60 protein-coding genes and 1 tRNA gene (2 of these 61 cut by a window edge) are annotated in these 57,043 nt (G+C 35.7%); 35 read left to right on the plus strand and 26 right to left on the minus strand.

Annotated features, from left to right (window positions below; genetic code table 11):
* From WC623_RS08670 to WC623_RS08685, 4 genes are all read left to right on the plus strand, one after another.
* Positions 1 to 65, plus strand: partial view of a proline dehydrogenase family protein gene (locus WC623_RS08670; RefSeq protein WP_372849999.1) — the 3' portion only. Its footprint begins 1,117 nt before the window's first position; only the last 65 of its 1,182 coding nucleotides appear in the window; its start codon lies off the left edge, out of view; the stop codon is at positions 63 to 65.
* A gap of 123 nt (positions 66 to 188) precedes the next feature.
* Positions 189 to 265: transfer RNA gene (locus tag WC623_RS08675), tRNA-Ile, on the plus strand.
* Between the two features lie 604 nt (positions 266 to 869).
* A complete protein-coding gene (locus WC623_RS08680) occupies positions 870 to 1,322 on the plus strand; it encodes an ankyrin repeat domain-containing protein (RefSeq protein WP_372850001.1) in 453 nt (150 codons plus the stop codon).
* Positions 1,323 to 1,335: 13 nt separating this feature from the next.
* Positions 1,336 to 1,818, plus strand: coding sequence for a DUF2004 domain-containing protein (locus tag WC623_RS08685; protein ID WP_372850003.1), 483 nt, complete (start codon positions 1,336 to 1,338; stop codon positions 1,816 to 1,818).
* 119 nt (positions 1,819 to 1,937) lie between these two features.
* On the opposite strand, the gene WC623_RS08690 is transcribed toward WC623_RS08685, so the two are convergent.
* Positions 1,938 to 2,447, minus strand: a complete 510-nt coding sequence (locus WC623_RS08690; protein ID WP_372850005.1) for an SMI1/KNR4 family protein — start codon at positions 2,445 to 2,447, stop codon at positions 1,938 to 1,940.
* A gap of 240 nt (positions 2,448 to 2,687) precedes the next feature.
* Between WC623_RS08690 and WC623_RS08695 the strand changes: the two genes are divergently transcribed.
* Positions 2,688 to 3,041, plus strand: a complete 354-nt coding sequence (locus WC623_RS08695) for a ferredoxin (RefSeq protein ID WP_372850007.1) — start codon at positions 2,688 to 2,690, stop codon at positions 3,039 to 3,041.
* Positions 3,042 to 3,563: 522 nt separating this feature from the next.
* Here the strand turns inward: WC623_RS08695 and WC623_RS08700 are convergent.
* Positions 3,564 to 4,529, minus strand: coding sequence for a Fic family protein (locus tag WC623_RS08700; protein ID WP_372850009.1), 966 nt, complete (start codon positions 4,527 to 4,529; stop codon positions 3,564 to 3,566).
* A 520-nt stretch (positions 4,530 to 5,049) separates the two neighbouring features.
* Between WC623_RS08700 and WC623_RS08705 the strand changes: the two genes are divergently transcribed.
* Positions 5,050 to 5,757, plus strand: a complete 708-nt coding sequence (locus WC623_RS08705) for an RNA ligase family protein (protein ID WP_372850011.1) — start codon at positions 5,050 to 5,052, stop codon at positions 5,755 to 5,757.
* Entirely contained in the window at positions 5,675 to 6,850 is a 1,176-nt protein-coding gene (locus WC623_RS08710; RefSeq protein ID WP_372850013.1) for an AAA family ATPase, read from the plus strand. The genes WC623_RS08705 and WC623_RS08710 overlap by 83 nt, the downstream gene beginning before the upstream one ends.
* Before the next feature lie 114 nt (positions 6,851 to 6,964).
* Here the strand turns inward: WC623_RS08710 and WC623_RS08715 are convergent, their stop codons facing one another.
* Complete coding sequence (locus WC623_RS08715) at positions 6,965 to 7,285, minus strand: hypothetical protein (protein ID WP_372850015.1); 321 nt, start codon at positions 7,283 to 7,285, stop codon at positions 6,965 to 6,967.
* A 359-nt stretch (positions 7,286 to 7,644) separates the two neighbouring features.
* Here WC623_RS08715 and catA point away from each other — a divergent pair, with 359 nt between their 5' ends.
* Together catA and WC623_RS08725 are read left to right on the plus strand one after the other, a co-directional pair.
* Positions 7,645 to 8,295 carry a type A chloramphenicol O-acetyltransferase gene (gene catA / locus WC623_RS08720; protein WP_372850017.1) on the plus strand — a complete coding sequence of 217 codons (651 nt, stop codon included), beginning with the start codon at positions 7,645 to 7,647 and terminating at the stop codon, positions 8,293 to 8,295.
* 16 nt (positions 8,296 to 8,311) lie between these two features.
* Positions 8,312 to 8,461 carry a hypothetical protein gene (locus WC623_RS08725; RefSeq protein WP_372850019.1) on the plus strand — a complete coding sequence of 50 codons (150 nt, stop codon included), beginning with the start codon at positions 8,312 to 8,314 and terminating at the stop codon, positions 8,459 to 8,461.
* Positions 8,462 to 8,480: 19 nt separating this feature from the next.
* Here the strand turns inward: WC623_RS08725 and WC623_RS08730 are convergent, their stop codons facing one another.
* On the minus strand, positions 8,481 to 9,035 hold the full coding sequence (locus tag WC623_RS08730; RefSeq protein WP_372850021.1) for an AAA family ATPase: 555 nt from the start codon (positions 9,033 to 9,035) through the stop codon (positions 8,481 to 8,483).
* Positions 9,036 to 9,279: 244 nt separating this feature from the next.
* Here WC623_RS08730 and WC623_RS08735 point away from each other — a divergent pair, with 244 nt between their 5' ends.
* Complete coding sequence (locus tag WC623_RS08735; protein WP_372850023.1) at positions 9,280 to 9,903, plus strand: class I SAM-dependent methyltransferase; 624 nt, start codon at positions 9,280 to 9,282, stop codon at positions 9,901 to 9,903.
* A 44-nt stretch (positions 9,904 to 9,947) separates the two neighbouring features.
* Here WC623_RS08735 and WC623_RS08740 read toward each other — a convergent pair whose 3' ends face one another.
* Positions 9,948 to 11,819: a RagB/SusD family nutrient uptake outer membrane protein gene (locus WC623_RS08740; RefSeq protein ID WP_372850025.1), complete on the minus strand. Its 1,872-nt coding sequence runs from the start codon at positions 11,817 to 11,819 to the stop codon at positions 9,948 to 9,950.
* A gap of 128 nt (positions 11,820 to 11,947) precedes the next feature.
* Between WC623_RS08740 and WC623_RS08745 the strand changes: the two genes are divergently transcribed.
* Positions 11,948 to 12,445: a hypothetical protein gene (locus WC623_RS08745; RefSeq protein WP_372850027.1), complete on the plus strand. Its 498-nt coding sequence runs from the start codon at positions 11,948 to 11,950 to the stop codon at positions 12,443 to 12,445.
* Between the two features lie 5 nt (positions 12,446 to 12,450).
* Here the strand turns inward: WC623_RS08745 and WC623_RS08750 are convergent, their stop codons facing one another.
* On the minus strand, positions 12,451 to 13,932 hold the full coding sequence (locus WC623_RS08750; protein ID WP_372850029.1) for a PLP-dependent aminotransferase family protein: 1,482 nt from the start codon (positions 13,930 to 13,932) through the stop codon (positions 12,451 to 12,453).
* Between the two features lie 64 nt (positions 13,933 to 13,996).
* On the opposite strand from WC623_RS08750, the gene WC623_RS08755 reads away from it, so the two are divergent.
* Genes WC623_RS08755 through WC623_RS08770 form a run of 4 tightly spaced genes read left to right on the plus strand, consistent with a single transcriptional unit; the run spans position 13,997 to position 17,276 of the window.
* Positions 13,997 to 14,623, plus strand: a complete 627-nt coding sequence (locus WC623_RS08755; protein WP_372850031.1) for a hypothetical protein — start codon at positions 13,997 to 13,999, stop codon at positions 14,621 to 14,623.
* 6 nt (positions 14,624 to 14,629) lie between these two features.
* On the plus strand, positions 14,630 to 15,616 hold the full coding sequence (gene bioB / locus WC623_RS08760) for a biotin synthase BioB (protein ID WP_372850033.1): 987 nt from the start codon (positions 14,630 to 14,632) through the stop codon (positions 15,614 to 15,616).
* The gene (gene bioA / locus WC623_RS08765) at positions 15,604 to 16,869 is read left to right on the plus strand and encodes an adenosylmethionine--8-amino-7-oxononanoate transaminase (protein WP_372850035.1); all 1,266 of its coding nucleotides are present in this window, start codon (positions 15,604 to 15,606) and stop codon (positions 16,867 to 16,869) included. The genes bioB and bioA overlap by 13 nt, the downstream gene beginning before the upstream one ends.
* A gap of 38 nt (positions 16,870 to 16,907) precedes the next feature.
* Positions 16,908 to 17,276: a glyoxalase gene (locus WC623_RS08770; RefSeq protein WP_372850037.1), complete on the plus strand. Its 369-nt coding sequence runs from the start codon at positions 16,908 to 16,910 to the stop codon at positions 17,274 to 17,276.
* Between the two features lie 70 nt (positions 17,277 to 17,346).
* Here the strand turns inward: WC623_RS08770 and WC623_RS08775 are convergent, their stop codons facing one another.
* Complete coding sequence (locus tag WC623_RS08775; protein WP_372850039.1) at positions 17,347 to 18,636, minus strand: DUF937 domain-containing protein; 1,290 nt, start codon at positions 18,634 to 18,636, stop codon at positions 17,347 to 17,349.
* A gap of 167 nt (positions 18,637 to 18,803) precedes the next feature.
* The gene (locus tag WC623_RS08780; protein WP_372850041.1) at positions 18,804 to 19,463 is read right to left on the minus strand and encodes a Pr6Pr family membrane protein; all 660 of its coding nucleotides are present in this window, start codon (positions 19,461 to 19,463) and stop codon (positions 18,804 to 18,806) included.
* Positions 19,464 to 19,538: 75 nt separating this feature from the next.
* Here WC623_RS08780 and WC623_RS08785 point away from each other — a divergent pair, with 75 nt between their 5' ends.
* Complete coding sequence (locus tag WC623_RS08785) at positions 19,539 to 20,429, plus strand: phosphodiester glycosidase family protein (RefSeq protein ID WP_372850043.1); 891 nt, start codon at positions 19,539 to 19,541, stop codon at positions 20,427 to 20,429.
* Positions 20,430 to 20,451: 22 nt separating this feature from the next.
* On the opposite strand, the gene WC623_RS08790 is transcribed toward WC623_RS08785, so the two are convergent.
* Positions 20,452 to 21,369 carry a bestrophin family protein gene (locus WC623_RS08790; RefSeq protein ID WP_372850045.1) on the minus strand — a complete coding sequence of 306 codons (918 nt, stop codon included), beginning with the start codon at positions 21,367 to 21,369 and terminating at the stop codon, positions 20,452 to 20,454.
* A gap of 129 nt (positions 21,370 to 21,498) precedes the next feature.
* Here WC623_RS08790 and WC623_RS08795 point away from each other — a divergent pair, with 129 nt between their 5' ends.
* From WC623_RS08795 to WC623_RS08810, 4 genes are all read left to right on the plus strand, one after another.
* Positions 21,499 to 21,981 (plus strand): nuclear transport factor 2 family protein, encoded by a 483-nt coding sequence (locus WC623_RS08795; RefSeq protein ID WP_372850047.1) that lies wholly within the window; start codon positions 21,499 to 21,501, stop codon positions 21,979 to 21,981.
* A 54-nt stretch (positions 21,982 to 22,035) separates the two neighbouring features.
* Complete coding sequence (locus WC623_RS08800; protein WP_372850049.1) at positions 22,036 to 22,581, plus strand: hypothetical protein; 546 nt, start codon at positions 22,036 to 22,038, stop codon at positions 22,579 to 22,581.
* Positions 22,582 to 22,606: 25 nt separating this feature from the next.
* Positions 22,607 to 23,242 carry an HAD family hydrolase gene (locus WC623_RS08805; RefSeq protein ID WP_372850051.1) on the plus strand — a complete coding sequence of 212 codons (636 nt, stop codon included), beginning with the start codon at positions 22,607 to 22,609 and terminating at the stop codon, positions 23,240 to 23,242.
* A gap of 107 nt (positions 23,243 to 23,349) precedes the next feature.
* Entirely contained in the window at positions 23,350 to 24,858 is a 1,509-nt protein-coding gene (locus tag WC623_RS08810) for a catalase (RefSeq protein WP_372850053.1), read from the plus strand.
* A gap of 64 nt (positions 24,859 to 24,922) precedes the next feature.
* Here the strand turns inward: WC623_RS08810 and WC623_RS08815 are convergent, their stop codons facing one another.
* From WC623_RS08815 to WC623_RS08835, 5 genes are read right to left on the minus strand one after another with little or no spacing between them, the layout of a single operon-like run.
* Positions 24,923 to 25,333 (minus strand): two-component system response regulator, encoded by a 411-nt coding sequence (locus WC623_RS08815; protein ID WP_372850055.1) that lies wholly within the window; start codon positions 25,331 to 25,333, stop codon positions 24,923 to 24,925.
* Positions 25,323 to 26,399 carry a hybrid sensor histidine kinase/response regulator gene (locus tag WC623_RS08820; RefSeq protein ID WP_372850057.1) on the minus strand — a complete coding sequence of 359 codons (1,077 nt, stop codon included), beginning with the start codon at positions 26,397 to 26,399 and terminating at the stop codon, positions 25,323 to 25,325. Before WC623_RS08820 ends, WC623_RS08815 begins: the two co-directional genes overlap by 11 nt.
* 14 nt (positions 26,400 to 26,413) lie before the next feature.
* On the minus strand, positions 26,414 to 28,573 hold the full coding sequence (locus WC623_RS08825) for a 7TM diverse intracellular signaling domain-containing protein (protein ID WP_372850059.1): 2,160 nt from the start codon (positions 28,571 to 28,573) through the stop codon (positions 26,414 to 26,416).
* Positions 28,570 to 29,286: a hypothetical protein gene (locus WC623_RS08830; RefSeq protein ID WP_372850061.1), complete on the minus strand. Its 717-nt coding sequence runs from the start codon at positions 29,284 to 29,286 to the stop codon at positions 28,570 to 28,572. The genes WC623_RS08825 and WC623_RS08830 overlap by 4 nt, the downstream gene beginning before the upstream one ends.
* The gene (locus WC623_RS08835) at positions 29,273 to 31,588 is read right to left on the minus strand and encodes an Rv1355c family protein (RefSeq protein WP_372850063.1); all 2,316 of its coding nucleotides are present in this window, start codon (positions 31,586 to 31,588) and stop codon (positions 29,273 to 29,275) included. Before WC623_RS08835 ends, WC623_RS08830 begins: the two co-directional genes overlap by 14 nt.
* A 118-nt stretch (positions 31,589 to 31,706) precedes the next feature.
* On the opposite strand from WC623_RS08835, the gene WC623_RS08840 reads away from it, so the two are divergent.
* Positions 31,707 to 32,162, plus strand: a complete 456-nt coding sequence (locus tag WC623_RS08840) for a response regulator (protein ID WP_372850065.1) — start codon at positions 31,707 to 31,709, stop codon at positions 32,160 to 32,162.
* A 198-nt stretch (positions 32,163 to 32,360) separates the two neighbouring features.
* Here the strand turns inward: WC623_RS08840 and rpoN are convergent, their stop codons facing one another.
* From rpoN to WC623_RS08855, 3 genes are all read right to left on the minus strand, one after another.
* Positions 32,361 to 33,833, minus strand: coding sequence for an RNA polymerase factor sigma-54 (gene rpoN, locus WC623_RS08845; protein WP_372850067.1), 1,473 nt, complete (start codon positions 33,831 to 33,833; stop codon positions 32,361 to 32,363).
* 64 nt (positions 33,834 to 33,897) lie between these two features.
* Positions 33,898 to 34,533 (minus strand): DUF6266 family protein, encoded by a 636-nt coding sequence (locus tag WC623_RS08850; protein ID WP_372850069.1) that lies wholly within the window; start codon positions 34,531 to 34,533, stop codon positions 33,898 to 33,900.
* 21 nt (positions 34,534 to 34,554) lie between these two features.
* The gene (locus WC623_RS08855; protein WP_372850071.1) at positions 34,555 to 35,196 is read right to left on the minus strand and encodes a DUF6266 family protein; all 642 of its coding nucleotides are present in this window, start codon (positions 35,194 to 35,196) and stop codon (positions 34,555 to 34,557) included.
* Between the two features lie 779 nt (positions 35,197 to 35,975).
* Here WC623_RS08855 and mscL point away from each other — a divergent pair.
* From mscL to tsaB, 9 genes are all read left to right on the plus strand, one after another.
* Complete coding sequence (gene mscL / locus WC623_RS08860) at positions 35,976 to 36,407, plus strand: large conductance mechanosensitive channel protein MscL (protein WP_372850073.1); 432 nt, start codon at positions 35,976 to 35,978, stop codon at positions 36,405 to 36,407.
* 201 nt (positions 36,408 to 36,608) lie between these two features.
* On the plus strand, positions 36,609 to 37,406 hold the full coding sequence (locus tag WC623_RS08865; protein WP_372850075.1) for a LiaI-LiaF-like domain-containing protein: 798 nt from the start codon (positions 36,609 to 36,611) through the stop codon (positions 37,404 to 37,406).
* A gap of 11 nt (positions 37,407 to 37,417) precedes the next feature.
* Positions 37,418 to 37,783, plus strand: coding sequence for a DUF4288 domain-containing protein (locus tag WC623_RS08870; RefSeq protein ID WP_372850077.1), 366 nt, complete (start codon positions 37,418 to 37,420; stop codon positions 37,781 to 37,783).
* Positions 37,780 to 38,841, plus strand: coding sequence for a sensor histidine kinase (locus WC623_RS08875; RefSeq protein WP_372850079.1), 1,062 nt, complete (start codon positions 37,780 to 37,782; stop codon positions 38,839 to 38,841). The genes WC623_RS08870 and WC623_RS08875 overlap by 4 nt, the downstream gene beginning before the upstream one ends.
* The gene (locus WC623_RS08880) at positions 38,819 to 39,556 is read left to right on the plus strand and encodes a LytR/AlgR family response regulator transcription factor (RefSeq protein WP_372850081.1); all 738 of its coding nucleotides are present in this window, start codon (positions 38,819 to 38,821) and stop codon (positions 39,554 to 39,556) included. The genes WC623_RS08875 and WC623_RS08880 overlap by 23 nt, the downstream gene beginning before the upstream one ends.
* A 113-nt stretch (positions 39,557 to 39,669) precedes the next feature.
* Positions 39,670 to 39,828: a 50S ribosomal protein L34 gene (rpmH, locus tag WC623_RS08885; protein ID WP_316815381.1), complete on the plus strand. Its 159-nt coding sequence runs from the start codon at positions 39,670 to 39,672 to the stop codon at positions 39,826 to 39,828.
* A gap of 65 nt (positions 39,829 to 39,893) precedes the next feature.
* Positions 39,894 to 40,307, plus strand: a complete 414-nt coding sequence (locus tag WC623_RS08890) for a ribonuclease P protein component (RefSeq protein WP_372850083.1) — start codon at positions 39,894 to 39,896, stop codon at positions 40,305 to 40,307.
* Positions 40,294 to 40,524: a membrane protein insertion efficiency factor YidD gene (gene yidD / locus WC623_RS08895; protein WP_372850085.1), complete on the plus strand. Its 231-nt coding sequence runs from the start codon at positions 40,294 to 40,296 to the stop codon at positions 40,522 to 40,524. The genes WC623_RS08890 and yidD overlap by 14 nt, the downstream gene beginning before the upstream one ends.
* A gap of 28 nt (positions 40,525 to 40,552) precedes the next feature.
* On the plus strand, positions 40,553 to 41,239 hold the full coding sequence (gene tsaB, locus WC623_RS08900) for a tRNA (adenosine(37)-N6)-threonylcarbamoyltransferase complex dimerization subunit type 1 TsaB (protein WP_372850087.1): 687 nt from the start codon (positions 40,553 to 40,555) through the stop codon (positions 41,237 to 41,239).
* Positions 41,240 to 41,245: 6 nt separating this feature from the next.
* Here the strand turns inward: tsaB and WC623_RS08905 are convergent, their stop codons facing one another.
* On the minus strand, positions 41,246 to 42,685 hold the full coding sequence (locus WC623_RS08905) for a DUF5723 family protein (RefSeq protein WP_372850089.1): 1,440 nt from the start codon (positions 42,683 to 42,685) through the stop codon (positions 41,246 to 41,248).
* Positions 42,686 to 42,692: 7 nt separating this feature from the next.
* Positions 42,693 to 44,261 (minus strand): hypothetical protein, encoded by a 1,569-nt coding sequence (locus WC623_RS08910; protein WP_372850091.1) that lies wholly within the window; start codon positions 44,259 to 44,261, stop codon positions 42,693 to 42,695.
* 109 nt (positions 44,262 to 44,370) lie between these two features.
* Between WC623_RS08910 and WC623_RS08915 the strand changes: the two genes are divergently transcribed.
* From WC623_RS08915 to WC623_RS08925, 3 genes are all read left to right on the plus strand, one after another.
* The gene (locus tag WC623_RS08915) at positions 44,371 to 44,757 is read left to right on the plus strand and encodes a DUF423 domain-containing protein (protein ID WP_372850093.1); all 387 of its coding nucleotides are present in this window, start codon (positions 44,371 to 44,373) and stop codon (positions 44,755 to 44,757) included.
* Between the two features lies 1 nt (position 44,758).
* On the plus strand, positions 44,759 to 47,350 hold the full coding sequence (gene priA, locus WC623_RS08920; protein WP_372850095.1) for a primosomal protein N': 2,592 nt from the start codon (positions 44,759 to 44,761) through the stop codon (positions 47,348 to 47,350).
* 99 nt (positions 47,351 to 47,449) lie between these two features.
* Positions 47,450 to 48,106 carry a protein-L-isoaspartate(D-aspartate) O-methyltransferase gene (locus WC623_RS08925; RefSeq protein ID WP_372850097.1) on the plus strand — a complete coding sequence of 219 codons (657 nt, stop codon included), beginning with the start codon at positions 47,450 to 47,452 and terminating at the stop codon, positions 48,104 to 48,106.
* Positions 48,107 to 48,111: 5 nt separating this feature from the next.
* On the opposite strand, the gene smpB is transcribed toward WC623_RS08925, so the two are convergent.
* From smpB to WC623_RS08940, 3 genes are read right to left on the minus strand one after another with little or no spacing between them, the layout of a single operon-like run.
* Positions 48,112 to 48,561, minus strand: coding sequence for an SsrA-binding protein SmpB (gene smpB, locus WC623_RS08930; RefSeq protein ID WP_372850099.1), 450 nt, complete (start codon positions 48,559 to 48,561; stop codon positions 48,112 to 48,114).
* A 23-nt stretch (positions 48,562 to 48,584) separates the two neighbouring features.
* Positions 48,585 to 50,456: an Nramp family divalent metal transporter gene (locus tag WC623_RS08935; RefSeq protein ID WP_372850101.1), complete on the minus strand. Its 1,872-nt coding sequence runs from the start codon at positions 50,454 to 50,456 to the stop codon at positions 48,585 to 48,587.
* Between the two features lies 1 nt (position 50,457).
* The gene (locus WC623_RS08940; RefSeq protein WP_372850103.1) at positions 50,458 to 51,111 is read right to left on the minus strand and encodes a metal-dependent transcriptional regulator; all 654 of its coding nucleotides are present in this window, start codon (positions 51,109 to 51,111) and stop codon (positions 50,458 to 50,460) included.
* A 138-nt stretch (positions 51,112 to 51,249) separates the two neighbouring features.
* Here WC623_RS08940 and WC623_RS08945 point away from each other — a divergent pair, with 138 nt between their 5' ends.
* On the plus strand, positions 51,250 to 51,720 hold the full coding sequence (locus WC623_RS08945) for an Lrp/AsnC family transcriptional regulator (RefSeq protein ID WP_372850105.1): 471 nt from the start codon (positions 51,250 to 51,252) through the stop codon (positions 51,718 to 51,720).
* Between the two features lie 74 nt (positions 51,721 to 51,794).
* On the opposite strand, the gene ung is transcribed toward WC623_RS08945, so the two are convergent.
* On the minus strand, positions 51,795 to 52,472 hold the full coding sequence (gene ung / locus WC623_RS08950; protein WP_372850107.1) for a uracil-DNA glycosylase: 678 nt from the start codon (positions 52,470 to 52,472) through the stop codon (positions 51,795 to 51,797).
* Between the two features lie 154 nt (positions 52,473 to 52,626).
* Here ung and WC623_RS08955 point away from each other — a divergent pair, with 154 nt between their 5' ends.
* Positions 52,627 to 53,166 carry a DUF2892 domain-containing protein gene (locus WC623_RS08955; RefSeq protein WP_372850109.1) on the plus strand — a complete coding sequence of 180 codons (540 nt, stop codon included), beginning with the start codon at positions 52,627 to 52,629 and terminating at the stop codon, positions 53,164 to 53,166.
* A gap of 45 nt (positions 53,167 to 53,211) precedes the next feature.
* Here WC623_RS08955 and WC623_RS08960 read toward each other — a convergent pair whose 3' ends face one another.
* The 3 genes from WC623_RS08960 to WC623_RS08970 all read right to left on the minus strand — a co-directional run.
* Positions 53,212 to 53,427 (minus strand): hypothetical protein, encoded by a 216-nt coding sequence (locus WC623_RS08960; protein WP_349786337.1) that lies wholly within the window; start codon positions 53,425 to 53,427, stop codon positions 53,212 to 53,214.
* An 85-nt stretch (positions 53,428 to 53,512) separates the two neighbouring features.
* Positions 53,513 to 55,234 carry a lysine--tRNA ligase gene (gene lysS, locus WC623_RS08965; RefSeq protein ID WP_372850111.1) on the minus strand — a complete coding sequence of 574 codons (1,722 nt, stop codon included), beginning with the start codon at positions 55,232 to 55,234 and terminating at the stop codon, positions 53,513 to 53,515.
* Positions 55,235 to 55,319: 85 nt separating this feature from the next.
* Positions 55,320 to 57,043 carry the 3' portion of a long-chain fatty acid--CoA ligase gene (locus WC623_RS08970; protein ID WP_372850113.1) on the minus strand. The gene runs 190 nt beyond the window's last position, so the window shows 1,724 of its 1,914 coding nt (coding positions 191–1,914); its start codon lies beyond the right edge, outside the window; it ends in the stop codon at positions 55,320 to 55,322.

A 57,043-nucleotide genomic window follows, 5' to 3' on the forward strand; every position in this document is an offset into this window, starting at 1 on the left:
CTATTGCTGGACAAACGAGTCGTGAGCTTGGTTTAATCATAAAAGAGAAGCAACGTAGAAAATAGCCTGAAAATTAAACTCGCAGTATATCAAAGAGAAAGAAAAACCTTTGGAAATATATGCAGAAGAAATTTTGTGATTTCAGGAAAAAGCCTTAATATTGCGCCCTGCTAAGGCAGAAACAATGGGGGCCTATAGCTCAGTTGGTTAGAGTAGAAGACTCATAATCTTTTGGTCGCTGGTTCGAGCCCAGCTGGGCCCACCAAACAAAAAGCCGTTTTTCTGAAGAGAAAAACGGCTTTTTTGTTTATAACAGTCTGGTCGATTATTTTCAATCAAACAACGGCTCCAATAAGTTCTATCAATTCAGCTCTGGAATAAAGAGAAGTGTAGTGCTTCTTGGTCTCAATAAGCATTAATAAATAGAGACTAATTACCACTCGTTAAACCGATAGTAATAAATCTAACCTATCTTTCTTCTTTTGGGTTTGAAGAACAGCTTTTTAATAACCCATCAGATACTGTCGCAAATAACCTCAGTAAAAATATAAGAGAAAAAATCAGGCATATACTACCGACTTAAAAAGTACCTCAATAACAAAGAAATAGATAATACAACGATCACGAATATAATCTTCCCGAGTAGGGATAGGCTTGGTAGAAAACGTTTACGCATAAAACAAATATAAAATTAAATAGTAGATGAATTATCTGCCCCTATTAAAAGTATTTTATCAAGTTTGAATTGAAGGATGGTGTGTTTCTGCTCGTTGATCTTCTTTTTGTTACTGAACAAATGGCGGGCGGTATCACTTGCTAATATGAAACATAACCCATAGGTTAGAGCTAATTAACAGCTTGAGTTAAAAATGAAAAAGACAATTACAATTCTATTAGCAATCTTCTGTATGACTATCTGTGCATATGGACAAGACAACAATGAAAAACTTTACAAGGCAATTATCAAAAGTGACACTTCAACTGTAAGGCAACTTTTAAACGATAAGGCTGACCCAAATTATATCAAGTCAGCAGGACCCTGGATGAAAGTAAATATGTTAATAACAGGGATTAAAGATATTAACATAGTAAAATTGCTAATTGCAAAAAAAGCAGACATCAAATGGAAAGATGGTTTTAATACCACAGCTTTAATGTATGCAGCATCAAATGGAAATAAAGAAATTGTTATGTTACTATTAGAGAATGGGGCAGATATTAATGATAATGATGGAAACGGAAATACGACACTTTCAGCAGCAAAAGAAAGTAAGAATAAAGAATTAATAAAGCTTATTGAAGATAAATTAAATAGCCGTTAAAACCCATAATGAGATGAAATTACATTATTTTGAAGAATTAAAACCTAATGAGCTCGAAGAGTATTATTCGATAGATATTGAGTTTGAAGGTAGCCAAATACAGATAGATCTTAACTTTGATAATACTTCAATAGCTGAAAGTCGGCTGTTAAAAGTTAATGCTATACTTGAAAAATTACCGGAATTTGTTGGTAAACTAAATGGTTTCATTCAAGATGATTTCAAAGCTGGAAACAATGTGCAAGAATTTCTGGATTTTCACCTTGATGAAGTTGATGAAGAATTACTTCCGCTTCTCTCGAAAACAGATCAAAGTCTAAAGAAAGATCAACAGTTACTGTCTATTTTAGACTTGAGAAGAATTGGCTTTTATCCCGATAATGATGAAATTTTTACTGTTTCTGATTTTGGACTAGATGAGGAAATTTCACAGTATGTTTTAGTTGTAAACACAACACAAGATCAGGAGCTTCATTATATAACTATGGAAAGCTAACTTAATTTTACCAAATCGCTGATTAAAGATAAATCAGATAGGAAATGGTTCGAGAAGCACCCAGTCGGGCCCACAAACAAAAAGCCGTTTTTCGATAAGAAGAACGGCTTTTTTCGTTTCTAATTTTCTGTTTCCAGGTCTTCCAATACACTTGTGAAATAATTAATTAAGTTTTCAAATGGGAACTTGCCAGGAATCCAAGAAGCAAACTTCCAATATTTCCATTTGTCCTTAGATGATTTTGGAGGGATGATCAGAAAGTACTGTTCCTCGTTAATACCTCCAATTAAAATAGCTCTTGCTAGTTCTTGGCCAATGTCTTTTAAGCTTTCTTGATTCCATATTTCAACTATATAACTATCAATGTTGACTAAATAATCAATACATTCTATAGTTTCAAATCTGGGCTCTGTATTATTTCTTGTTGCCGCAAATCCATTAGATATTAAAAGAAAGTCTTTATAATCTTGTGGGAGCCTAACGCCGAGATTTTTTTCAGCTGACTCTATATCATCAATTTTTGCAGGATCGTTTCCCATCCAATTAGATTCAATTTGCTTATTTGACAATTCAATATCTCCAGATTTTACAGATAGTTCAGAGATTCTTTTTAGTACGTTTTTGAGCATGGAAGAACTAGCATTGTTTATGAAAGTTTAAGTTAATGAATAATTGGTTAGATACATTATAATCCATTTAATTTGGACAAATCTGCGATTAAACGTAAATCAGATAAGAAATGGTTCGAGAAACGCCCAGTTGGGTCCACAAATCAAAAAGCCGTTTTTCGATAAGAAGAACGGCTTTTTTGTTTGTGGTATTTTAGGTAAGTTTAAGTTTTAATCTAGTTAGGTTATTGAATATTAGACATGAGTATTTTTAAAAATCTATTTAGACGTTCAATAAATGCAAGCCCTAAATACTCAACAGGGCCTAGACCTAGGCATGAACTAAATGTACAAGGCGACTTTTATGTTGAAAAGGATTCTTGTACTTTATGTGGTGCACCTGAAGTAGAGGCAATGGGCTTAATGGCACATTCTGGCGGAGGTTGTTATTTTATTAGACAGCCTGAGACAGAAGAAGAAATTGAACAGGCAATAAATGCAATTGCTGTCTCCTGTGTTTCCGCCGTTAGGTATGGAGGAACAGACCAAAAAATAATTAAAAGACTTTATTCCCTAAATTTAGAATCGGAATGTGATAACAAATTAAAATTATAATTCAAAGTGTATAATACGCCAGCCTATAACAGCAAGTTTAATCTATGCCCGAGCGAAGTGCTTTCACTTCACTTTCTGCAAATTAATTAGGTTTGTACTTGGGCGGAAAGGAATTCTATAATTCGGGCACACGTTAAAGTTGCAAAACATTAATCTCACATCAATAAAAAATTCTCACCATTCCCTCATTTTTTAATAAGAGGCTGGTTTATGAGATAATTGAATTTAATGATTTCATAAGTACGCCTGTAGTGAGTTTTAATTATTGATTGACATAAACTAATTCTACTAATCAAATTCATTTTTTCGTTTTTGACGATGAGTATTTGATAATTTGAATTCTTTTAAATTATTCACTTTTAAGTTCCCTTTCTATAACTATACGTAGGAAGGTCTATGCAGTTTTTTTACTAAATCTGCGATTAAATGCAAATCAGATAGGAAATGGTTCGAGAAGTGCCCAGTTGGGTCCACCAAACAAAAAGCCGTTTTTCGATAAGAAAAACGGCTTTTTGTTTAAGGTTAATTGTAGTTGTAACTGCTAAGTCGTTTTTCTCCAGATTTATTTAAAACTCCTTTTTCAGTTGCAGATTTAAGATCGCGGCTTGCTGTTGCTGAAGAGATACTTTTAAAATGTTGTAGATAATCTTTACGGCTAAAAGGTTTTTGGCCTATGACTTCTTTGAAAATAGAAATCCGGTCTTCTTCCTGTAGAGAAACATTTGGTAAATGATACAAAGAATTTAAGGATTTAAGTATACTCTCGAGCATAAAGACAATAAAAGGAGTACAATGTCCTAAGCTATCTGATTTGTTTAATGCCTCATAATATTTATTTTGTTCCGTTTTGATTATGCTTTCTACTGGGAGATATTCAAAAACAAGATATTGGTTCATTAATAATAAAGTCTGCCATAGTCTGCCCATACGTCCGTTTCCATCATTAAACGGATGGATGAATTCAAATTCATAGTGAAATACACAGCTTTTTATTAATATGGGGTCATCATCGTATTTAACATAGTCCAGAAGATTGTTAACTAAACCTGTAACCATGTTTCCCTGAGGAGCTACATGAGTAATTTTTGAACCTTTAACAATACCTACGTTCCCACTTCTAAATTTACCGGCATTCGGAATTAGTCCTTTCATCAATATTTTATGCGCATCTAATAGATATTTAAGTTTAAGTGGCTTAAAATTATTAAGTATGTCATATGCCTCAATTGCATTTTTAACCTCTATAATATCTTTTTCAGGGGCAAGTATCCTTTTGTTATTCAGTAAGGCAGTGATTTGTTCTTCTGTTAATGTGTTTCCCTCAATTGACAATGATGACTGTATAGTTTTTATACGATTAGATTTTCTAAGTTCAGCAGGAGGCCTATTTAATTGTATTGCATTTAATTCACCAATTTTTTCAGAAATCTTAGCTAATAAGTTGAGTATTTCACTTGTAATGTGGTATGGAGGTTTTATATAACTCATGTTGATAGTATCATATGATACTATCAAAGTTAACTGGATTTTATAATTTATGTATGTTTTTGTTTAAAGAAGCTCATAAATCCCATTAAAGCCTTACGATTAAAGGAAGATTTGGAACGCACTGAGTTCTGAATTGACTTAAACGCATTATTGTAAGCAACATTGAAGTTTGATTAAATTTTCTTACCCAAATCACCAATTAAACGTAAATCAGATAAGAAATGATTCAAGAAGCGCTGAGTTGGGTCCACTGCTTAGAAAGCTGTTTTTCGATAAGAAGAACGGCTTTTTTTGTGCCTGAATTTTAATTGTCAGTTAAAATTTTAGGATCCATGTTTCAATCTTAAAAGTTGTAGAAAAGTCGTTAAAAATGTCTTTTGAGAAGAAAAACTATATATTTGTAAATACATCAACCGTTTAAGTCTTGAATCATGTAATATCATTTCGCATACAATGTTAAATGACCTTTCCCAGCCGGGGAGGGAGTAATTATTATTTTTTAAATTTTACTTATTACAATATGGCTATTTCACAAAAATATGGTCGTACTTTTCATTATCCGTTTTCGCCGGGAACCACTAGCGATGATAGGATTCAGCACGACTATTGGAAATATTTACAACAAATACCGACGCTAATACATACTGAAAAACTAGACGGAGAGAATAATTGTTTGTCAAGATATGGTGTATTTGCACGTTCACATGCCGCTCCAACTACATCGCCCTGGACAGAGAGTATCAGACGTTTTTGGCAACTCGTTAAATATGATCTGGGCAACCTGGAGTTCTTTATGGAAAACCTGTACGCAATCCACTCTATAGAATATCGCAATTTAGACCATCATTTTTATGTGTTCGGAGTTAGGGAGCATGATCGTTGGTTAAGCTGGGAAGAAACTCAGTTTTATGCTAATCTTCTTGATTTGCCCACAGTTCCTGTTATTAAAATGCAAAAAAAACCGGAAAATAAAGAACTGTTTGAAAGGGAAATGTTAACCCTTGTTAATGGTTCAGGTGCGTTTGAACCTTATGATGTTCAACACAAAGCAAAAACGACTATGGAAGGGATCGTTACTAGGAATGCTGACGAATATACCGTAGATGATTTTGCGCAAAATGTATTTAAATATGTGCGTAAAGGACATGTTAAAACAGACGAACATTGGACAAAAAACTGGAAACGCGCGTCATTATTATACGAAGGAGGTAGTTATGTGGACTATTAGTGAAAACAAACAATGGGCAAATCTCGAAAGTCGATTTGATTGGGTGAATCGTATGAAAGAGGTACCACAAGACCCTCGTTATCATGCAGAAGGTGATGTGGCAATACATACGCAAATGGTATTGAAAGCTTTGCAAAATGAAGCAACTTTTCAGAAGCTATCCGCACAAGATCGGGAGATTTTGTGGGCTGCGGCTTTGTTGCACGATGTAGAGAAATATAGCACGACGGTTTATGAAACTGATGGGAGCATTACCTCGAATGGACATGCACGCAAAGGAGCGCAGTTTGCCAGACAGCTGTTGTACTTTAATGAACCTGCACCTTTTGCGATTCGCGAACAAATTGTAGGCTTAGTCAGGTATCATGGCTTGCCTATCTGGTTATTCGAAAAATCTGATCCTTTGAAAGTTTTAGTTAAAGCAAGTATGGAAGTTAATTTGGAATGGCTGTGCTTGCTGGCAAGAGCTGATATGTTAGGGCGTATTTGCAACGATCAGGAAGAGATGTTGTATCGTATCGCTTGTTTTGAAGAGTATTGTAAAGAAAATCAATGTTGGGGTAACGCGCGACGATTTGAGTCAAATCAGGCACAAATGTACTATATGCAAAATGAGGATGCTTATCTGGATTATATTCCGTTTGAAACACCAGAAGCGGAAGTTATTCTGATGTGTGGTTTGCCTGGTGCAGGAAAGGATAGCTATATTAAAGCGCATTACAATGATTGGCCGATTATTTCCTTGGATGGTATTCGTAATGAAAAAGGGATATCTCCAACTGATAAGGTGGGTAATGGACGCGTGATACAGGAGGCAAAAGAGCGAGCAAGGGTTTTCTTGAGAAAGCAACAATCTTTTGTGTGGAATGCGACTAATACAACGAGTCAGATGCGTATGCAGTTGATTGATCTGTTTTTAACTTATAAAGCAAAAGTAAACATCGTGTATATTGAGGTGCCTTATCATAGTTTGCACAATCAGAATAAAAACAGAGATGCCGTAGTGCCAGCAGGAGTGATAGATAAGTTGGTTCGTAAACTAGAAGTACCCGCGTTGTGGGAGGCACATAATGTGGTTTATCGAATTAGATAACATTCGTGTTATAGCACATATTTAACCAGATCATTGACTAAGCATAAATTTCTATAAATTTTTATATTTATTTCATCAGGCTGGTAAATCGTATAAGTTACGAGTGAAAATTGATTATAGAATTAATGTTAACGATTTACTGGTTTCCCAAAGCTTTGTAGTCAGTATTTCGTCAAATGATACTCTTTTGTTTGAATCAGATGTTATCGAAGCTTTTACACGCTGTGTTTCGCCGGTTTCATGATTTATAAACACGCCCATATAGTGTTTTTTGTCAGGAGTATGTTCAACTGTTTTAGACCATGAGCCAACTACGTGCGTGAGCGGTTCCTTGCATTCTATACTATAAGTAACTTTTGTAGTTTTTTGTTCGTCTTTTTTGCAGGAGGAAAGGCCTATAGCAGCAACTGACAAGAGCATTAATAATTTTTTCATAAATCAAATATAAAGAAAAGTATAGAAAGGAGGTTGGTGTTCAGTTGGTATCCTGCTGACTCATTGCCATGGTGTTGGTTTGTATAAGTCAATATGTGCATATTAATGCATTCATTTAGTTTTGAATTTTAAGATACATTTGTTAAAACCAAAAGTAAAAAAATGATATTTGTAGCCAATTTACCGTTCCACCTTTTGGAAGGTGTTGCGAACTCATGAGCCAGTTATCTCTTGAAAATACAAAATCAATCGAGGAAGTCCGTAATGGGATTTTCAAAATACGGTAAGAATTAATGTCAGTTGACGGGGAAACAGAAACCCGACAAAGTCAATAAAAAATTAAACATAGCATCTTAAGAATGAATGCAACATATCAAAGGATTAATATTGAAGAATGGAAACGGAAAGAGCACTTTAATGCTTATCGTAGTGCTGTAAAATGTGGGTTCAGTCTTACTTTTAAGCTCGATATTTCACAGGTAATTCCTTTTATAAAGGAACAGGAGTATAAATTTTATCCCGTGATTATTTATCTGCTTTCAAAAGCAGCAAATAAACATCGCGAATTTAAAATGGCAATGAAAGATGGCGAATTAATTGTGTGGGATCGGGTAGATCCGGTGTACACTGTCCTGCATCCGGAAACTGAAACTTTTTCCGCACTTTCGTCCCCTTACACCGAGGAATTGACGGAGTTTATAAAAGCATACGATCAAACGGTAGCACAGCACCAGAACGATTATCGTTTTTTTCCGGAAAAAGCACCCGAGAATCATTTTAATGTATCTGCAATTCCGTGGATTAATTTTGACAGTTTTAACCTAAATATTGCCGATTTTACCGATTATTTTGCGCCTTCTTTTACGATAGGGAAATACCAAAAAGATGGAAACAATATTTTGATGCCCTTGGCAATTCAGGTTCATCATGCGGTATGTGACGGATTTCATGTAGCTAAATTCATTGAAACTTTACAGGAATGCTGTTTAAATATTGAAAATTTTAAATAATCCTAAAATATATACGGTGCAGATACGTAAATTAAAAGAACAAGATATCTCAGATGTATTAGACGTCATTAATGGTGCTTTTGCAGATTACCTTTATCATGCACGGCATGCGCATAGCAGATGGCAAAATAGTGGAAAAGTATCCATGACACATTTTTTAATATAATTTTTTTGTGATGAAACCATTAAAAAGATATATGATTTAGTCTTTTCAAAATAAAATCTGCTCTTTCCGAAACAGCTAAACATGGTACTTCAATTAAATCATAATTTAAACGTTCATAAGTATCTTTTATCATGTTATAGGTTTCCTTAGCTAACTGAAAATCTTGTTTTCGTTCACTATCCATTATGTATATCTCTTCCCAGGGAGGGAGAATAAAAACTGCTTTATTGTATCTGTACTTATTTGCAATGAGATTTAAATTTTCATCATCATCAAATTTCATTAAACGTTCATAGGCATAGGTGTCTGGAATACCTCGGTCAAAGAAGTAAAGATCTTTGGTGTCTAGGAGTTTGACATAATCCCGAATAGAATGTGAAAGCATTAATTTTGAATATTCTTTTGCATTTTTCCAAGGTAGAGCCTGACCATTATTTTTTAATTGATCTTTGATAATCTCTCTGGCCACTTCAGGAATGCCGTTTATTTGCTTCTGTTGCAATTCATTTATTAAAGTTGTTTTTCCACCTCCTGGGCCACCAGTTATGATGTGAAAATTGGTTTTTATAATCATGTTATATGTTTTTGTTAAATAAGATTTTTTCTATAAAAAATTAGAAGAGGTATATTTCAGTTGGGGACACTGTTTAAAAGATCATTTTTCGACAATCGTGCGGATTAACTATTGTGTATAACCAAAGTCATTTCTATGTAGCTTACAAGGAAAATAAAACTATTCAGATACATTTGTTTACTAGACGTTGGAATGCTCACATGCCAATATGATTCCAGGTCTTAATTTAGTCATTTTGAGTTATATGAAAGAAATCTGGTTGCAAAAATGGGATGAGCGCTATAAACAGGACGAATTTGCCTATGGTATCAATCCAAATAATTATTTAAAATCCCAGTTAGAAAAATTACCTCTGGGAGAAATTCTTTTTGCAGCTGAAGGAGAGGGCCGTAATGCAGTATTTGCCGCCAGTCAGGGTTGGAAGGTTTCTGCTTTTGATATCAGTATTGAGGGAAAAAGAAAAGCAATGTTGCTTGCTGATGCAAATCAGGTAGAAATCGATTACCAAATCGGGTTTTTACCAGAGTTAGGATATGCTGATGAGAGCTTCGATGCAATTGCATTGATTTATGCTCATTTCCCTGCTGATATAAAATCAGCCTATCACCACCTTCTAAGCAGGAATTTGCGAAAGGGTGGCCATGTTATTTTTGAAGCCTTTAGTAAGAATCACCTAAACTATCTCGCAAAAAATAAAGACGTAGGAGGACCGACTGATCCTGCCATGTTGTTTTCAATTGAAGAGATTAAGGACGATTTTGCCGATTTTGAGATTCTAGAGTTAACTGAAGAGGAGGTTCAACTCAATGAGGGACTTTATCATAATGGAATAGGTTCTGTTATTAGGTTACTGGGGCGAAAAAGATAGATTTTATCTCCATAGTAGTTAGGCCTTGGTACTATCCAAGGGAATTAATAGCCTGGATTTTGCATCAGAGTTGCGTTCCGTATCATTTCTATTTGAGGTATTGGCATCAGCTTTTGATAAGATTGAATACCTAAGATTGATTCTGCCAGGCCATTACGCTTTAAGAAAGCAAAAAATACTCCTTCGTTTTTAAGATCATCTGTTATTTCTTCTTGTAATAGAGATAAAATGTTGCTTTCGTTTGAAGGAATATTTCCTTTTCCATTTCTAACGCGAACCAGGTTTAGTAAGTTGATAGCTTCCTCTTTATTATTTAATTTTAGATTACATTCAGATGAAAGAAGAAGGACATCAGTATATCTGATTACACTACGATAATTCCCCTTACCATATAAATTGTAAGTGATAGGTTTTACGTTATAACTTGATCGGTCATAATCAACACCAAAAATACTTTCATTAGCCGTTGTATGAATTTGAGATTTACTTGCTAAAGTATATTTCTTACTATCGATAATTTGATTCAGATACTTTTTAGCAGTAGAATAATCTCCATTATCAGCAGCTATTTTCGCTGCCACAACTTTTGCAAAATCGCCATCCTTTTCATTTCCTAAGTTTAGAATCGCTTCGTCAAGACCCGCAATTAAAGATTCAGATATTTCCTTTATGGTCGTTCTGGCACGGGGACTCAAATCTTGATAGTTTTTACTATTAACGAATGGAACGGCTCCCCATAAATTCATTAAAACCCAGTAGTTATAAGCGAAGTATGGATAGGATTTATACTTAAATGATTTAAAAGATGCAGATTTTTCTGCATGATCAATTACAGTATTTGCCCTGGTTATACTTTTGTATAAAGTAGAAAACAAACTAGATACTTCAGGATTATTAGGGATAACATCATGTCGGTACAAGCTGTTTTGCGGTTGTCCTGAGATGGTTTTGCTATATAATCCTTCAAGTTTGAAATGTTGTTCAGTTGCGTCTATAGTAGCTTGCAACACACCATTATGAGCAGCTGAATATGAGGCCTCGTCTTTAAAAAAATTATCATCAATTATTACATCTCCTCCTCCTCCTTTAATCTCAACAGAAAAGGCTTTATCGATAGCAAAATCGACTAAGGTAATGTTAAGCGCCTTATATCGGTTCTTCAGATTATCAGATATCGTTTTAGAATTTAAACCTTCTAAACTCTGTTTTATAGCTTGCTTTAATGATTCATCTATTGATCCATTGTCATCAAGATCGGTAGATAGGATACTCAAAAGTTCTGTTAATTTTGCATTATCTGATTGAGATATATTCAATAATGCAGCAGAGATACCTAATAAAATATTAGAATTGTCATCGTTTTTGGTCAATGAAAGCAATTCACTACTTGTTGTTGGTGAAGTTTTAACATAAAAAGATGTATAAATTTCAGCTAGTGCTTGTTTCTTTGCTTCACTAAAACTTTTCTTATCTTTTTTCATCAAAGATCTTACTCTTTTCTCTTCAAGATGACTCAGTACATTAACATTTATAGATTTGTTGTTAGTAATATCGGCAATAGCATTTAGTGTGATTTGAGATGTGGAAAGGTTTCCATTTATTTCATTGAAATAATAACCATTTACCGATAGTTGAACATAATTAGATGCTAACTCAATATCAGATAAGGAGAAGTTTCCTTTATCATCCAGTATTTCTGACTTGAAAGACCTCCCGGTTGGATTCAATTCTGAATTTAGTTCATAAACTGTTACAACTGATCCTCGAACAAAAGGCCCTTTTTCAACCGCTCCCTGAATAGTTGTTTTTTGATTTGTACCATTTGTAGGTTCATTCTTTTTGGAGCAGGCTATTAAGAAAGTAATAGCGAATAAAGCAACAAAAGCTTTAATATTCTGGGTGCTTAAGAGGGTCATAATGATGATTTTAACGCAAAATAGTAAAAAATATGTATTTTTTTATTTCCAGGATGAATATTAGCCATAGGAGTAAGCTTTTATTAATAACTTAGGTGCTTGAATACGAAAACAATTTAAAACTACCCATGAAGATTATTGCGGCCGATTTAGCAGATGTTGATCAGATCATGCTCATTATTGAGCAGGCGAAAAGTATTATGCGCAAAAATGGTAATCATACACAATGGATCAATGGATATCCGTCAAAGGAAGTCATACAGACCGATATACACAATCAACATGCTTTTGTATGTTTGGTGGATATGGAAATAGTTGGTTATTTTTGTTTTATGGAGGGGAATGATCCTGATCCAAACTATAAAGTAATTGAAAAAGGGGCTTGGATCAATAATAGTCCATATGGAGTGATACACCGATTGGCCTCATCTGGAAAGGTAAAAGGAGTTGCAAAAAATGCCTTTGATTTTGCATTTAGTCGGATCAAGAATGTTAGGGTCGACACAAATCACGACAATTTACCAATGCAGAATTTTCTTAAGAATAGTGGTTTCGTCTATTGTGGGATTATATATGTAAATGATGGAACTCCAAGAGATGCATTTCAAAAGCTGGTTACTGATTAGTCTTTTTAGATTTCTTTTAACACACTTTTGATGATGAGCAAACAATTTTCCATTTCATCAAAGGTCAAATGACCAAAGCCCATTCTAATGGCGGTAATATTTTTGTTTTGATATAATAATGTTTTGGGAATAAATAACTGTTTTTTCTGACACTTTTGACTGAGTTGCATTAGGTTTACTGGTTTTTTCCAGCGCAACCAAAGTGCTAGTCCTCCAGTAGGAATATCAACATCTACCCAATCCTTTAAATGCAAATTCAATAGTTTTACACAGTGATCGCGACGCTCTCGATATATTTTCAAAGATTTTTTTAAATGACGATGAATGATGCCCTCATCAATCATTTCGCCTAATACTTGTTCCATTAATACATCACCCTGACGGTCAATAACTCCAAGGTACTTTTGCATTTCAACCATTAGATTCTTTGGTGCTACTATAAAACCAGTGCGGAATCCGGGTGCCAGGGATTTTCCAAAGGAACTTACATAAACAACCATTCCTGAGTTGTCTGTTGCGGCAAGTGGTAAATTGTTTAGTTTTTCATATTGAAAATCGTAATCATAGTCGTCTTCAACAATGATAAAGCTCTTTTCTTTAGCTAATTCTAAAAGGGCTAAGCGTCTTTTAGATGACAAGCTGACTGTTGTAGGGTAATGATGATGCGGAGTAACATATACCATTCTTGGTGTTTGTTCTTTACAGATCTCTTTCAATGAATCGATACATAAACCTTCTTCATCTATGGGTATGGATTGAATTCTGGCTCCGGATTTTTGGAAAATCATATTGGCTGAAAAATAGCTAAGCTCGGCCACAATAACCAGGTCATCAGCCTGTAATAATAGTTCAGAAATGATGTACAAACTCATCTCAATACTACGTGTAATCAGTAGGTTTTGAGGGGAAATATGAAATCCACGCGATACATTCAAATAATTGGAGAGATGTTTTTTGAAATACTCACTTCCTTCCTGATTATAATACCCCATTTTCTTGCGATTGCTTTTACGTTTCATATTTGCGGAATAGAAACGTGATAAATCCTCAATTTGCGTTAATCGGATATCGGGTGTTCCATCATTAAATACAAAATCACAAGGAATGTACTCAAATGGATTGTCTAAAAGATTGGATTTTTGAAATGGAAATCCTGTTTTCTCAGGATAATGACTGTCATCTTGTATTGATTTTGTTTGTTTGCTAATGTTTTTGGTTGAAAATGGAAGTACAAAGGCGCCCTTGTTTTGTTGGATGTCTATCCAACCTTGTTGACTGAGTTCTTCATAAGCAGCGGTAACGGTATTTCTATGTACCTCGAGTTCGCTACTTAAAGTACGTGCCCCTGGGAGTTTCTGATCTGGATTAAGAATTCTTCTTTGTATTGCACTTATGATATGATTGGCGATTTGTAGATAAATAGGCGTTTCTAAATCACGTTGAATTTGTACAAATGAAGTAAAAGGGAATCTAACCGGACTATTCATAATCTTAAAACCGGCACCTTGTAACCGGGCGGAAAGTTACGAGTTTTGATGCAAACAGAAAAAGATGGATGAAATACTTCAATATGTTGTAGAAAATAATATTCTACATGCAAAGTGGCTTAATACTTTGTCTTTTTTAGAAAATGTAGGAGCCAGGAAAATTTCTGCTTGTGAGCAAGCTAATTCGGTAGACTTAATTCAGTTGAAACATGCTGCGGAGGAACATAGACATGCATATTATTTGAAAAAACAAATCAGTAAAGTTGATGTATTAGCCTGTCCATTTTATGAAGCTAAAGATTTGCTGGCAGCACGCGAAACCTTTCATTACCTCAACGGTTTGGACCTGAAATGTGCCAGATTTTTGAAGAAGGAATTTGATTTGAGCGGAGATGCTTTGAAGTACGCATCGTATTTGTTTGTTACATATGCTATTGAAGTTCGGGCGGATGCTTTATATCCAGCTTATCAAGATGTTTTAACAAGGAATCAAAGTAAGGTGATGGTAAGGTCTATAATCGTTGAAGAAGAAGGGCATCTGGAAGAAATGATTCAACAATTGGAAAAGTTTCATCCCAATTGGAAAGAGTATGCTGATAAAGTAGTGGAAATGGAAACAGAATTAAATGAGAATTGGTTTTCTGCGATTTCAAAAGAAGTATTAGAAGTGATTACCGAACAAATATCGTAAAATAAAATGACAGCAAATTTAAGACACGACTGGAAAAAAGATGAAATATTAGCCATTTATAATAAGCCTTTATTGCAATTGGTGTATGAGGCTGCAACGGTTCATAGAGCTTATCACAATCCAGAGGAAGTGCAGATTTCCACCTTATTATCGGTAAAAACAGGAGGTTGTCCTGAAGACTGTTCTTATTGTGGACAAGCAGCACGTTATCATACTGACATTAAAGTTCAGGCTTTGTTACCTACAGAGACTGTTTTAGCTCATGCAACAAAAGCAAAAAACAGTGGTTCTTCAAGGTTTTGCATGGCAGCAGCCTGGCGTGAAGTGCGCAACAATAGCGATTTCGACAGAATTATCGAAATGGTGAAAGGTGTAAATGAGATGGGACTTGAGGTGTGTTGTACCTTAGGAATGCTAACTGAAGAACAAGCGCTTCGATTGCAGGAAGCAGGATTGTATGCTTATAATCACAATCTGGATACTTCTGAAGAGTTTTATGATGATATCATATCAACGCGAAAGTTTGACAACCGTATTAATACCATTAATAATGTACGAAAAGCAGGTATAACGGTTTGTTCTGGGGGTATTATTGGTTTAGGGGAAACAGATAAAGACCGTATTTCTATGCTTTGTACATTGGCAAATATGGAAAAACATCCAGAATCAGTTCCGATTAATGCATTGGCCCGTGTGAAGGGAACTCCATTGGAGAATAATCCGAAAGTGCCAATTTGGGATATGGTTAGAATGATTGCCACTGCAAGAATAGTGATGCCGGCTTCTATGGTGCGTTTAAGTGCAGGAAGAATTGAAATGAATGAAGAAGAACAGGCCTGGTGTTTTATGGCAGGTGCAAATTCTATTTTTACAGGAGAACGGGAAACTTTATTGGTAACTCCAAATCCTGGCGTTACGGAAGATATGCAGATGTTGGCAAACTTAGGTTTAAAGCCTATGGTGAAAGAAGCAAAATCAGTATGCTCACATTAAAGGAACGTGATAAAAAGGTAAATTGGCATCCTTATACGCAAATGAAAACTGCGCAGGATGTTATTCCTATTGTTAAGGGAAAAGGAACTTATTTGTATGATGATGAGGGTAAACAATATATTGATGCAATTTCCTCTTGGTGGGTTACCCTACATGGACATGCTCATCCTTACATAACCCAAAAAGTTTCAGCGCAATTAAACACTTTAGAACAAGTGATTTTTGCTGGGTTTACACATAAAGCGGCCATTGAACTTTCGGAACGATTACTACAGCTTTTACCAAAGAATCAGCAAAAAGTTTTTTACACCGACAATGGATCAACAGCGGTTGAAGTTGCGTTGAAAATGTGTTTGCAATTTGATTACAATCAAGGGAAAAGCAGGAATAAAATTCTGGCTTTTAAAAATGGATATCATGGTGATACATTTGGTTCAATGTCTGTTAGTGGACGCGGGACATGGACTGAGCCTTTTAGAGGGATGCTATTCGATGTGATTTTTATCGATGTGCCGACAGAATCTAATTTGGATGATATTAAAAATATCATTAATTCTCATGAAGATATATGCTGCTTTGTGTATGAACCATTAGTGCAGGGAGCAGGAGGGATGCTGATGCACAAAGCGGAAGATTTAAGTGAATTGTTGGCATTTTGCAGGAGTAAAAAAATCTTATTGATTCAAGATGAGATTTTTGTAGGCTTCGGAAGAACCGGCAAAATGTTTGCTGCGAATCACTTGTCGACCGCTGCTGACGTGATGTGTTTTTCCAAAGGATTAACGGGGGGGACAATGCCTTTAGGAGTGACTACCTGCACTCAGGAAATTTATGATGCTTTTTATTCAAATGATAAAACTAAAGCGTTGTTTCATGGGCATTCCTTTACAGCAAGCCCCCTGGCTTGTTCTGCAGCATTAGCTAGCATGGATTTACTTTTGGAAGATCAAACACAAAGTAATATCGCAAGAATTTGTGATCAGCATGCAGCTTTTGCTAAGAAACTAAAGGATCATCCAAAAGTAGCAATGGTTCGTCAGCAAGGAACTATTTTCGCTATGGAATGGAAAACAAATGAGCATACTTCTTATTTTAGTGAAATGCATGATATTTTATATCCCTTCTTTTTAAGTAAAGGGATTTTGATGCGGCCACTTGGAAATATTATTTATCTGGTTCCTCCTTATTGTATCAGCGAAACCGATTTGAATTATATTTATGAAACTATATTGGAAGCATTGGTGTTAATTTAAAACTTGAGATTTTAATAGATAAGGACTAAATTCAACAAATGGAACTCAAAACACTATCAATTCGTCCCTTTATTGGTGCAAAGGATTTTGAACTTTCTAAGAGCTTTTACCGTGATTTAGGGTTTGAGGAGGTAATCTTAACACCAAATATGTGTCTGTATAAGAATGGACAAGTAGGATTTTATCTACAGGATGCCTATGTGCAGGATTGGGTAGATAATACGATGATCTTTATTGAGGTAGAAAATGCTAATGAGTTTTATGATGAACTACTTGGCTTAAACCTAACTAGTAAGTACGAAAATGTAAGGTTGATTCCAGTAAGGACGGAAGATTGGGGCAGAGAATGTTTTTTACATGACCCCTCCGGTATCCTATGGCATTTTGGTGAATTTTTTAACAAGTAGAATAATTATTGCTATGTTTTATGAAACATAGCAATAATTACTTTAATTGTATCATCAGGAATTTTAAATGTTATTTCTGACTAACGCGTACATCAATACGACGATTTTTTGCTCTACCTTCAGGTGTATCATTGCTTGCAATCGGATGTTCTGGTCCATAACCTTCAGCAGATAATCTATTCGCATCTATACCCAATTTTACTAACTCTTGCATTGCAGCATTAGCTCTATCATTAGATAATGTTTTATTTAAAGAGGCATCACCGGTGTTGTCTGTATATCCTCCCATTTTCAAATGTACATTTGGATAAGCCTTTAAGATGGCAGCCATATTCTTTAATTGTTCTTGTGATTCTGGTTTTAAAGTAGTTTTACCAGTTTCAAAGTACAATCTGTCAAATGTAAACCAGGTCGTTTTATCAACTGGTTTATCTTTATCTTCAATAAATGAGATTAATTTGTTTTCTATTGAGTTTTCAGCAATGCTGATCTCGGCTCCGTCAGGAAGTTTTTTACTGATTGTTGCACCTAAATCTCTGACAAAATCTCCTGCCTCATTTAATTTGCCGAGACTAGAATCTATACGACTGCCTATAGCTTCTATACTACTTCCTATAGAATCCACACGCGTCGATAATGTATCGGTCATCCCTTCCATTTTCGTTTCATTACAACCTGATCTGCTCATTAACCACCATGCAGCAATCAATACAATGAGAATGGGTATTAACCATTTTAGGAATCCTCCTCCCGATTTTGGTTCTTGAACAGTGCCATATTTCAAAGGAGGTGCTTTAGGAATCTCAACCTTAGGAATGTTGACCTCAGGCATTTTTATATTAGCAAGGCCTAATGAATCTCCTAAACCTTGTGGCAGTGCCGCTGTTATATCTGCTTTACTCTCGAATATTTTTCCCAATAAATCTTTGAAATTCCATCCATTACTTGCCATTATTTTTGAAATAAATCCGGTAACTAATGGGGCAATCATTGCCAATAAACCTGTAGATTTTTCAGGACTTAGACCTGTAGATGAAGATAGTGAGTTCGTTACTGCGTTGGTGTCATTACCAAATAGACCACCTAGCAATGATTTTCCTTTTTCTAATAAAGAATCCTCACTGCCATTTAATAAATCTGTAGGATTGTTATCGGGGCTTGAACCGGTAATACCAGACAGTATGTTGCCAAGAAAGCCTGAATTTCCGCCCGCACCATTTTTTAGGATGCCAGCTAATATGGCTGGGATACCAGCAGAGAAACCAGTTTTTACCTGATCCTCGCTTACGCCAGCTTTCTGGCTTAAAGATGAGATGACTTTATCACTCACCTCATTCTTCAACAGTTCAATTAAATTCATGTTTATAGTTTTTAAGTTAGAAGTTGTTCAAACAAATACTATACACCCTCACCTTTAATTTCAATCTGGTACATTACATCAGAATGTACCTGCCTCTTATAAAGATAAGATTAAGTCTTTGTATCTGCAAATCAGCTGATTAACTTTTAGATAGGGTAGTGTGAAGATCATTTGACTTTGGTCACTGGTGTTTTTTTGTTTGTAATCAGTTTTCCAACCCAAATAAATATTAAGGATAATACCAGAAAAACGATTAAGAGATAAAAACTATTTAAGATGACTTTATTGTATCCAATTGTATTTACATCAATAAATGGATAGGGGTAAAAACCAGAAATCGAGCCACTTAGAAGAACTAATACTAAATAAGCAAATGGATACATCAGCCATTCGAAAGCATTAACCCATTTTAAAGTCTTTTTTGGAGCAAAAATAAGCCAGTATAGCAAGAAAAGAAAAGGTATAAATACATGAAGTAGTTCATCTACAACAAGCTGTAATCCTTTTGGTTGCCAAGTGAAGCGTAAGATCAAGTTGTAGACTATTCCAACTATACTGATATAAACTGCTATGGCTGCCAAAATCTTTGGCTTTGAGTAAAAAGCCTCTTCTTTTTGATTGAAGTTTAATAACAAAAAGGTAAAGCACAATACCGCCATAACATTCGTTTGAACAGTGAAGTAACTGAAATACCTGATAATAGATTCTATCGCAGGGATTTGATTATTTACGATAGTGAGATAAAGTTGTGTTATTAAAGCAAACCATCCTGTGAAAAATCCGGCTATCAAGAATAATTTATTGGCTTTGTCACGATTTTCATTCATATTACGGTCTAATAATTAGCTATTTAATATAGTTTGTTTCCTTTTAAAATTGCATTAAAATAAATACATTAACACATGCTTGAGATTAAAAATTTACGAAAAGGGATATTATTTCATATTATCACTTTTTCCATCACCTTTTCTGTGCTTGCGCAGGATAAAGATTCTGTATTGTTTGTGAATGCAACTTTTGAAAGCCAAAAAATTGCAAGAGGGATAGTTTGGAAAAACCATAACTTTCAAAATAATGAACTTTTTGGAACTAACCAAAACATCAATATTCTAGAAGTGAAACCTAGAAAACGAAATCATTTTTTTATAGGTTTTGAGGAAATTGAGCTTAAACCAGTTTCAGAGTTTGGCAATAGAAGTGGAGCCATTGCAGGAATTAACGGTACTTTTTTCGATGTAAAAAAAGGAGGATCGATAGATTACATTAGAGTTGATGGAAAAGTGGAAACGGAGAATAGACTTTCGTCAGTTGGAAAAAGAGATCAAAAACATCAAGTTGCAGCAGTAGTTATTAATAAGGGGAAAATTTCCATTCAAAAATGGGATGGTTCTGAAGATTGGGAACAAAGGTTAAAGGGAGAGGATATTATGCTTAGCGGACCTTTGCTTTTTCTTAGGGGTAAGCAAGAAGATTTAGATTCCTCAAAATTTGCTCTTGCAAGGCACCCTCGTACAGCGATAGTTCAGACTAAGAACAAAAGAATTTTGCTGATCACTGTAGATGGGCGCAATGAAAATTCCGCAGGAATGAGTCTTTTTGAGCTCAGCAAGATAATGAAGTGGCTAAATGCTAATGATGGAATTAATCTTGATGGAGGCGGCTCTACAACATTTTGGCTTAAAGGACAGCCTGATAATGGAGTCGTAAATTATCCTACAGATAATAAAAAATGGGATCATAAAGGAGAAAGGAAAGTTGCTAACGCAATATTGTTAGGTAAGCCTAAAAAATGAAATTATAGAAAATCAACATTGATTAATCCACAATAGCACCATTTTTAACTTTAACCTCAGGCAGTTTTTCTCCAACCAACTCTAATAAAGTGGTTTCAATTGTTATACACATTTCATTCAGAGCAAGAGCATTTGCTTCGGTGCCAAAAGGTTGTTCAATCTCTTCGGCAATAGCTTCAAAAGCAACAAACGTATATGCAATAAAAACAACAATCAATGGTGTGAGCCATTGCAAACTATCTACCAAACCGAAGGGCAATAGAAAGCAGTATAGGTAGACAGTACGATGTAGTAATACTTGGTAACTATATGGAATAGGCGTAGATATAATTCTTTCACAACCTCCAGTTATATCGGATAATTTATCCAGATTCTCGTCAAATCTAGCCTGTTGTATGGAGTCAATTTTATGATCTCTTTTAGCATTTTTAACCCATTCGGCCATAAGCTTCATAATCATAATAGGTTTAAATCTTGATGTTGAAATCATCTTAAACTGTTCTTCATTTAAACGGGTTTTTAGATCTTGTTCGGCATCTGTACCTCTGAGCTGATGTTTCAAAGCGTATGTAAATGATATAAGTAACTTAATAAAGTCAGTTGTAAGCTTATTGTCCATCTCGACATTTGGTAAGGTTAGCGCTTGACGTGCCAAAGATCGGGTATCAATTAATAAGGCACCCCAGAGTTTTCGCCCTTCCCAAAAGCGATCGTAGCTAACACTGTTGCGAAAACCAAGGAATAGAGCAAGGACGAATCCGAATAAAGTTAAAGGTGTTGGATTTAGGGGAACCTTGAATGAGAAAATAGTCCCACGAAACCATACCACACAAATCGACATAATAAGAAGTAAAATTAATCGTGGAAGAACTGTCGGTAGCACAGATCCCTGCCATACAAAAAGCATTTTAAACCAGTGTTCTTTCTTTCTTATAATCATTCAGCAAATTTATTAAAAAAGATTAAGCCTTAACTTTAGCAAGTGGACTATTATAGTGATTTTTAATTAGCTGTAAAAGTTGATTTTTATGTCCATATTTATATGTTTTTAATTGAGAAAATGTAGATTATGATAAAGATAATAATGATTCAAATAGTCTCAATTTTGTTTAGCTGTTTGTTATGGACATCGGTTTTTTCGCAGTCAAAACATTACACACCTGTTTCTAAAGAATTGTATGCAACGATTATGCAAATGGATAGTCTTCTATTTAATGCATCTAATGCTGGGAATATAGATAAACTTAAAACTTTCTTTACTGAAGATCTTGAATTCTTTCATGATGTTGGGGGCCTGGCAGGGTACAAGGAAACTGTTGATAATTTTAGAAGAGTTGCTAAAAATTACGGTAATACAAGGCGGGTGTTAATTCCTGGCAGTGTAGAAGTATATCCAATCAAAGATTATGGTGCTATCCAAACTGGATTACATAAGTTTTGTCGTCTTGAGAATGACTCTCTGATCAATTGTGGAACTTTCAAATTTGTTCATGTTTGGAAGCATACGCCAGATGGCTGGAAGGTTTCAAGAGTTATTAGCTACGGACATTAAAAATGTTTATAAATCAAGCCAAATTATATAAAAATCATTATGAATTAACCAGAAATGGATAAGGTTATTACTTTTACAAGGGTATTTTCAGACTACCACATTAGTAGGGGAAAGCCTACATATTTTGTGGAGCAGATATTGAATAATCTTAGCAATCAAAATATTAATTGTAATGTTATTCATGTCGAAAAACAACTGGGGCATACACTACTTGCTGGATTTAGAACGAAATGCGGATCAAAAGGACATACTATACGTTCAGGCTATAATTGGAGCGTGGGAGATAAATTTTCTGTGGGAATATGGCTGGATAAACCACATGTTTCTGAAATTTTAATTCTTGAACCAATTATTGAGATTAAAAAGATCTGGACATTTGATTGTGATGATAATGGAGAAATTAAAGTAGATGGCATTTGTATAGATCTCAAATTAATAGAGAAAATTGCTAAGAATGATGGCTTGTCACTGCAGGATTTTGAAGAATGGCTGATTGTGCCTTGTCGTAAAGCTAAAAAGCCATTTAATGGGCAGATCATTTGTTGGGATGCAGCAATAAAATATGAATTGCATTGTCTAAATTTGGAAGACAATCCTTAGCAATTACTTTTTTAAAGATAAAACAGTGCAGAACATTAAAAACATCATATTTGATTATGGAAACGTAATCTTCGAAATAGATTTCAAAAAGACGCAGGAAGCTTTAAGCCAATTAGGAATTACAAATAGTACAGAGTTTTTTGCACATAAAAGTCACCACAACCTTTTTAATGATTTTGAAACTGCAGCAATTTCTCCAGCACAGTTTAGAGAGGGGATACGGGAAGCAGCTGGCGACAACAACTTAACAGATGAAGCAATTGATGCTGCATGGAATAGTCTGTTAATTGGTGTTCCTCCAGGAATTCATGAAGTGCTTTTAAAGGTTAAGCAAAAATACCGCACTTTCTTACTCAGTAATAATAATGAAACCCATTATAACTACATTGTTGACTATCTGAAAAAAGAATTTGGCATAGAAGATAATAGTAGCCTTTTTGAAAAAGCATACTATTCACAACAAATGTATCTACGTAAACCTAACGTAGAGATTTTTGAATCAGTGATTAATGAGAATAAGTTGAATCCTGCCGAAACTTTGTTTATAGATGATAGTCCGCAGCATATTGAAGGTGCTAAATTGGCTGGACTAAATACCTTACTTATGACTAAACACCCAAGAGAATTGGAGCAGGTATTAATTGATAATCATATCTTATAGTTGATAGATTTTCTCTATATCTATATAGATATTTACAGTTTGTTTTTCGATAGCATTATCCATAAATTTAGATAGTTCCTTTAAATGAACATTTAAATTAATATGCAATGGAAGACAATAATACAAACAAACGCAAGCTGACAACAGCATCGGGAAGACCTTATGCTGAACATGAAAATACGCAGTCTGTAGGTAATAGGGGGCCTTTATTATTGCAGGATTTTATTCTGCATGAAAAGATGGCCCACTTTAATCGTGAACGAATTCCGGAGCGGGTTGTACATGCTAAAGGTACTGGTGCTTATGGAACTTTTAAAGTAACAAATGATATCTCTAAATATACTAAAGCAAAGATTTTTTCTAAAATAGGAAATGAATGCAAAGTGTTTTTGAGGTTCTCTACAGTGGGCGGCGAGAAAGGAAGTGCAGATTCTGAAAGAGATCCACGTGGATTTGCAGTTAAGTTTTATACAGAAGATGGGAACTGGGATCTGGTAGGTAACAATACGCCAGTATTCTTCGTTAAAGATCCTAAGAAATTCAGTGATTTTATCCATACACAAAAAAGGGATCCACGGACAAACTTAAAAAGTCCGACTATGATGTGGGACTTCTGGTCATTAAACCCTGAAAGTTTACACCAGGTAGCGATATTAATGACGGATAGGGGAACACCTTTCTCTTATAGGCATATGGATGGCTTTAGTAGTCATACTTATTCAATGATTGATAGAGATAACCAAAGAGTATGGGTTAAATTTCATTTCAAGACTCAGCAGGGGATAAGGAATTTTACCGGACCAGAGGCTGATGCTATGCGTACTACAGATATGGATCATTCACAACGAGATTTGGTAGAGGCCATTGATCGTGGTGAGTTTCCTAAATGGAGTTTAAAAATCCAGGTGATGACGGAAGAGCAGGCTAAAACATTTAGATGGAATCCGTTTGACCTGACTAAGGTTTGGCCACATGCTGAATTCCCTTTGATTGATGTTGGTGTTTTAGAATTGAACCAGATTCCAAGAAACTATTTTGCACATGTTGAACAGTCGGCTTTTGCTCCTTCAAATACGATTGACGGCATTGGTTACTCTCCTGATAAAATGCTTCAGGGAAGAATCTTATCGTATGCAGATGCGCAACGATACAGATTGGGTGTTAATTTTGAACAGATACCAGTAAATACCTGTCCTTTTATGACTAATAACTATCATAGAGATGGTCATATGCGTGTTGACGGAAATGGAGAGGAGGGGCCAAATTATTATCCAAATAGCTTTGGTGATGTAGTCCCTGATGAAAGCTATAAAGAGCCGGCATGGGAGCTTGAATCTAACGTGGCTGATTGGTACGACAGAAATACAGGGCCTGGTGATGATGATCATTATACACAACCTGGTGATCTATTCCGTAAAGTTTTAGATGAGGAAGGTAAAAGAAATATGATCAATAATATTGTTGGTGCTATGAGTGGTATTACAGGGCCTAAACGCGATAAAATCATCAATCTACAGCTTTGCCATTGGTTTAGAGCTGATATTGGCCTTGGAATGGCTATAGCCAAAGGTTTAGGAGTCGACGTAGATCAGGCAATGTCTAAGCAACATAGTTAACGAACTTGAAAAGCATAGTAATATGCTTAAAGGAGAGGGTATCAAATGAATGATATCCTCTTTTTTATGGCAGAAAGAACGTTTTTAACAGATCCTTTAAATCTGCAATTAAAAGAGGCTTCTTTAGCAATCTGGCTACATACAAATTTGCTTCTGCTCTTTGAATATCTCCAAAATCCAGTGTCGAAGAAAGCATTGATATTAAACAAACATCTGTAAATCGTTTAGGAAGCTTTTTGTAGAGTTCTAAGAATTCAAAGCCATCCATGTCTGGCATTTGTATATCCAGTAAAATTAAATCTGGTAACTTGCTCTGATCGTTGAGCCCTTTGTTAAGAAAAGCCAAGGCCTCCTCACCTGATTTACAGGTTATGATTTCATTAAACAGATTAGATAATTGAATGATTTTTGAATTGATTTTTAAATCAACAACATTGTCATCTATTAATAAAACAGTTGTGGGCTTATTTAACATTAGGAATTGTAATTTTAAATGTAGTACCATCCGTGTCAGAGCTTACAGCTATTCTTCCATTAATTTTGTTTAAAGCTTCTTTTACGATAAACAAGCCCAATCCACTACCGTGGTTAATACTACTTTTGAAGAACTGAGTAAATATTTTTTCTAAATGTTCGTTTAAGATTCCCATACCGTTATCTGCAATCGAGATCTCGGCGAATTCATTACTCACTTCAATATTTATATTTACCTTTTTATTTGTTTCGTTCTCTTTTTGATATTTTATGGCATTAGAAATCAAATTGCCAAGTATAACTTCTATCCGGAAAGCATCACCATAAAAAGCTGCCTTCTGGTTAATGTTAACAGTAAAAGTTGTTTCCTTATCAGTAAATGAATAAAGTTCAATTAAACCTGGAATTAGTTGTTCAAAATCAACCAATGTGTTTTCAGAAATCATTTTATTATTTCTGTAATATTGAAGCGTTTTTTGGATATAATAGTCCAGTCTGTTTGAACAGGTTTCAATCAGTCCCCAATACTCACTATTAGCTTCATAAGCACCTTCCATCTTAACCAGATTGATTACCCCCATAGTTGATACCAGAGGAGCCCTGAGCTCATGAGAAATGCTATAAATAAACCTGTTTAATTCGTCGTTTGTTTTTTCTAGTTCTGCAACTTTATTTCTAAGATCAATCTTAGCTCTATAAGCATCGTAGGCATTTTTAATAGAATTATGAAGCTCCAGATCATTCCATGGTTTTGTAATATAACGATAGATATCACCATGATTAATTGCATCAGCAAGTGCTTCAATATCGGTATAACCTGTAAGCAAAATTCTAATTGGATCAGGAAATGTCTCTGTAATGCTTTTGAAAAATTCTACACCGGTAGTACCTGGCATTTTCTGATCTGCGAGAATAACCTGTATTGATACGTTTTGAAGTATCTTTAAACCTTCAGCTGCAGAAATGGCTGTATAAATCTCATACTGCCGTCTAAAACTGGCCTTAAATGCCTGCAGGTTATTTTCCTCATCATCGATATATAGAACTCTTACATTCGGTGCGGCCATATTATGAGATTTGCTTATTTTAATGTATTAACAGGCAATGTAATGATAAATTCTGTACCCTCGTTTAACTTGGACAAAACATCTATATGCCCTTTATGTTTCTCAATAATACTAAAAACAATTGATAAACCTAAACCTGTTCCTTCACCAACTTCTTTTGTAGTAAAAAATGGCTCAAATATCTTATGTTTCACCTCATCAGTCATACCACTTCCCGTATCTTTAATGCTGATGATAACATTATCGTTCTCATAATATGTGGTAATGGTCAGGAGTTCTTCCTCCCTGTTCATTCCATTTGATTTGATGGCCTGTATAGCGTTAGAAATCAGGTTCATAAAGACCTGATTGATCTTTCCAGGTAAACACTCTACTTTAGGTAGGTTACCAAAATTTTTGACCAATTTGAGGTTGTCAGGCATTGTGTTTTTAACCAGTACCACTGTCGATTGCAGACCTTCATTAATATCAACAGGCTTAAGGTCATCTTCATCCAAACGACTGAAGTTTCTTAAACTTCTGATAATCTCTGCAGTTCTTTTTGCCCCATCAGTGATTCCCGTTAATAGAGACTCAATCTCATCATTAATAAACTCCAGGTCTATCTGTTTCTTGAAAGCCTCTATTTCTCTTATCTGATCTTCAATATCCGGTGCAGAGAAATCAAGATTTTCATACTTACTGATGATCTCCTTTAAATCAGCGATGTCAAGTTGTAATGGCTTGATGTTAGAGGTGACAAAATTGATCGGATTATTAATCTCATGTGCAATACCCGCGGTTAACTGTCCGAGCGCAGCCATCTTTTCTGCATCTACCAACTGTGATTGTGCTGCTTTAAGGTTACTTAATGCGTTATTTAGGTTAGAGTTGGTTTCCTGTAAGGCTTCAGTCCGTTCATTTACCTTTTTCTCCAACTCTATGTTTTGTTGCAATATCAATTGCTCATTTTCTTTTGAAATAAGCAGAGCACGCTGCTGCGCAAGTTCATTTTCCTTTTTAAAGAAATTGATTCTATCTGCAAGTGCAAAGGAAAGGAGCATAACTTCTATGACCGATGTAAACTGTACAGCATACATGGTGTAGGTATTGTAAGGTAGTATTTCATAATCTTTTAAAATAAAGATCAGCATACCAAAAAACAAGAATGACCAGGAAGCCAGGTAGTATCCGGCAGGCTTAAATTTCTTATGAAAGAAAGACTGATAAGCCGTATAAGTTCCGATAATTGAACCAGCGAGGATTAAAATCTGCATGGCAATAAACGAAAATTGTTTAAAACCAACCAGTAATAAAACGGTATTGAGAATAGAAAGTGCCAATAAGATATTGATAATCTTATGGTTTTTTGGGGCATTTACTTTAGTGTTGAGAAAAGACTGGGTAAACATAATAGATGCCACGAGCCCCAGATTGGCAAAGAGACAGACGGAAATATTATTAAGCCAGCCTTCATTAAGTAGGAAATATTTCGTAAAATATCCTTGTAGTGCCGTTTGTGTAGCCCAGGTAAAGAAAATACAGAATATATAGTTTAAATAACTGCTGTCTTTAACACTAAAGAATAAGAACAGGTTATAAGTAAACATAATGATCATTACTCCGGTATACATGCCGAAAAAAATATCTCTTTGGGCAAAAATATTATCAAAAGAATACTTTGGAGCTACAAAAACTGGAGCAATCACAACCTCGTCTGAATAGAGTTTAAGGAAAATATCAGGTTGTTGTGCAACTATAGATCTTGGGAGTAAATGACTTTTTATATTCCCAGGAAATTCAAGATCGGCAATAGTAGCATAAGGTTTACCTTCAATTTTATATATAACTGAGCTATCTTTCACAAAATAGATGTCAGAAGTTTTCATTCTGGCCTGATCTATCATAATGCTCGCATTAGAGAAAGAAGAAAGTTTAATTGGTGCTGCTTTTAACCATACAGGTTTACTGACCTCTGCAAAATTGACGAAGGGAGCATTTAAAGGCCTAAATTTATCTTTAGCCTGAAGTACCCATTGAATAGATGCACTATCCGGAAATTCAGTTAAAACTAAAGAATGCTTAGTAATATTAACTATTGAATCTTTTTCCTGCTCGGGCGCAGCCTTTAAAACAAAGGAGTAGCTTAAGCACAGGAAAAGTAGTAGCAGTTTTTTTAAAAAAACTTTTGTCATATAACAATGTCAATATGCATATCGATAAAACCGTCATTTGTTTTGTTTGGCAGTGTAACAGTTTGTTTTGGATCTTTTCTTAAGGCCATTACAAAGTCGTGTGATTCCTGCGTAGCAGTAGGTAGTGTATCTAACTCATCATTTAATACAACCGTAGCAGTTAAATCTTCTTTAGGGTAATAGAACTTGCCGTTTATGCCAATTTCTTTAACTACCCTAAAGCCACCTCTTACGGCATTACGATAAGTTGCAGGAGCAGTTAAACCAAATAAAGATTGTAAGCCGATCAAGCTGGAGAGAGCTACAGTAATCTGACTAAGTACCCAGCTACCTATTCCTAAACCTGCGATTTCCCAGGAATTCCAAACTCCACAAAGCTCGCCGGTTCCATTGGCTACACGTTCAGCAACCATATCATATATCCTGTTGTCCATATCACCAACGGCAGTTTCAACAGGGAGTGGAATAATTCCATCTGCAATATGTACCCTGCTTCCGGCAAGTGCTTTGCCATTTTCTTCTGCAGAAACTAATACGACATACACTCCAGGGTTAAGCACCCAATCGATATTTGCAGAGGTAATTTTAGTAATGCCAAATATTTCCAATACATGGGTATGCCCTTCAATGAATTTCATGCAGCCCTCACGATTGTCTATGGCTCTAAAAGCTTTAAAATAAAGCTTATTGATTTGGGTTTTATGCTCTTCCAATTGATAAAATTTTATTAAAAGGTTTCCTAATTGTACGTTGTGGTGATGATTCTGCTTTAAATATTCTAAACATGAATACTTCTGCAATATTATCAGTTATTTTAAACAAATGTTTTAATTTTTGATGTAAATTGAAAATTTGTGTTCTACTTTCTTCAGGGAGATCATTTAATTGTCCAAAACTATTCTTATAAAAGAATATTAAAGGCACATTTACGGGGTGAATTTGATAGCCTAATGCTGTAGCAGCAAGCCACAGTTTCTCTACTGCTATGCCTCCTTTTAAGTAATTTAAAGGATTATGTTGCGGTAAAGTAATCAGACCAATAGCGGGGGATGATTGGAATTGCTTTAGGGCAAGGTATTTAAAGGCGTTTCCGCCTTTTATTTTCTTAAGAAATTCAACTGCTCTTTCATCTTTCATTAAGCGCAGACCAATTTGGTCCTGATTGCTTAAATCAAGAGTATTTATACCAATACCATCTTCTGTCTCCAGGATCTGATCTTGGTTCCATCGCATTTCTTTTTTTATAAAATCCTCATGAGCGGCGGGAATAAACATCCTTAACAGGTCAGCCTGCCCGGATATATCACCCAATTGTGTTTTATCTTCAGTATTAGTAATCCAATGCAGATCGATTTCGTCAGAATCGATAAGTGCTTTGAAGTGTTCCATTTCTTCTGGACTAATTTCCTGAGACATCCCGAATTTTCTATTGGTATGTCTGTTGTTAATCTGTGCCGCAAGTGTTTTCTCCAGTTCAGTAGCTATGTGTTGGCCATTGAAATTAAAAACAGCAATATGATCAGGGAAAAGCTCTGGGGTAAATTTCCAGTTTACCTCTAGATCATTTACAGATGCCTCCAGTAATAAATTTTCTATAGCAGCACCTAAAGAAGCGTAAGAGGATAGATAATCAGGATCTAAATAAGCACCAGCAACATGCTTATTTAAAAACAAATGTAGTGTGCCATTACTATAGTGCCAATGCCATGGCTGATTGTTCCCACCCGAAGGTGCTTTACTTGCTGCTGATATTAATTTGTCAATTAATTCAATAGAAATTGTTTCCCCGGTTTTCTCTGGAACAATTTGGTGTTTTGAAAAAAAACTACCTATTTCTTCAATGCTTAACTGTTTACCGCGTGCTGTTTCAGGTACTTCTTTTTCTACTGGATGATCTGTGATTAATTCGTCAATATCGATAAAGAATCTTCCTGAGAGCTTTAAATTTCCAAGAAGTATTTTCCTGGAAAGGTCTGCTGTAATACCACCACCATAAGTAACAGCACTAGCCAGTTGTGGCCAGGTAGATATGGTACTCATAATTTCTACCGCAGATGCTTTCATTCTTGGCGAAAGGGTTTCAATTCCAGTCACAGGAGCAATATAGGGGACTTTTTCATCCAGTGTTTTTAATGATTTAAAAACGCTCATATCTATATGCTCTACAAATCCATGTAAAACCGGACGATCAGGTTCAAGGTCAAACCTTTCAATATCAATGGTACATCTGTCGCTGCCTTCCATTAAAACAGGTATACCTAAAGCCTTGGCTTTTTCTCTTGCACCTATTTTAATATCGAAGCTATCACACTCATCAATTAATAAATCGAGTACGCCATCTTTTGTTAAGAAATCATCAATGTTATCATCTGTTATACCATCGTGAAAACAAACTACTTTTAAAAATGGATCCAATTCAGCAATTTCACGGGCAACGATTACTGTTTTTTGCAGTGTTATATTGTGTATACCAGTACGTATACGATTCAGATTAGATAAATCCAGTTCATCAAAATCAGCAATACGCAATTCTCCGAAACCACGTTCAATGGCCAGGGTTAAAGAAACTGATTGTCCAACAGATAGGCCTATTACACCAATTTTTTTCTGTGAAAGGATTTTTTGTTCCTCATCGGTAATTTTATGCTTATTTCTGTTTGTACGAACAATAATAAATTCTTCTTCATCAAGGAGGTGAACTAATTTTTCTGACCAGGGATAGTATACCCATACTCCATAGTCCTCAAAGGCAGTTGAACCACGGTGAGCTTCAGCAACTTTTTTTATTTCAGATGGCGGAATACCTGGTTTTAAACACTTGATTAATTCTTCTATTTGAGATTCAATACTATCAAATACTTGTAAATAGGGCTTTTCAATTAAAAGATTTTCAAGATTTAACTTTTCGGTATTGTTTTTGGTATTAAATAATACAGGCCTATAGAGTTTATTTAATTGCTTTGTGGTGTTAATTAGGGGTTCAAAATTCAAATTGGAATACGCTTTAGACTGCATTTTTTTAATAAATCTATACTATTAAAATAAAAAAAATAAGTAAAATATTGAATGAACTAAAAATAGGCTTTTAAGAGTAATAATAAAAAAGTATTTTTAACTTTTATTTCCAGACAAAATGAATGTAAATATCCTGTATGTTGATGACGAACCTCATAATTTAAGTGCTTTTAAAGCGACTTATAGAAGGTTGTATAATGTTTTTACTGCTGAGTCTGCCGACGAAGGCAGGGTTGTTTTAGATAATGAAGAAATTCACGTAATTATCACCGACCAAAGGATGCCTAAAACTACGGGTGTAGAATTTTTAGCGTCTATTTTAGAGAAGCACCCAGATCCGATCAGAATGATTCTTACGGGGTATACTGATATAGATGCTGTAATTGATGCGATTAACAAAGGACAGGTATATAGATATATCCAAAAGCCCTGGATGGAAGCTGATTTGAAGATTAATATTGAAAAAGCGTATGAAATTTATATGCTTAGAAAGGAAAATCGCGATCTGACTGCTAAATTATTAACAGCAAATCAGCAACTTGAGTTTTTATTAAGGCAAAATCTTTTATCTTAATTATCCTAAAGGATAATTAAGACGACAACAGATGTAAAAATAGGTGGACTGAGTATTCCGGTTCACCATTTACAATTACAGCAAACACCATCGAAATCCATTGCTATTGATCCTGCTGATGCTCATATGAGCCTTCACATCTGATGTTATTGTAGCTCGAAAGACTATATCATTAACTCCAGGATGTGTTAAAAGCAATTAAAGTTCTTTTCTTAAACGGGCAACAGGAATATTCATTTGTTCCCTGTATTTAGCAACTGTTCTTCTGGCGATGTTGTAACCTCTGTCTTTCAGAATTTCAGTTAGTTTTTCATCTGCCAAAGGCTTGCGTTTATCCTCATTGCCAATACAGTCTTCCAGAATTTTCTTTACCTCCTTATTAGATACTTCTTCACCGCTTTCTGTTTGAATGGCCTCAGAGAAAAATGATTTTAATAAGAAAGTACCAAACTCAGTTTGTACATATTTTGAGTTCGCTACCCTTGATACAGTTGAAATATCCATATCAATTTTATCGGCAATATCTTTCAAAATCATCGGACGCATTTTACGCTCATCACCAGTAAGTAAATACTCATACTGATATTGCATAATTGCATTCATTGTTTTTAACAAAGTTTGTTGTCTTTGTTTAATGGCATCGATAAACCATTTAGCTGAATCCAGTTTTTGTTTAACAAACTGTACCGCTTCTTTTAACTTTTTATCTTTCTGAGCTGCTTTATCGTAATGATCAAACATATCAATGTACGACCGGCTAACGCGTAGCTCAGGAGCATTTTTAGAGTTCAGAGTAAGGATCAGTACCCCGTCATTATTAGAGACATGAAAATCAGGGATAATTTGCAGTTGTTTTGTTGTTACCTGATTAGAATCTCCCGGTTTTGGATTTAGCCTTAATATTTCTGCAATAATTTCCTTTAAGTCCTCACTGTTTAGATTTAGAGATTTTTCCAGTTTGTCATAATGCTTTCTGGTAAATTCATCTAAATAATTTTCTACGATTAAAATCGCTTTCTGAATAATCGGGTTATTAGGGTCTTTACGTTTTAATTGTAAAGTAAGACATTCCTGTAAGTCTCTGGCAGCAATACCTGGGGGATCAAAATTCTGAATTACTTTAAGCATTTCCAGAACATCTTCTTCCTCAACCATTACATTCTGAGAAAAAGCAAGGTCATCGATCATTGAAGTGATTGGTCTTCTTAAATAACCATCGTCATCCAAGCTTCCAATAATCTGTTTTCCGATAATAAAATCCTGATCAGATAAAGGTACAAGGTCAAGTTGCTCCTGTAAACTTTCAAAAAAGGTACTTTCAATAGCTATTGGTGTTTCCTTTTTTTCCTCATCGTCATCGTTATTGTTGTACGAGGTGCTGTAATCATTTACATCATCATCTTGTAAATAATCATCTACATTAAATTCGTCAGTATTTTCTTCCTTTGCACCAGCGTCAAAATCTTCAGGCGTATCATTGAGGTCATCATACTCACTTTTAGGTTCTTCAGCAATCATTAAGCTAGGATCCTCTAGTGCCGGATTTTCTTCCAGTTCTTCTTTTATGCGGGTATCTAAAGCAACTGTTGGTACCTGTAACAGCTTTATAAACTGAATCTGTTGAGGTGATAATTTTTGAAGTAATTTTTGTTGTAAATGTTGTTTTAGCATAAAAAGGTGATGATGTATTTATGTACCCGTTTCAAAAATACACATTTAGTGCAGATAAAAATAATTACGGGATGATAATTCCAATATAAACACTGTCTCCGGCAAGTTTTCCATCGGCTGATGCAAAACTCATGTAGCAATGCAGGGTATCTCCCTTGAAATCTATCGGTATTTTTACATTATACTCTCTATCATATCGGTCAGCAACATCGATAAACTGAAGGCTTTGTTCTTTTTCTTGGTTATAAAGCAGAAAAGAGGCACGATCTGAAAATTGACAACTTGGATTTTGTGATTGCTGTGCCCAATTAAATTGAATGAGGTTGTTGGTAAGGATTAATTCAGTATCATCTGGTGTAGCGATACGGCCTCTGCTGTACATGATTTCTGGTAGATTCAATGAAATCTGGTCTTCTGTAACTAGAAATGCATGTGGGAAGTTAAACTTATAGGCTGCATTTATTTCGGTTTTCGAATTAGCATATTTCTTGAAACCGGGTTTTACCAATTCTTCTATATTGCTTAAAAAGCTGTTTAACAGGCTGAATTTAGCTTGTTCATTCAATTGTTTTGCCGTTGGCGGTTTGTTGCTGGTTCTATATGTGGCAGTAACTACGTTTGTTTTGCGATGTACACGATTTACTGATGGCCCAACTTTTTTACGTATTGGCCCAATGATGCCTGATTTTATGACTCCCATGATTACTATAGTTTAAATTAATTACGACTTGTTAAAACTTCCGGTATAGGTACTGTCGGCAATAGAGGTTCTGTCGGCCGATGAGAAGGATATATAAGTTTCCATATATTGTCCTCTTAAGCTGGCAGGAATTTGCAAGGATGCTTTACCTGATAAACGATCAGTGCCAAAAAGTGTATAAAAAGCTTTCTTCTTTTTTGGGAAATAGGCGAGAACCATGACTTGATCCGTTGCCATTGGAAATGCCATTTTTTTATCGGTATCCCAGGTGAATTCTAATCCTGTTCCGGTTTCCACTACTTGTGGATTTTGTGCTGGTGTTAAATTCCCTTTACTTAATATCAGTAAGTCGTATTCTATCTGCAGATTTGGGTAAGAGCCGCTAAACATATTCGGTTTGTTGGCTGTTACCGCTAAATTAAATGGATTATACGCTGCATTGGGGCTTTCCACACTATAGCCGACGTTTATGAAATCGTGTATATGCTGAAAAAAGTTGCTGCATAACTTTGTTCTTAATCTTGCATCACGTTGCTTTTCTGTGTCCCGATCTTTGTATACACCTATGGTTCGAGATACGTTTTTTCCGTTTAATGTGTAGTAAAGTACATTGCCTAATCTTCCTCTGTGGAAGCCACCAGGACCGTCATTTGCGATTGCCATAACAATTTAAAGGATTAGAGGTTAATATTAAATCTTTAAGATAAGCTGTAAATGGCTGAAAATCAATAGCGTTTTGTAATGATGACTGTATGATGACAGTATGATCACTATCTAAATACAGGGTTGCGCTACCCTTGAGCTACCCTTGACATAGGGTTGAGCTACCTTAGGGGTATTTCAACGGTAGCGCAAGGGTACTTTAAGGGTAGTGCAAGGGTAGCGCAACCTAGAAGTCATACTGTGTTTAATAGGTAGTTATATAGTTATTATTGTAATCTTATCTTGTACTTTGACTTTTGATCATTAAGCAATAAAATCACTGTTGATTTACTTATTTTTTATTGATGGTTTCTTTTATGACTAAAGTTGGATATGAATGGTTCTGTTTTTACCGCTGATGTTGATTTTTTTGAACTTTCCAGTAGGAGGAATGATCAGTCATTGGCGGAGCAGGAGGGTTTTTGTTGATGGTTCTACACAGAAAGATGGTATGCACAGAAAGATGAGGGTGTTTTAGTCGATATTAAATCAAATGGAATATGGGGTAGTAGAAAAGATAGAAAGGATAATTTTTTAAACTTAGCAGCTGATAATGCGCATGTGACTGAACGGTATAAAAAGGTTGATAAATTCAATTTTGACTTCGTACGTTCTTTAATTCTAGAGTATAACTCATTGAAAGCAAAGGCGGAGGGGAAATAAAATATATTCCCCTGATATAAATTCTTTGATTTGGTACGATTTTTATAAATTAGAGTAGAATAAAAGAAACAACTAATATGGGATTTGTAAAAGAATTTAAAGAGTTTGCTGTTAAAGGCAGTGTAATGGATCTTGCAGTCGGTGTCATCATCGGTGGAGCATTCGGTAAAATTATAGACAGTGTAGTTAAGGATTTAATTATGCCTTTAATCTCGGCTGTTATAGGATCTGTAGATTTTAGTAATCTATATGTTGTACTGAAAGGTGAGGTAGGGTCTAATCTTGCATTAGAGGAAGCGCGTAAAATACCTGATACTGTTATTTTTGCATACGGTAACTTTATTACTGTTGCCATAAACTTCCTTTTATTAGCACTTGCTGTTTTTATGTTAGTTAAAGGGATCAATGCGATGAAACGTAAGCAAGAAGCTGAACCTGTTGCGCCACCAGCGCCAACAAAAGAGGAGACTTTGCTTACTGAGATCAGAGATCTGCTTAAAACAAAATAGATTCTATATAATCTTACTGCATACCCGAATAGTTTTTTTAGCTGTTCGGGTTTTTTATTTTCATTGGAATATTTTACCGATATAATGATGCTGTTTACCGATGATTACTGACTATATAAACAATGCTTGTTTCTAGTTGTGTAAAGAAACCTAATTTTGAGTACATCATAAATATAAAAAAACATTCAATTTATATAACAAATGGAAGAGGAAAGAAATAATAATTCGAGCAGGATATACGGAGGGTTGATCATTATTGGAGTCGGACTGGTTTTTCTATTAAGGAATTTTGGGTACTACGTTCCGGATTGGATATTTAGCTGGCATACTTTGCTCATCATCATTGGATTGCTGATTGGTTATAAGCGCAATTTTAATGGAGGAGGATGGATAATTATGGTTTTGATCGGGGTCTTCTTTACAGTTCGGGAGATTGTTGACTTCGATATCTCAAAGTATTACTTCCCTTTAATATTTATTCTTCTTGGCTTGATCTTGTTATTGAAACCTAAGAAGTCAGATATAGATCGTGGTAAAAGATGTAAGGCCAGGTGGAAGAACAGGATGAGGAGAAAATATGAAACTATGGGTGATTTAAATATTCCGGGTGATGATGTAGATAATCCAATGGGAAATGATAAATATGCTGGCATAGACAAAAATGATATAGTAGAATCAGTAAGTGTTTTTGGAGGTAATCATAGACAGGTTTATTCAAAGAATTTTAAAGGTGGAGAAGTAGTCGCTGTTTTTGGGGGCTCTGATATCAATTTAACACAGGCTGATTTTGAGGGCGTGATTAGGATGGATGTTGTAGCAGTTTTTGGAGGTGTGAAAATTGTTGTTCCACCAGGATGGGAAGTGAGATCGGAGGTGACAGCAATTTTTGGTGGTCTTGACGACCGCAGAACTTTAGGAGTGCCCGCTGTGGAGCCTCGCAAGATATTGATAATTGAAGGGGTAGCTATGTTTGGAGGGGTTGATATTAGAAACTTTTAAAACAAAAAACAATGAAATGGTTTATAGTAAGGTACGTTTATCAGATAATTACCGGTAAAGGAAATCACGCCTCTCAATTTGATGAACAACTAAGATTAACAATCGCAGAAAGCTCTGAAGAAGCACTGACAAGGGCAGAGAAGCAGGCAGATGAATTTCATCAACCTTTTAGAAATCACAATGGAGAAATGGTAAGTTGGAATTTTATTTGTATTGCCGATCTTTATGAAATCGAATCGCCGGCAGATGGTGCAGAAGTAGCTTCGACTTTGTATGAGCCGAAGGACGTAAATGCTTTCCTGGATCATGTTAATCAACGTAAAAATTATTTGCAAAAACTTTTACCATATTCTACACCCTCAATTAAATTGTTTTGACAACCAGACCTTTATCTGTTCCCAGAATTAAAAAGATAGCTTCTCTGATTTTTCTTGGATGGGTATTGGTATTTATATGCATTTTTTATTCTACTCTAAATTTCAGTTTAACCATATCGGTTGCTGATAGTCTCATTACAAATGGTTTACTCGCGCTTGCTTGTGTTATTCTGAGTAATATGCTGGGCTTTTATCAGCCGAAAAATGAAACTATTGTTTTTGTATTGGCACTTACCTTTTTTAAGGCCCTTGTGATTACTTTGGTAAGTAAGTTTCTGCTGGTTTTTTTGTTTAGTGAAGAAAAAACATATATCAGTTTTGTTAACTTTTCTGTTATGGTGCGCTTTCTGATCTTATTTGTATTCCTTGCCTGGTGTGCACTGGCTAATATTTTATGGTACAGACTGGAAGAGCAATCTGAGACACAGGAACGGTTACTCGATGCTCAAAATCTATCTAAAGAAGCTGAACTGAATAAGCTACGTCACCAGTTGCAACCACATTTTTTGTTTAACAGTTTAAATTCTGTTTATGCACTGACTATTGTGAATCCTAAAGAGGCTGGAATAATGATTACTCGCCTGGCTGCTTTTTTAAGAGGGACATTAAAAAGAGATGATGAGGTTTGGGTAAGTGTAGCTGAAGAGATGGAGTACATTCAGCTTTATCTGGATATTGAAAAAGTACGATTTAGCCATAGATTAAACATAGAAGTGGAAATAGCAGAAGAAACCTTAAATTTATGTCTGCCAGGAACATTTTTACAGCCTATAGTAGAAAATGCTATAAAGTTCGGTTTGTATAATACATCAGCTGCTATAACTATATCAATATTTGTAAAATTGGAGCATAGTCATTTGATCGTTGTGGTGCGAAATCCCTTTGATCCTGAAATGAAAGCCAGTGAAGGAACCGGCTTTGGTTTAACGGCTATTCGCAGGCGTTTATATCTTTTGTTTGCTGATGAGCGTTTGCTGCAAACGAAAGTAATCAATGAAAATATGTTTGAAACCACGCTTAAAATACCTCAACAACATGATAAGAACAATATTAATTGACGATGAGCCTTTAGCCCGGGATGTAGTAAAACACTACCTAATGGGTTTTCCTGATGTTGAGGTAGTTGCAGAATGTAGTGATGGTTTTGAAGGGATAAAGGCTATTGCGACACATCAGCCAGATCTTATATTTCTGGATATACAAATGCCTAAAATCAGTGGTTTTGAAATGTTAGAATTGGTAGATAAGCACCCTGCAGTAATATTTACTACAGCTTTTGATGAGTATGCGATTAAAGCATTTGAGGTAAACGCGGTAGATTACCTTCTTAAGCCGATTGAACAGAAGAGATTTGAGCAAGCTATGCAGCGTTTACCCGCCAGATTGAGTAATGTGGCGGCTGTTGAGCAGGAACTGCTGGATGTGGCAGCTTTAAGTCCGGCGCAAAGCAATAGGGTGGTGCTGAAGAAGAATGGTGTCATTAAGATTATAGCGGTATCTGATATTCATTACCTTGAAGCAGATGATGATTATGTAAAGCTGAGTACGGCTGAAGGAGTTTTTCATAAAAATAAAACGATGAGTTTTTTTGAACGTACGCTTGAAAGTAATCAGTTTATCAGAATACACCGTTCCTATATTATAAACCTGGCTCAGGTTAGCCGTATTGAATTAAAAGAAAAGGATAGTTACATTGTGCTTTTAAAGTCTGATATTTGGCTGCCGGTCAGCAAAACTGGATATATAAAGCTGAAAGCAGCATTGGGAATGTAGACTGGTTTTTAAGAAATTGAGAAGTATAACTAAAATGTATTTGCAATTAAATAAAAATCGAACTATATTTGCACCTCTTATTTAAAAATAAATAGTCAAGATATAATACAGTTATGAAAAGAACATTCCAACCTTCGCAAAGAAAGAGAAGAAACAAACACGGCTTCCGCGAAAGAATGGCTACAGCAAACGGTAGAAGAGTATTAGCTTCACGTCGCGCAAAAGGAAGAAAAAGATTAACGGTTTCAAGCGAAGGCCGCCACAAATCATAATTCGTTGATTGCAGCACAGTAAGTGTTAGCAGATCAGTATTTTCTGCAAAATTGCAATCAAAAGGATGAAAACATTTAAGAAAGAAGAACGGTTATGTAACAGACGATATTTAGATCTGTTATTTGTTGACGGTTCTTCTTTTTTGTTATATCCGTATCGCGTATCTTATATATTTGTGCCTGCTGAAAATACTTTTCCTACACAGGCTGTAATTAATGTTTCGAAGAGAAGATACAAACGTGCGGTAGATAGAAATCTGATCAAGCGCCGCATTCGCGAGGCTTACCGTTTACACAAAGAACAGGAATTATATATAAAGTTACCTGGAGGTCCTGAACTACTTTTGCTTTCCTTACAGTTTGTTGGTAAAAAGATTTATGACTACTCTTTTATGGAGAAGAAGTTGATCGATGCACTGAGAAAATTGACTTCTATTATTGAAGCTAATGAAGCAAAGAAAGTAAATGGAGGCAATTAAACAAATTATCGGTTGGTTCTTTCTTTTGTTGATTAAGCTATATCAGTGGCTTGTATCGCCATTATTGGGGGCCAATTGCAGATTTACACCTACTTGTTCACAATACGGAATTGAAGCTATAAAAAAACACGGACCGTTTAAAGGCGGTTGGTTAACTTTGAAACGCATTGGCCGTTGTCATCCATGGGGAGATCATGGTCATGACCCGGTTCCTTAATTTATTCTTTTATTTTAGATTTAATACAATGGCTACCATACTTCAGCTTGAAACTGCTACCCAAGTTTGTTCTGCAGCAATATCTATAAACGGAGAAACTGTTGCTTTGAAAGAACAAATGGCCAGCAATATCCATGCGGGCAGCTTAACACTGTTTATTCAGGATGTAATGGATACTGCAGGTTTGAGGTTTTCTGATCTGGATGCTGTTGCTGTAAGTAAAGGCCCTGGTTCGTACACTGGTTTGCGTATCGGAGTGTCTACCGCTAAAGGATTGTGTTTTGCATTAGACCTTCCATTGATTGGTATTGACACCTTACAAATGATGTCTGCCGGTTTTTTGGCTACTCAGGAAGATTATACAGGATTAATCTGTGCAATGATAGATGCACGTAGGATGGAGGTGTTTACTGCTTTGTTTGATACGCAATTGGATTATATTGGTAATACAGAAGCAAAGATTATCGATGAGCATAGCTTTGCAGATGAACTGAATGCTAGTTGTATTACTTTTATTGGTGACGGTGCGCTGAAATGTGCTGCGGTTATCCAACATGCTAATGCATCATTTTCTGAACAGAATTTTAATTCGGCAGCAAACATGAGTAAGTTGGCTTTAAAGGCCTATAAAAATGCAGAATTTGAGGATGTAGCTTATTTTGAACCATTTTATCTGAAAGATTTTGTGTTGACTACACCGAAAAAGAAAGTCTGAAATTCCCTATCTCTTTTTTGAACCTCCAAAAATACGCTTAAAAAAGCTAGTTCCTTCATCACCTATACCGGGCATGTAGCTACTGTTTTGAGGGTGGTTAACGGTGTTTCCAAATTTTATACCTATACCCATGTAAAATGAAGCCCCATTGTAGCCACTGCCTATGGTTTGGTCTTGTTTAATAATACCATTAATTTGTGTAACGGTTTTAAACAAGTTGTCTGAACCAAAAAACAGTTCGAAGTTTGGCGTTTGATATAAACCTTGTAAACCCATTAAAAACAGGCCACTGAAATTGTACGTTGGAATAGCACTTAAAGCTATACTATTGTATTTTAATTTATTTACCAAGGCAGCATCACCACCTTTATAGAACAAATTTTTAGAAACAATAATACCTGGTGTGTAAGAGAAAGGATGACTAAAGCTAAATGATTTTGAAACCATAAAATCAATTTTCGCATTGGTTGGACTAAGGAAACTTTTATGTGTTTCATTATCTGTTGCAATCCTGGTAATTTGTCTTTCAATAGAGGAAGCGCTTGCCTGTGGGTCGTTAATAATCAAAGGATCATTTATGTTATTAAATTCATTGTAATACGAGCTTTTTGCCCATTTAATGAAGCCCAGGTCTTTTAAATTAGCCATCAGGAATACACCACTTTTTGAGGTGTAACTTGTACCCAGACTAAAAGAAAGACCGGGATTTTTAAAAGTAGGTATTGCATCTTTCCTTGATATCTCTTCTTTTTCTAGAAAGCTTGCTTTGTACGTTCCATTGAGTGCTGCTCTGAGTGGGCTTGTTGATGAACCGGGGTTGAAGTAAGATTCAACAATATTTAATTTATTATAGGTGATGCCACTTAGTAAGCTGATCTTTGCGCCAAAAGCTAGCCTCTTGTTATAGTTCTCGCGATAAGTAAAACTGAATTGATGGTATGACTGCGCATATCCTTTATTGTTGAATGCATTTGTAAAGTCTTCGTTTTCATAAGGCTGGAATCTTTTGTAATCATCTAACATTGCCAGTGTCTCATTGGTATAGTTTACATGAGCATCAGTACGTACCTGCCAGGCAAAGCCCATTTCCTTTTGAAATTTATAAGACTGAAATATTCTGAAAGTGAGCAGGTATATATTTGAGTTCTGATATACTGCATTAATTTCAGCAGCCCTTAAAGGAAGGTCTTTCATGTTGTACTTTCCTTCATTGATCAGTTTTCTGATGAAATCAGAATTTCCTTTGTTAGCTACGTTGATGCCTAAATTAGGCAAGAGAAAGTTGGAAGCAAATTTCCGGGATGAATCTAAAACAAAAGTTTTCTGCGCTGGGTTTTCAAACCCATCAAAGTGGGTTCTGGTATTAAATAGTCCGTACTGCTGTGCCCATAAAAATGGAGACAAACAACAGCATAATAATGTTAATACAAGATGCTTTTTAGTCATAGAGGTGCTATAAAGCTAAAGAATCTTTTTGTAAAACCTGAGGCTGTTTGTTAAGTAATATATTGGTTTGAAACTTACCTTTGTCAGCGTTTAGCTGGTAGGTAAAAGAATCATAGTTTTTTAATCCTTCTTCAGACTGTATATGTTTGTAGTATGGCAAATAAACATTCTTCCTGATGATCTCATTTGAGTTGTTATGGTCGAGATAAAAGCTAATACTCGAATTACCGGGAAGTTGGTTGGCTGCACTGATATAATTAGGTGTATTGATCAATAATTTATTATTGTCATAATTATTTAAAAAGGCTTTTAGAGTTGAGGCGTGATTGGCAAATACCATATAGTTGTCAAATATAATATAATACGGCTTTTTAAAATTTTCAAAGGGTAGTCCGAAGTAGGCATAAAGTATTCCTTCTTCTTTTAATACTTTTATGTCATCATCGTAATCATTGCTCAGGTCTATAAAAAGTTGCGACAGTTTATCTCCATTAATCAAATTGATGGCTCCAATTTTTTCTGAGGTACTCAATTGGAAAGTCATTATCTGGTTTTTAAAATATTTAGGAATAATTTCGTCCAGATTGAGGTGGTATTTAGTGTTGATTTCCTGGATAAGCTCTGAAGACTTCTTATCATGTATGTTGTTCATCCATGTTCTGAGTTTTTTTTGCCATTCTGAATAGTTATCTATTGCAAATATGGTATATGAAGAAGTGTTTGCCGGAAGCATATTTTGTATACTGGTTTTTTGAGCTTCCTGATCAGAGAAAAGGTTGTAATAGTTACTTTGATCATTGGCAATAGTTGTTCCGGTGAGGAGTAATTTATCTTTACTATAATTGTATGTTAATGTCGCAAACGCATTTTGCTTGTTAAAAACAGAGAGCTCACCATTAAGTTTTCCATCAACTATATTTTTCAATACTCCCGGTAGTTTGTTAAAGTTTATATATAGTTGGGCCAGACTATTTTTATTGATTTTATTATTGGTATTGATAAAATCGGCAAATTCATTGGTTTTGTCTTTTGGTTTGGCAAGGTAAGCACTGACTTGCTCTGATGAGTTGGAAAGTATAACCAGATTATCTTTAATGCTTAGGTAGCAAACAGTACTATCAGTCAAAGTTAATTTGTTCAGGCTTTTCAAAGGTTCTATATTGGTCCCGCCTGCTTTAATTGCGTTAATTATTTGATGTCCATAAGTTGGATTATGTATTTGAGTAAAACAGATGAAATCCATTTTCTGCTTATTGCTCGGGATAAATCCTATGTATATATATTGATTTGTTATTTCCTGATTTACCATTGGCAATGTCAGAAGATGTTTTTTGATCGAAGATAATTGTTTGTATTTTTCCTCTCCCAGAATTTCACTAAAGAGAGGTTGCTCTTTTAGTATATCAGTGATTCCTTTTTCATTTTCAAAAGAAAAGATGAGTCCTGAGCTAGAAGTGGCAGCATGCAAACTTATGTCGCTGGTATTGCGGTCTGCATTTAGTCTGGAAAAATATAAATAGGCCATAGCTACAATAGCTATAAGCAATAAGCCAATAATAATTGCAATCTTTTTCATGTGTTCTTTACAAATTTAACTGAATAGTTTGACTATTTAATTTAATACTGGTGTTTACTGGGGAAATGCCTGTATTTTGTTAATTTTGTTATATTAAAGCCGATCTATCATGAGCAGACGAATTATCTTAACCGCTTCATTGTGCGGTGCTATTGCCGTTATATTTGGTGCCTTTGGTGCACATAGCTTAAAGAATGTTTTGAGTTCTGGTGCAGTAGAAATTTGGGCCAAAGGGGTTGAATATCAATTCTATCATACTTTTGCCTTGTTGTTCCTTTCGCAGTTTGCAACCGATAATGATAAGCTGATAAAGTGGTCTTACATTTTCTTTACAACAGGGATTATCTTGTTCTCAGGTTCATTGTATTTATTGGCAACAAGAGAGATTTTAAATATTGGTTTTCTTAGTTATATAGGTCCGATTACACCAATAGGTGGATTGTGTTTTATACTTGGCTGGGCTTTGTTGTTCATTGCTGCTTCTAAACGTAAGTAAAATGAGTTCTGGGCCGTTGGATATTGGAGAAGGTTCTGAGGAGAACTTTGGGGAACTCTCAGGAGAACGTTTTGGTGGGCTTTTTGGAACACAAGAAAATGCTGAAAAGTATTCTACCGAGCTTTTTAAAGAGCGGGAAACGCTTTTTGTAGAAGTGATTTTACCTTTATCGCTTGCCAAGAACTATATGTACAGGGTGCCGTTTGAATTAAATGAACAAACGGAAGTAGGTAAGCGGGTAGTTGTACAATTTGGTAAGAACAAAATCTATACTGCACTTATTAAAAGCATTAGCCAGACTGCTCCTGAACATTATCAGGCAAAATATATTATTGATGTAGTAGATGAACATCCGATTATTACCCCTCAGCAATTGCAGTTATGGGATTGGATGACCAACTATTACCTCTGCAATGAAGGCGATGTAATGTCGGCTGCGTTGCCCACTGGGCTAAAACTGGCTAGTGAAACTATTATAGTACTTAAAGAGGATAATGATTCTGAAACTGAAGAATCTGAAGAGGTTTTAACTGAAAAAGAAGCTGCGCTTATTACCGCTTTAAACAGTCAAAAGCGATTAACTATCGATGAAGTATCGGTATTACTTGGCCAAAAAACAGTATATCCCATCATCAATTCCTTAATAGAAAAAGGACTGATTTATATAGCTGAAGAAGTAGTAGAGAAGTATAAACCTTTGCTTAAATCTTTCGTGTCGCTAAATCCTTTTTATCAGGAGGAAGAGCATCTGAAAGAACTGTTTTCTATTCTGGAAAGAGCTCCGAAACAATTAAATGCCCTGCTGACTTTTATTAAGCTTTATAGACAACAGGATCTGATTCCGAAACAACAACTGTTAGAAGAGAGTGACTGTGGACAGGCGGCTTTTAAAGCCTTGCAGGATAAGGAAATATTTAAGGTGGTAAAACGTCCGGTAAGCCGGTTAAAGGAAAACGAGGACGATTTTATTCTTAATTTTGAGTTGAGTGAGGTTCAGAATAAAGCTCTGGCTCAGATTGAGGCTGGTTTTGAAGAAAAGGATGTGGTTTTATTACATGGGATTACAGCTTCTGGAAAAACACAGGTCTATATTAAGCTCATCGAAAAGGCAATAGAAAAAGGCGGACAGGTATTGTTCCTGCTTCCAGAAATTGCGTTAACTACCCAGATTGTCCAGCGTATACAACGCTATTTTGGTGATGCAATTGGTGTATATCATTCTAAATTTAATAATAATGAAAGGGTAGAAATCTGGAATAAGGTTTTGAATGGAAAATATAGGGTGGTACTTGGTGCCAGATCAGCTGTATTCCTGCCTTTTAAAGAACTTAAGCTAATAGTTGTAGATGAAGAGCACGAATCCTCTTATAAGCAACAAGAGCCTTCACCAAGATATCAGGCACGTGATGTTGCAGTTTTGCTTGCTCATTTACATCAAGCTAAGGCAGTTCTTGGTTCTGCAACCCCATCCATAGAAAGTTATTACAATGCAGTAAACAACAAATATGGACTGGTGACTATGAACGAACGTTTCGGTGGGGTTGAGCTACCGTTACACGAGGTGGTTAGCATTTCTGAGGAAACGAAGAAGAAGAAAATGGTTTCTTATTTTTCAAGTAAGCTTATTGATGAAATTGCTTATACCATGGAGCAAAAGGAGCAAGTGATTTTGTTTCAAAATCGTCGCGGTTATGCTACAATTCTGATTTGCGCAACTTGTGGTTATGCACCGAAGTGTGTGAGTTGTGATGTCTCTTTAACTTATCATAAAACAAGTGGCAAATTGCATTGTCATTATTGTGGTTACCATCAAAGTAGTATCAATATTTGTCCGGCTTGCGGTTCTGTACATATTGAACAGAAAGGTTTTGGCACAGAACGGGTAGAAGAAGAGCTAAGCCTTATTTTTCCAGAAGCCAAAATTGCAAGACTTGACGTGGATAGTACGCGTACCAAAAATGGCTTAATGCAGATTATTACTGATTTCCAGGATAAGAAAACCGATATTCTGATTGGTACACAAATGGTAGCGAAAGGACTCGATTTTGATAATGTGACACTGATTGGTGTTATTAATGCTGATACACTGTTCAATTACCCTGATTTTAGAGCATTTGAACGTAGTTATCAATTGCTTGCTCAAGTAGCTGGCAGGGCTGGAAGAAGAGATAAACAAGGGAAGGTTATAATTCAGGCTTATGATGATCAGCACCGTATCATTCGGCAGGTGATCGATAATAAGTATCTGGAGATGTATAATGATGAACTTACAGAGCGCAGGCAGTTTCTTTATCCGCCTTTTACCAGGATGATATTTATCAATATTAAACATAAAGATCAGGACCTTTTAAATGTGGCTGCACAACGTTTTGCTACGGTATTAAGAGGACAACTGGGACGCAGGGTGTTAGGTCCTGAACAACCAATGGTTAGTCGAATCAGAAATTATTATATAAAACAGGTCATCATTAAAGCTGATAAGGAGAGCTCTATTCAAAAAGTTAAATCTATCCTTAAGGAAACAATTTTGCAGTTTCAATCGGAAAAAGATTTCCGTGCTGTAAACATTCAGGTAGACGTAGATCCTTACTAGATTTTATTGGGATTGATCCTGTGTCGATTAGCCTTTATTAATGCATTTAGCCCGAAAAAGATTGAATTATTTATTTCAAAAAGCGATATTTGAGGTGAAATGGCATATAAGTTTGTTGACAATTACAGAGAGCAGGGGGCAAGGAAGCGTTTGGTGGTTCATCTTGAATCAAGAGGGATAGCTGACAAAAAGGTGTTGAAAGCAATAGGGAAAGTTCCGAGGCATTTCTTTTTCGATGAAACTTTCTGGAACCAGGCTTATAAGGATATTGCATTCCCGATTGGGGATGGACAAACTATTTCTCAGCCCTATACTGTTGCTTATCAAAGCGAATTGCTACATATAAAAAAAGGCGATAAAGTTTTAGAAATCGGGACAGGATCGGGCTACCAGACTTGTGTTTTAATGGAACTGGGTGCCAATGTTTATACTATAGAACGTCAGGAAAGTATATACCGTCATACCATCAGGGTTTTACCTGGGATGGGGTATAATGCGCATTTCTTTTTCGGAGATGGGTCTAAAGGTATTGCTGATCATGCTCCATATGATAAGATTATTGTTACAGCGGGTGCGCCATTTGTGCCAGAAATCTTACTGAAACAACTTAAAGTTGGTGGGATATTGGTCATTCCTGTAGGTGATGAGCACTCTCAGAAAATGGTTACAGTGATCCGTGTAAGTGAAACGGATTATGAAAGAATCGAATTGGATACTTTTAGATTTGTACCATTAGTAGGTGACCAAGCCTGGTAAACCTACTAAACTTTCATTGCACGATCCAGTTCTCTTTTTGATTCTCTTTCTTTAATACTGTCTCTTTTGTCGAACTCTTTTTTACCTTGTGCTAATGCAATTTCTATTTTTGCAAAACCTCTCTCATTGGTAAATATGCGTAATGGGACAATTGTATAACCCTTTTCTTCACTTTTTACTTTAAGCTTTTTTAGTTCTTTTTTATGAAGTAGAAGAACACGGTCGCGCTTAATTTCGTGGTGGTGAAAAGAACTATGACTATATTCCGAAATATGCAGATTTCGCACGTATAGAGTATTGCCAATAAACATACAGAAAGCATCTGTCATATTGGCTTTACCTTGTCTTATTGCTTTAATTTCAGTACCCAGTAAGGCTAGTCCCGCATTGTATTTATCAATAATGTGGTAATCGAAATAAGCCCTTTTATTTTTTATTTGAATGTCATTCTTCATAAGAAGCTGCTAATATCTCAATTTTATCTTACAATAAGTACAGGAATAGATACTTTATGACGTACCGAATTGACTGTAGTGCCTAATATAAGGTCTTTTAGACCTTTATGACCATGAGCCCCCATTACCAATAATTGAATGTCTGTTTCTTTACTTATCGCAACTATAGCTTTTACAGTTCCCCCATATCCAATGTGGGGACTGGCTTTATATCCAAGTTCAGAAAGGTTGTCACAATACTTCTGCAGATTTTCTGTGTCACTTTGTGTTTCATAATCTAAAGCCGACTCTCCATAATAATTTGCAGCAGCAGTTTCTACTACATGTATGAGATAATAGTGAGCATGCTTACCTCCTTGAATGAGTGCGTGTCGGATGGTATTACGGTCATTTTTAGAGAAGTCAACTGTAATGCCGATACGTGTATAATTGATCTTTTCTACATTTTCAATATCTAAAGCTTTGCCATGGGGTACGTTATTGCTTTCGCGTTTCAAACGACTGATAAGTGGATAGATAAAAACATATAGAAGTAGTAAACCGATGAGTATTGCTAAAGGGATTATAATAGCATAAACATACCATTCCCCCTCAGCTCCCCATATCTTAATTTCTTCTACTACAAGTTTTACATTTAGTGTCACAATGATGATTGAGGCGGACCAGGCAAGTACTTTTACCCAGGTCTTGATGGCAAATCCTTTCATTGCTTTTTTGTCGGATGTAAAGTGTATCAAGGGAATTACAGCGAATCCGAGTTGCAAACTCAATACAACCTGACTTAATATTAATAATCCGCCCAGCGCATCATCTCCATACCATAAGATGGTGAAAAATGCCGGGATAATAGCTAATAGACGAGTGATTAAACGGCGCAACCAGGGCTGGATACGAAGCTTTAAGTGCCCCTCCATTACAATTTGTCCGGCCAGTGTGCCTGTGATGGTAGAGCTTTGCCCTGCTGCTATTAATGCGATGGCGAAAAGAGCAGGTGCAACATTACCGAATATATTTTGAAGCAGCTTATGTGCATCTTGTATTTCGGCTATTTCATGGTGACCATTGGTGTAAAATGCAGCTGCGGCAAGAATTAAAATAGCTGCATTCACAAAGAAAGCGAGGTTTAAGGCTACAGCAGTATCGATGAAATTGAACTTTATCGCTTCTTTAATGCCTTTCTCATCCCTGTTAAATTTACGGGTCTGTACCAATGAAGAATGCAGATATAGGTTATGAGGCATCACCGTCGCCCCAATGATTCCAATGGCAATATAAAGTGCTTCCCCTGATAACATTGATGGTTCAAATCCAGCAATAACATCTTTAAGAACAGGTTCAACAATAAACATTTCTGCGAGAAATGATACACCTACAATAAACACCATCGAGACAATGAAGGCTTCCATTTTTCGCATTCCTTTGTTGAGTAAGAAAAGAAGCAAGACAGTATCGAAAATGGTAATGCTGATACCCCAAATGAGTGGAAGGCCAAATAAAAGATTTAAGCCTATAGCCATTCCAATAATTTCTGCAAGATCACAAGCTACAATGGCGGTTTGCGCTAACATAAACAGTGGTATATTTACCCATTTTGGATAGCCATTTCTTGAAGCCTGTGCAAGATCTAACCCTCTGACAATTCCTAAACGTGCACTAAGTGATTGCAGCAGAAGTGCTATGAGGTTTGACATGAGCAATACCCAAATGAGCTGATAACCAAATTTACTACCACCTGCAAGGTCGGTTGCCCAGTTTCCAGGATCCATATACCCTACGCTGACCAGGTAAGCAGGGCCTAAAAAGGAAAGAATACGACGCCAACCAGTGCGTTTGTGCGTATCTACACTTTGGTGAACTTCACTTAAGGATTCGGGAGCTTTATGTTCGGAGTTCATATTATATTTTAATAAGGATGTGTTTGGCTACTTCTCGGCTAACACTTATTTTTTTCTGTTCCACAACCAGTTCTACAGAACCGTCAAAATCATTAATGTCTGTAATGGCAATCTTCTTTCCCAGAGTTAACCCCAACTTCTCCAGATGTTTTAAGAAGTTTGAGGAATGTTCACTAACACCCATTATTAAGCCATGCTCGCTTGTCCGAAGCTTATTAAGTTTGGTAAAAGGAATGGTATCGAATTGTCCGTTTTTATCAGGAATTGGGTCGCCATGAGGATCGCTTTTAGGAAAGCCTAAAAATTCATCAAGCTTTTCAACGAGTTCTGTAGATTGAATGTGCTCCAGATCTTCTGCGATATCATGGACCTGATCCCATTTAAAATTTAGTTTTTCTACCAGAAAAACTTCCCATAGTCGGTGTTTCCTTACAATATTAATAGCAGCTGATTTTCCAGATGGGGTTAAGGTTACTCCCTGGTATTTTTTATAGTTGATCAATTGCTTATCTGCCAGCTTTTTTATCATATCAGTTACAGAGGCAGCTTTAGTTTGCATTTTTTCTGCAATAGCGTTGGTTTGGATAGCACCGATATTGTTTTGAGACAAATGGTATATGATTTTCAGGTAGTTCTCTTCTGTGAATGATTGCATTTTTGTTTGCCTAACTATATGTTTAGACAAATCTAAAAATAATAGAAGAAATAAACTATAAATAATTGGTTTTTTTTTAGAATAAAATTTGGCACATAATGTATTCTTATTCTATCTTTGGAGATACTTATTATAATAATGGCGACAGAACTAGATAAAACGGATTTTAGAATTCTTAAATTGTTACAGGAGAATGGGAGGATGACGAACTTGCTATTATCCCAGGAGATTGGACTTTCACCGGCACCAACTTTAGAAAGAGTCAGGAAGCTTGAAGTTTCTGGTTTTATTAAGAGTTATCATGCTCTTGTTGACGAAGAAAAACTAGGATTGGGTATCAAAACTTTTATTCAGGTTCAACTCGATTTTCATAAGAACAATACCATTCAGATCTTTTTAGATGAAGTAAATCAGATTAAAGAGATTACAGAATGCCATCATGTTACTGGTCAGGCAGATTTTCTATTGAAAGTTTATGTGAGTGACATTAAGTCTTATGAGCGTTTGATTATGGATAAGATCAGCAAAATTTCTGTGGTAAAAACTTTTCAGACAATGATGATCATGTCAACTACCAAGAAAGAACCGATTGTTCCTTTGGAATACTAACACTAAGATTTTTAAGGAGCGCCTGATCATACAAATTTATGATCAGGCGTTTTTATTTGATGCTGAATTTAATGTTAGCTAATTTGCCAGTTAATAGGGCTTTGTCCTTGCTTGATCAAAATTTCGTTTGCTTTTGAAAAAGGTCTGCTTCCCAGGAATCCATTATATGCAGAGAAGGGAGAGGGGTGTGCTGAAGTAATAATCGTATGTTTATTCTGGTCTATTAATGCTGCTTTATTCTGTGCGTACCTGCCCCATAATAAAAATACAAGACCTGTTCTTTTTTCGGATAGTTCAGTGATAATTTTATCTGTAAAAGTCTCCCAACCTCTTTTTTGATGTGAGCCAGCCTCCTGTGCTCTTACTGTTAATGTTGCATTTAGCAGTAGGACTCCTTCATCTGCCCATTGTGTTAGGTTGCCATGTGTTGGAAGAGTAAAGCCAGGGATATCGGTAGCCAATTCTTTATATATGTTTTTTAGTGATGGTGGCACAGTTATTCCCTTTTGTACAGAAAATGATAAGCCATGTGCCTGTCCCGTTCCATGATAAGGGTCCTGGCCTAAAATCACTACTTTAACTTTATCAAAAGGAGTATGATTCAGGGCATTAAAGGTGTCAGCGCTTTTCGGATAAATGGTATGACCTTTTTGTTTTTCTTCTTGCAAAAAAGCTTTGAGAGATTTCATATAGGGTTTTTCGAATTCTTCATTTAAGACCTTTAACCAGCTTTCTTCTATTGAAACAGACATTAGTATTGTATTGAATTTATAAAGATTATAACAAAATGATTTTAACAGTGCAGATTGCTTTAGCTGTTATTTCTTTTTTTCGTTGAAATTATAAATTAAATCTGATTATTGGTATTTAAACACGATATTTGCAAAAAAATAAATACAATATAATATGCCAAATGTAGTTCGTCTTATTTTAGGTTTTGCAGTGTTGGGTGGTGCTATTGCCCTTATGTTTTTTAGTTTCTGGGGTTGGGGTGTACTCGCCGTTTTTATAAGCATTTTTATTTTCGTTACATTTTTCTTTAATGAGAATATGCTATTGGCCCAGTGGTTTTTAAGAAAAGATAACATGGGTAAAGCAGAAGCTTACCTTAATAGAATAACCAATTATGAAAAACAACTGATTAGAGGTCAGCACGGTTATTACAACCTTTTGATTGGTTTAATTGAATCGAGAAAGGCACCTATGCAATCAGAGAAGTTCTTTAAGAAATCTCTTTCTTTAGGAATGAATATGGATCATAACATTGCATTGGCAAAGTTAAGTCTGGCCGGGATTGCAATGGCTAAAAGAAATAAACGCGAGGCGACAATGTATTTGTCTGAAGCGAAGAAAGCGGATAAGAATAAGTTGCTTGCAGATCAGATTAAACAAATGAAAGATCAGTTGGGGATGTTAGACAGGCAGCAACAAGTAAGATATAGGTAGTTAAACCTTTATAAACGACCAAAGGCCACATGCAAATGTGGCCTTTTATTTTTCACTCAATCTGTCGTAGTTTTCGTTGCGATCTGCATAAGCTGTTTTACTGATGATGTCATCATCCAGGTCATCTTTTTTTCTACTGAAGAATTTTTGTTCCGATTGAATACGGGTAATTAGTTGACGAATCAGGGTTAAATCAAAAGCTTCTCTGCTCAATTTAATGCAGTATTCGTTGTCTGTTATTTCTAAACTTGAACTGTTCATAATTTCTATTTTTAAATCTCCATAAAAGTAAAAAAGGCTTGCTACATTTATTGTAGCAAGCCTTTAAGCTTTTGTTAACTTTATGTTAAGCGAACCAGGTCATAACATCGTCTTTAGATGGCATCGCTAATTCAAGTTTCATCTTTTTACGCATTCCACCAAGGTCATTAAACACTTTATTCGGATTAGCAGACTTTAGCTCTTCAATGGTGTTGATTCCCATTTTACGGATTACCTGAACCCAGTCAGCAGGAACACCAGCAGCTACAAAATCTTCATCTGTAGTCACCTTAGCTTTCTTCTCTGGTCTCATCTGAGGGAAGAACAGTACTTCCTGTATGGTAGACTGATCAGTCATCAACATCACCAAACGGTCAATCCCAACACCTAAACCAGATGTAGGAGGCATACCATATTCCAATGAACGAACAAAATCGTCATCCATAGCCATTGCTTCATCGTCACCTCTATCGGCAAGCTTCAGCTGATCCTCAAAGCGTTCACGCTGATCAATCGGATCATTTAATTCTGAATAAGCATTACCAATTTCTTTGCCCATTACAAACAGTTCAAACCTTTCTACTAAACCATCTTTGCTTCTGTGCTTCTTAGCAAGGGGGGTCATTTCAATCGGATAATCTGTTATGTATGTAGGCTGGATCAGATTAGCTTCAACTTTCTCGCTGAAAATTTCATCGATCAGTTTACCTCTGCCCATGGTATCGTCAATCTCTATATTCAGGCTTTTGCAGGTAGCTTTTAATTCTGCTTCTGCCATGGCAGATACATCAATACCAGTATATTTCTGAATCGATTCATACATAGTCAGTTTTTCGTACGGACCTTCAAAGTTGATCTCATGATCGCCAACTTTTACAATTGGCGTACCATGAATGGCTAAAGCTACTTTTTCCAGGCATTCCTCTACCATACCCATCATCCAGATGTAGTCTTTATAAGCTACATAGATTTCCATAGCAGTGTATTCTGGATTGTGCGTTCTGTCCATCCCTTCATTTCTGAACATTTTGCCGAATTCGTATACTCCGTCAAAACCAGCAACGATCAATCTTTTTAAATACAATTCATTAGCTATACGCAGATAAAGTGGCATATCTAGTGTATTGTGATGCGTTTCAAAAGGACGTGCAGCTGCACCACCGTGGATAGGCTGCAGGATAGGTGTCTCTACTTCCATCCATCCCTGATCATTAAAGTAATTACGCATGGTATTGATTACTTTAGATCGGTTGATGAAGATTTGTTTGAAACCAGGATTAACGGTTAAATCAACATAACGTTGTCTGTAACGCAATTCCGGATCAGTAAAGCCATCATATATATTACCATCTTCATCGCGTTTTACTACTGGAAGTGGTTTTAATGCTTTAGACAATAAGGTCAATTCTGTAACGTGAACAGAGATCTCGCCAGTTTGTGTCGTAAACACATAACCTTTAATCCCTATAAAGTCGCCCAGATCCATCAGCTTTTTAAATACTGTATTGTATAGGGTTTTATCTTCATCCGGACAAAGGTCATCTCTTTTCAGATATACCTGAATCCTGCCTGTTGAATCCTGTAGTTCTACAAAAGAAGCACTCCCCATAATGCGTCGGCTCATGATCCTGCCGGCTAAACTGATGTTCTTATAGGCAGTTTTATCGCGTTCGTAGTTTGCTAAAATATCTGCTGCATTAGCGTTTATTTCAAATGCTTCAGCAGGGTATGGATTGATTCCAAGCTCACGTAATTGGTTTAGCGAATTACGGCGCAATACTTCTAATTCTGATAGTCCTGTACTCATATATTTTTGGTATCAGGCATAAAGCCCAATAGCTGATTTATTGTTAATTTTAAAATTAGGCAAAAATAGGATTTATTTTTTAGGTTTAATCTGCATCTACTGGTTCTGTATACATTTCGTTAATCACGTCAGCATATTTTTTTTCAATGACTCTTCGTTTTGCCTTTAAGGTAGGTGTAATTTCACCTTCTTCAATACTAAAAGGATTCCTTTTAACTTTAAAGTTTTTAATCCGTTCAAATTTGGCCAGTTCTCCGGAGAGTTTCCTTAGATCTTGTCCTATCCAGTCAGTGATTTCTTTTTCAGTTATAAAAATTTCTGTTTTTTGAAAAAATGATTCAGGTAGATTGAAGGCTTCCTGAAGATTTTCTTTATTTGGGATCACAATGGCAGTTAGGTATTCGCGCTTATCACCAATCAAAAAGATCTGATCTATCTTCAGACTTTTCATATAGATGCTTTCAACAGGAGTGGGATATACATTCTTACCATAAGCATTCACGATCATATTTTTTAATCGATCGGTAATCTGTAAATTTCCTTTAAAAAAGCGACCAATATCTCCTGTGTGGAACCAGTTATCTTTATCAATAGCCTCAGCAGTTTCTGCAGGTTTGTTAAAATACCCCTGCATTACACAATGCCCTCTAACAATAATTTCTCCTTCTTCACATTCAAAATTCTCTTGAAAAGATTCGTGTGTTTGGATACTGATGATCTTTTTAGTTTCTATATCTTGAATACCTATCTCAATACCTGGGATTACGCGGCCAACGGTTCCATAAACTTGTCTATGGAATTCAGTAACAGCCATTACAGGTGATGTTTCTGTCAAGCCAAAGCCTTCTAGAATTTTGATACCCAGGTTGCCGAAAAATTCACCAACATTTTTGGGTAGGGCAGCACCACCAGAAATCATGAATTTTAGTCGTCCACCTGTTTTCTCTTTAATCTTACTGAATACCAGTTTTTCGGCAAGCATTTTTTCTGTAGAGAGGAAAAGACCAGGGCTTTTGCCTGCTTCTTTTTTTCTTCTGTAGTTCTGGCCTGCGTCTAATGCCCATAAAAAGATTTTGGCTTTTAAGCCTCCGCCAGCTGTCCCACTTTTAATGGCTTTGTCGTGTATTTTTTCCAGTAGCCTGGGTACACAGCTCATTACAGTAGGTTTAATTTCTCCCATGTTTTTTGCCAGTAGCTCAAGGCTCTGTGCAAAAGCGATCTTACAACCCTGGGCGCAGCAAACATGATAAGTGGCCGTGCGTTCAAATACGTGAGATAGCGGTAAAAAAGAAAGAAATGTTTCTGTTTCATCAATCACCGGAATTTGCTGCAAACAAACTTTTACATTTTCGACAAAGTTGCTGTGCGATAGCATTACACCCTTTGGTATTCCCGTAGTGCCTGAAGTATAGATAAGCGAAGATGTGTCGGCAGGTAGTACTTTACTACGCAAAAGATCAATTTTATCCAAATCCGATTGTGGTGTTTGGCCAGCCCCAGCTAATATTTCATCATAACTGATGATCTTTGAATGTAAATCATCAGGAACATTTAATTTCTGATAATCTGGAAATGCGGGGATAATGTATTCTAACTTTTTACAGTTGGGTGCTATCTTTAAGATCTTCTTATATAAAAAAGTATTGCCAATTAGAATGGCCCTCATACCTGAATCATTCACGATATAAGTGATCTCATGTTCAGAAAGAGTAGGGTATATGGAAACATTAATCGCCCCAATTTGCTGAATACCCTGGTCATAATAAACATACTCTGGAGAGTTCTCTATTATGAGTCCCATTCTATCAC

The organism is Pedobacter sp., assembly GCF_041645105.1.
Classification (GTDB): Bacteria; Bacteroidota; Bacteroidia; order Sphingobacteriales; family Sphingobacteriaceae; genus Pedobacter.

Excerpts from the sequence above, each read along its gene's own strand:
- WC623_RS08680 (WP_372850001.1), top strand. The coding sequence starts at position 870 with ATGAAAAAGACAATTACAATTCTATTAGCAATCTTCTGTATGACTATC.
- WC623_RS08685 (WP_372850003.1), top strand. The coding sequence starts at position 1,336 with ATGAAATTACATTATTTTGAAGAATTAAAACCTAATGAGCTCGAAGAG.
- WC623_RS08690 (WP_372850005.1), bottom strand. The coding sequence starts at position 2,447 with ATGCTCAAAAACGTACTAAAAAGAATCTCTGAACTATCTGTAAAATCT.
- WC623_RS08695 (WP_372850007.1), top strand. The coding sequence starts at position 2,688 with ATGAGTATTTTTAAAAATCTATTTAGACGTTCAATAAATGCAAGCCCT.
- WC623_RS08700 (WP_372850009.1), bottom strand. The coding sequence starts at position 4,529 with ATGAGTTATATAAAACCTCCATACCACATTACAAGTGAAATACTCAAC.
- WC623_RS08705 (WP_372850011.1), top strand. The coding sequence starts at position 5,050 with ATGGCTATTTCACAAAAATATGGTCGTACTTTTCATTATCCGTTTTCG.
- WC623_RS08710 (WP_372850013.1), top strand. The coding sequence starts at position 5,675 with ATGTTAAAACAGACGAACATTGGACAAAAAACTGGAAACGCGCGTCAT.
- WC623_RS08715 (WP_372850015.1), bottom strand. The coding sequence starts at position 7,285 with ATGAAAAAATTATTAATGCTCTTGTCAGTTGCTGCTATAGGCCTTTCC.
- catA (WP_372850017.1), top strand. The coding sequence starts at position 7,645 with ATGAATGCAACATATCAAAGGATTAATATTGAAGAATGGAAACGGAAA.
- WC623_RS08730 (WP_372850021.1), bottom strand. The coding sequence starts at position 9,035 with ATGATTATAAAAACCAATTTTCACATCATAACTGGTGGCCCAGGAGGT.
- WC623_RS08735 (WP_372850023.1), top strand. The coding sequence starts at position 9,280 with ATGAAAGAAATCTGGTTGCAAAAATGGGATGAGCGCTATAAACAGGAC.
- WC623_RS08740 (WP_372850025.1), bottom strand. The coding sequence starts at position 11,819 with ATGACCCTCTTAAGCACCCAGAATATTAAAGCTTTTGTTGCTTTATTC.
- WC623_RS08745 (WP_372850027.1), top strand. The coding sequence starts at position 11,948 with ATGAAGATTATTGCGGCCGATTTAGCAGATGTTGATCAGATCATGCTC.
- WC623_RS08750 (WP_372850029.1), bottom strand. The coding sequence starts at position 13,932 with ATGAATAGTCCGGTTAGATTCCCTTTTACTTCATTTGTACAAATTCAA.
- WC623_RS08755 (WP_372850031.1), top strand. The coding sequence starts at position 13,997 with ATGGATGAAATACTTCAATATGTTGTAGAAAATAATATTCTACATGCA.
- bioB (WP_372850033.1), top strand. The coding sequence starts at position 14,630 with ATGACAGCAAATTTAAGACACGACTGGAAAAAAGATGAAATATTAGCC.
- bioA (WP_372850035.1), top strand. The coding sequence starts at position 15,604 with ATGCTCACATTAAAGGAACGTGATAAAAAGGTAAATTGGCATCCTTAT.
- WC623_RS08770 (WP_372850037.1), top strand. The coding sequence starts at position 16,908 with ATGGAACTCAAAACACTATCAATTCGTCCCTTTATTGGTGCAAAGGAT.
- WC623_RS08775 (WP_372850039.1), bottom strand. The coding sequence starts at position 18,636 with ATGAATTTAATTGAACTGTTGAAGAATGAGGTGAGTGATAAAGTCATC.
- WC623_RS08780 (WP_372850041.1), bottom strand. The coding sequence starts at position 19,463 with ATGAATGAAAATCGTGACAAAGCCAATAAATTATTCTTGATAGCCGGA.
- WC623_RS08785 (WP_372850043.1), top strand. The coding sequence starts at position 19,539 with ATGCTTGAGATTAAAAATTTACGAAAAGGGATATTATTTCATATTATC.
- WC623_RS08790 (WP_372850045.1), bottom strand. The coding sequence starts at position 21,369 with ATGATTATAAGAAAGAAAGAACACTGGTTTAAAATGCTTTTTGTATGG.
- WC623_RS08795 (WP_372850047.1), top strand. The coding sequence starts at position 21,499 with ATGATAAAGATAATAATGATTCAAATAGTCTCAATTTTGTTTAGCTGT.
- WC623_RS08800 (WP_372850049.1), top strand. The coding sequence starts at position 22,036 with ATGGATAAGGTTATTACTTTTACAAGGGTATTTTCAGACTACCACATT.
- WC623_RS08810 (WP_372850053.1), top strand. The coding sequence starts at position 23,350 with ATGGAAGACAATAATACAAACAAACGCAAGCTGACAACAGCATCGGGA.
- WC623_RS08815 (WP_372850055.1), bottom strand. The coding sequence starts at position 25,333 with ATGTTAAATAAGCCCACAACTGTTTTATTAATAGATGACAATGTTGTT.
- WC623_RS08820 (WP_372850057.1), bottom strand. The coding sequence starts at position 26,399 with ATGGCCGCACCGAATGTAAGAGTTCTATATATCGATGATGAGGAAAAT.
- WC623_RS08825 (WP_372850059.1), bottom strand. The coding sequence starts at position 28,573 with ATGACAAAAGTTTTTTTAAAAAAACTGCTACTACTTTTCCTGTGCTTA.
- WC623_RS08835 (WP_372850063.1), bottom strand. The coding sequence starts at position 31,588 with ATGCAGTCTAAAGCGTATTCCAATTTGAATTTTGAACCCCTAATTAAC.
- WC623_RS08840 (WP_372850065.1), top strand. The coding sequence starts at position 31,707 with ATGAATGTAAATATCCTGTATGTTGATGACGAACCTCATAATTTAAGT.
- rpoN (WP_372850067.1), bottom strand. The coding sequence starts at position 33,833 with ATGCTAAAACAACATTTACAACAAAAATTACTTCAAAAATTATCACCT.
- WC623_RS08850 (WP_372850069.1), bottom strand. The coding sequence starts at position 34,533 with ATGGGAGTCATAAAATCAGGCATCATTGGGCCAATACGTAAAAAAGTT.
- WC623_RS08855 (WP_372850071.1), bottom strand. The coding sequence starts at position 35,196 with ATGGCAATCGCAAATGACGGTCCTGGTGGCTTCCACAGAGGAAGATTA.
- mscL (WP_372850073.1), top strand. The coding sequence starts at position 35,976 with ATGGGATTTGTAAAAGAATTTAAAGAGTTTGCTGTTAAAGGCAGTGTA.
- WC623_RS08865 (WP_372850075.1), top strand. The coding sequence starts at position 36,609 with ATGGAAGAGGAAAGAAATAATAATTCGAGCAGGATATACGGAGGGTTG.
- WC623_RS08870 (WP_372850077.1), top strand. The coding sequence starts at position 37,418 with ATGAAATGGTTTATAGTAAGGTACGTTTATCAGATAATTACCGGTAAA.
- WC623_RS08880 (WP_372850081.1), top strand. The coding sequence starts at position 38,819 with ATGATAAGAACAATATTAATTGACGATGAGCCTTTAGCCCGGGATGTA.
- rpmH (WP_316815381.1), top strand. The coding sequence starts at position 39,670 with ATGAAAAGAACATTCCAACCTTCGCAAAGAAAGAGAAGAAACAAACAC.
- WC623_RS08890 (WP_372850083.1), top strand. The coding sequence starts at position 39,894 with ATGAAAACATTTAAGAAAGAAGAACGGTTATGTAACAGACGATATTTA.
- yidD (WP_372850085.1), top strand. The coding sequence starts at position 40,294 with ATGGAGGCAATTAAACAAATTATCGGTTGGTTCTTTCTTTTGTTGATT.
- tsaB (WP_372850087.1), top strand. The coding sequence starts at position 40,553 with ATGGCTACCATACTTCAGCTTGAAACTGCTACCCAAGTTTGTTCTGCA.
- WC623_RS08905 (WP_372850089.1), bottom strand. The coding sequence starts at position 42,685 with ATGACTAAAAAGCATCTTGTATTAACATTATTATGCTGTTGTTTGTCT.
- WC623_RS08910 (WP_372850091.1), bottom strand. The coding sequence starts at position 44,261 with ATGAAAAAGATTGCAATTATTATTGGCTTATTGCTTATAGCTATTGTA.
- WC623_RS08915 (WP_372850093.1), top strand. The coding sequence starts at position 44,371 with ATGAGCAGACGAATTATCTTAACCGCTTCATTGTGCGGTGCTATTGCC.
- priA (WP_372850095.1), top strand. The coding sequence starts at position 44,759 with ATGAGTTCTGGGCCGTTGGATATTGGAGAAGGTTCTGAGGAGAACTTT.
- WC623_RS08925 (WP_372850097.1), top strand. The coding sequence starts at position 47,450 with ATGGCATATAAGTTTGTTGACAATTACAGAGAGCAGGGGGCAAGGAAG.
- smpB (WP_372850099.1), bottom strand. The coding sequence starts at position 48,561 with ATGAAGAATGACATTCAAATAAAAAATAAAAGGGCTTATTTCGATTAC.
- WC623_RS08935 (WP_372850101.1), bottom strand. The coding sequence starts at position 50,456 with ATGAACTCCGAACATAAAGCTCCCGAATCCTTAAGTGAAGTTCACCAA.
- WC623_RS08940 (WP_372850103.1), bottom strand. The coding sequence starts at position 51,111 with ATGCAATCATTCACAGAAGAGAACTACCTGAAAATCATATACCATTTG.
- WC623_RS08945 (WP_372850105.1), top strand. The coding sequence starts at position 51,250 with ATGGCGACAGAACTAGATAAAACGGATTTTAGAATTCTTAAATTGTTA.
- ung (WP_372850107.1), bottom strand. The coding sequence starts at position 52,472 with ATGTCTGTTTCAATAGAAGAAAGCTGGTTAAAGGTCTTAAATGAAGAA.
- WC623_RS08955 (WP_372850109.1), top strand. The coding sequence starts at position 52,627 with ATGCCAAATGTAGTTCGTCTTATTTTAGGTTTTGCAGTGTTGGGTGGT.
- WC623_RS08960 (WP_349786337.1), bottom strand. The coding sequence starts at position 53,427 with ATGAACAGTTCAAGTTTAGAAATAACAGACAACGAATACTGCATTAAA.
- lysS (WP_372850111.1), bottom strand. The coding sequence starts at position 55,234 with ATGAGTACAGGACTATCAGAATTAGAAGTATTGCGCCGTAATTCGCTA.